This window comes from Flagellimonas sp. (assembly GCF_965222555.1).
Classification (GTDB): Bacteria; Bacteroidota; Bacteroidia; order Flavobacteriales; family Flavobacteriaceae; genus Flagellimonas.
Genome location: NZ_CBDCUG010000005.1, coordinates 1 through 57,671, shown reverse-complemented (window position 1 = coordinate 57,671; position 57,671 = coordinate 1). Strand labels below are relative to the sequence as shown.

Sequence of the window (57,671 nt, the reverse complement as noted above, 5' to 3'; positions counted from 1 at the left end):
GATGAGGTTACAGGTGCCGTAAAAAGAAGCACTAAATAATCCATGCTGGAGCAACTTCTAACATGGGACCGAAATACTTTTGTCTATCTCAATGGTCTTGGTTCTCCCGAATATGATCAATTTTGGAGCATAGCAACGGAAATTAGTACTTGGATTCCTTTGTTCTTGCTTTTTCTTCTACTTTTTGTGCTAAAATTTCCAAAACGGAAAGCGCTTTTCAATATCGTATCAGTTACATCCATTGCTTTGTTCATTACTTTTTTAACCCATTTGGTCAAGATTTGGGCAAAAAGACCACGTCCATGCAACGATGAGAGTATCAACTCGTTTATTCGGATACTAAAAACCCCGGTTGATTATAGCTTCTTTTCGGGGCATGCATCCAGTTCATTTGCCATAACCACATTGGTGGTATTGCTCATGCGGAATAATATTAAATGGGCTTGGATTTTCTTTATATGGCCATTACTGTTTTCCTACAGCAGGATTTATGTTGGGGTACATTTTCCATTGGATATTTTGGTGGGGGCATTGATCGGAACGACAACTGGAATTCTGTTTTATAAGGTTCAGGGGAAAATTATAGCACACGACACATAGTAAGACCATCTCTTACAGGAAGGATTACTGTCTCTACCCGAGGATCATTTTTCAATTTTTCGTTATACGCAACCAAGGTTGCGGTTGCTTTGTCCGATTGGACAACAGGTTCCACAACTTTTCCTGACCACAATACATTATCCGAAAGAATAATGCTCCCCGGCTTGGTCTTTTCAATAACCGCTTCAAAATAAAAATCATACTGTACTTTTTGGGCATCAATAAAGATTAGGTCAAAACAAATATCCAATGTAGGTATGATTTCCAAAGCGTTTCCAGTATGCTGTATAATTTGTGAACCATATCCACTCCTGTCGAAATAACTCCTTTGCAGATCACGCAGTTCCTCATTGATCTCTATGGTGTGTAACTCCCCGGTCTTTTGCAAACCTTCCGCCAGACATATAGCTGAATAACCAGTATACGTGCCAATCTCTAAAATATAGTTGGGAGTAATAATTTTTGAAAGCATGCTCAAAACCCTTCCTTGAAAATGCCCGGTGATCATTCTAGGCTGTACTACTTTTAGGTGGGTTTCCCTGGTGAGCTCGGTTAAAAGTTGAGGCTCTGCCTCAGAATTTTCAGTAATATAATTTTCCAGTAAAGGAGACAGGAAATGCATCTCTAAATTTTTCGTAAAAATATAGAAAAGAACTACATTGGATTTTAGTTTTTAAACGGTTTACAATTATGGCATCAAATGATATCATCCTTAGGAGAGCTACTTTAGAAGATTTACCCATCCTTTTGGATTTTGAGCAAGAACTTATCAAAGCGGAACGACCATTTGACGTGACCTTGGCAGAGGACCCCATAAGTTATTATGATATAGGTAAAATGATCAAAGACGACGAAGCTTGCGTAATGGTTGCCGAATCAGGGGGTCAACTTATAGCATCGGGTTATGCTATACCAAAAAAGGCAAGACATTATCTAGATCACGAGTATTATGCTTACCTAGGTTTTATGTATACACATCCAGATTTTAGAGGGATGGGAATCAATGCTAAAATAGTTGAGGAACTCAAAAAGTGGTCACATCAAAAAGGATATGCAGAAATTAGGCTAACAGTGTATTGTGATAACATTCCAGCGGTAAAAGCCTATGAAAAGGTAGGCTTTAAAAAACATTTTATAGAAATGCGCTTAGAGTAGTTCCCCCAATAGTTATACAAATCACAAGTTGTACTTTTGAAACAAACCTTGACAATGACTTTTCAGAACTCGCTCAAATTTGCGCAACAATTGGATGCTGAAGATAAACTCTCCAAATACAGACAAGAGTTTCATTATCCACAGGTGAATGGAAAAGATGTAATCTATTTTACTGGAAACTCTTTGGGGCTGCAACCCAAACGAACACAAAAGTTTGTAGATGAGGTAATGAAAGATTGGAAAGAATTGGCGGTTGAAGGTCATTTTTATGCTGAAAAACCTTGGTGGGATTACCATGAAAGATTGTCCAAAGGTTTGGGCAAGGTGGTTGGGGCCAAACCAGAGGAGGTTTCAGTAATGAACACATTAACGGTTAACCTTCATTTGCTCATGGTCTCCTTTTACAGGCCTACTACCAAAAGGTTCAAGATTCTATGCGAAGAAAAAGCCTTCCCATCCGATCAGTATATGTTGCAAAGTCAGGTCAAATTTCATGGTTTTGACCCTAAAGATGCTATTGTGGAAGTGAAAAAAAGAGAGGGAGAAAATGCATGGAGAACACAGGATATCATTAATAAAATCAAGGAGGTTGGAGATGAGTTGGCTTTGGTGCTCATTGGTGGTGTAAACTACTATAACGGTCAGGTATTTGATATGAAGTCGATTACCCAAGTTGGGAAATCCGTGGGTGCCTTTGTGGGTTGGGATTTGGCGCATGCAGCTGGGAATGTGAAATTGGAACTACATGATTGGGGTGTTGACTTTGCTTCTTGGTGCAGTTACAAATACATGAACAGTGGACCAGGTAATGCCTCGGGAATTTTTGTGAATGAAAAATATTTGTCTAAAAAAGACATTCCCCGTTTTGAGGGGTGGTGGGGAACCAAGAAAGAAACCCGCTTCCTTATGCAACCAGATTTTGACCCTATTGAGACGGCAGATGCTTGGCAACTGAGCAATCCACCAATATTGTCCATTGCTCCTTATTTGGCCTCACTGGAACTCTTTGATCAAGTTGGAATGGAGGCCCTTATTGAAAAACAGCAAAAAATTGTGGCTTATCTTGAGTTTATTTTGAATGAGATTGACAAAGAAGTCCACAACAGTTCTTTTGAAATTATAACCCCAAACGAAAGAGGTTGTCAACTTTCTGTTTTCCTACATGGGCAGGGGAGGACCTTGTTTGATTATTTAATGAAGAATGGAGTAATCACGGATTGGCGGGAACCCAATGTAATAAGACTCGCTCCAGCACCATTCTATTGTTCCTTTGCGGATATGTACAATTTTGGACAAATATTGAAGCAAGGAATCTTAAACTAATTGTCCATAGCACAACTTTAAGTAATGGGAGGGTGTTGTGCCCTGATATCTCTTAAATTGTCTTGTGAAATATGAGGCATCATTGAAACCGGATTTATACATTACGTCGGCCACCGTTGAATTACTTTCGTTAAAAAACTGAATGGCTTTCTCCACCCTAAATTCATTTACAAAGTCGATGAAGGTGCGGTTGGTCATTTTTTTAAAGAATCGGCAAAAAGAGTTGGTTGTAAAGCCCAATTGTGATGAAACCTTAGCCACGGAAATGTTTTTATGGAAATTGTTGTTTACATATTCAAAAGCTTCTTCCAATCTCCAAATCTCATTTTTTTTGAATCTACTTAAGTTAATCGTGTCAAATAGGGTTTCATAAGTGTCGTTTTTAGATAATCGGTCAAGAATTGAAAGGAAATTAATCAACTTTCCTTGATTGTCAAGATTTTTAAACTCCTCAAAATTATTCCATAATGCATCCTTTATAGGTTGCTCAAAGATTAGCACCTGTCTTGATTTTTCAATAAGCTTCTTTATGGCCCCCAATTCAGGAAATATCTTGAGTTTTTCTTCCAAAAACTCTTTTTTGAATTGGATTACAACCTCTAAGTTGTCTTCGTGGTCTTTATTTCCAAAATCTGCATGGGGAATGTTCCCTGCCAAAAAAATAAGAAGACCATTGGTGTACCGTTTTTTTGTAGAACCAATATGAACCACTCCCGAGCCATTTTTTACACATACCAGTTCATATTCTGGGTGAATGTGCCAACCGCTGGATTCACAGTAACTGGAATTACTGTAGGTTTCTATCTTTAACGATGAATTTACTGCTACATTAATAGCTTCTAACATGGGTTTCATGAGGTAAAATTACCTAAATGATTATAGTTGAGATATAAAAATGAATAAAATGTCTTATATCTGGAATAATTTCTATTAACCGATATGAACCAAGCCTTAGTTATTTTGTGTTGATATTTAATAGTATGAAATCCCTTAGGTTAATTCTTTCCACTCCCAGATATTTTGCACCTGCATTTGTTTTTACAAGTCTTAATATCTGGTTTGGCACCTGGGCAATTTATATCCCCACTATCAAAGAAAAATTGGGAATCAACAAAGCAGATTTGGGGATTGCTCTTTTTTGCCTGTCCATTGGAGTTTTCACCATATTCCCAATAGCTTCTAAGATTATCAATAAACTAGGGGTTGGTAAGGCTACATGGTATAGTGTTGTTTTGTGTAGTGTCACAGCTCTTTTTCCATTTTTGGCACCTAATTATTATCTGCTGATGGGAAGCCTCTTTTTGTTTGGGATGTCCCATGGATTATTGGATATTTCCATGAACACTTTGGTCACTGAAATTGAAAAAGAGGACAAGCAAAACTTTATGACCGCAGCCCATGGTTTTTTCAGTCTGGGAGGTATATTGGTCGGTTTAGGAAGTTTTTTGATTCCTGTAATTGGTAATCCTGTATTGCATATGGGGATTACGGCAGTGTTGATTTTTATACTTAATCTTTTCATCCGTAAAAATTATGTTGATGTTGTAGCCGCTCCTATGGACAAAGAACCCTTTAGTTTGAAACTGTTCAAGCCACTGTTTTTATTGGGATTAATAGGGTTTTTGGCCTTTGGCGGAGAGGGAGCTATTATAGATTGGAGCGGTCTTTATCTTAAAGAGGTTGCTCTTGCACCTGAGGTACTAATTGGTTCCGGTTTTTTGGCATTTTCGGCAGCAATGACCCTCGGTAGGTTTTTGGGAGATGGAATTAGCGCCAGAATTGGCTCGGTAAAAATTGTGATGTTGGGGGCAGTGATCGCAGCTATAGGTTTTCTGTTTGTATTATCTGAGGATACTGTTTTGGCTATTGTTGGTTTTGCTTTGAACGGACTTGGTTTTTCCGTGATTATCCCGGAATTGTTCCGCATTGGCGGAAACATCAAAGGAATAGATTCGGCCAAAGGGGTATCTTTTATTGCAGGGACCGGATACTCAGGTTTCTTACTTGGACCAGTGATTTTGGGCTTTTTAGCCGAAAGCGCTTCTTTAAAACATTGCTTTTATGCACTTTTGGGTTGTATTCTTTTGGTATTTGGTGCTACAGCTCTATTACGAAAGAACAAGGTTTAGAAAATCATTGTTTAATCGGTGGTCACGGCCAAATTGGTGAAATTTAAGCTAAAACCTTCTTCTGCTTTTTTGTGATCTTGAGCTAATTTAAGCCCTTTAATTTCTGCATAATCTTCCCACGTAGTGGTCATGGAAGGTTCAACTTGGTTTGCCTTTCTGAAAACCCATTCCCGGATTATAAAATCATCCTTAAAATAGAAATCGTAGGCATCCCCTGGGGTGTATCCCCCTTCATTACCATAAACAATGGTCAATTTCTGCATGGTGTCCCCACTAATAGGTGCTTTTTGATTTTCCGCAAGTTCATGGGTAAAGTTCCCAGAATCCCAAATAAGATTGAAGGGCGCCAAAATCCAATACCTGTCATTGATGAAACCCCCATTAGTTTTAAGTGCTATGCTGTCCATTGATTTTCGGTTGTAAGCAAGAGTGTCTCCACCCGTAATGGCTATAATATCATTGGTTTTGGGCTTCCACTTCCAAGTCCTCTCAAAATGTGAACTGTCTCGATCCACATTGAATGTAAAGGTGAATTCCTTTACCGATTTCCAATTGTCATAGCCATGGGCATGGGCTATTTTTTCAAGAATGGTTTTCTGTTGTATTTCTTTCTGTTCAACCTTTTTAGGTTCGATTTTACAGCTCCATAAAAATAAAACAGATAAAATAGCGAAAAGAGAAGTGGTTTTCATATACAAGTTTGTAACAAATATAAGGTCATTTTAGCTTATCTTTCCATACGCTTCTGCATAGAACCTTAATCGACCCAAAAACCTTTTCAAGTGACTTTTCTAAAAAGGCTGTTTCTAATTTTTATACATAATCATGATAAAAATTCATTGGAAACAGATAATCCATATGCCCATCTATCAGATGAGGAATTGGTAAAACGAATTGTTGCAACCAACAACCCGCTATTGTTTGGGAAATTGTACGATCGCTATGCAAAAATGGTCTATAACAAATGTTATGGGTTTGCAAGATCGGAAGATGAAGCAGAAGACCTGACCCAGGATGTTTTTTTACAGCTCTTCATTAAACTGAAGATGTTCAAGGGGAAATCCAAATTTTCCACTTGGTTGTATTCATTCACATATAACTTCTGTGTTAACTATGTGAATAGGAACAAACAACGGAAGATGAGTGATAAATCGGTTCCTGTGGAGGATTCCGAGTATAAGTTTACCGAAGAAGTACCAGACGAGAGCTTGTATGAAATGAAGGCAAGCAAACTAAAGGAAGCGTTGGAGATGATCTCCGCCGAAGACAAATCCATTTTGTTGCTAAAATATCAAGATGGAGCCACCATAAAAGACCTTGTTAACTTATTGGAACTTGGGGAAAGCGCCGTAAAGATGAGGTTAAAGAGAGCTAAAGAAAGACTATTGGAAATCTATAATACTTTATAATAGATGGCAAAGAAAAAAAGAAATCCGTTTAGAGAGTTGGAAGCTTCTTTGAGGGAAGTCCCTCCAGGAATGAAGAAAAAAGTAATGAACGATATCGCCGCGGCCAAGTTGATCATGGATATGGCATCCCTGTTCTCGTTTAATATTGGCTCCGCTTTGCGAAAACTTTTTAGAACCCTTGGAAACAATTAATGACAACACTATAAAACTATAAGATATGGAAACAATTACCGAATGGAAGAATTTAACATTTGACTCCCTTGCAGCCATGGGGCGCGATGTGGCCTTGGCACTGCCCAAAATTATTGGGGCCATTATTATCCTTATTATTGGATGGTTGATAACCAAAATCATCCTTTTTGTTTTGGGCAAAATTTTAAAATTGGCCAAAGTGGATACTCTTAGTGAAAAGATAAATGAAATGGACTTGTTTGGAAAAGCAGATTTTAAGATCAACATCATTAAAGTGATCTTGGGCTTTGTAAAATGGTTATTGCTTTTGGTATTTTTGATTGTTGCCGCGGATATCCTAAGCTGGGAAATCATATCTACTGAAATAGGAAACCTTTTGCGCTACTTGCCAAGATTGTTCAGTGCATTGGCATTGATGATGATTGGGCTTTACATTGGAAATTTTATCAAGACCACGGTAAAAAAACTGTTCGATTCCTTGGAGTTTGGTGGGTCAAATTTGGTCAGTAACCTGCTGTTTTATATTATCGTCATCTTTATTTCCATTACAGCTTTAAATCAAGCTGGAATAGATACTACAATTATCACCAATAACATAACCATGTTCTTGGGGGCCTTTTTATTGGCCTTTGCCATAGGCCTGGGACTGGGTTCCAGGGACGTGATTACTGATTTGTTACGTTCTTTTTATACTAGAAGAACTTATGCCGTTGGGGATAAAGTAGTGATAGGTGATTATGCGGGAACCATAGAGGCCATTGAAAACAATACCTTGACCTTGGTGACCGAAACAGGAAAATTTGTGATTCCCATTAAAGATGTTGTTTCCGAAAAGGTGGAGATTAAATCTTGATTGCAATTTTCTAAAAAAATAAAAGGCCGCTTAGAATTATTTTCTGAGCGGCCTTTTTTAAGTATCCCCTATACTTATTTTGATTTAGCCAGATAATTGTTTTTTAATTGAACCACCGGAAATTCTGTTCTTCTGTTCAGCTCCAGCTGATCTTGGTCACAGTCTTCCAGACCGCTACAATCATTGATCAGTTTTCTTTTCCCGTATCCTTTGTACGATATAATTCGATGTTGTGAGATACCATTGGCAATAAGATATTCGTAAGTTGATTTGGCCCTCCTCATGGATAGTTTGTCATTATAATTATGACTACCAACAGGGTCTGTATGGGATTCCAATCGGATAATCATCTCAGGATAGGTCTCGGTCATCAACCTGACCACTTTGTCCAATTCCCTGGCCGCATCTGGTCTAATATCACTTTTATTGAAATCGAAATAAATTTTATTGAGATCTGCCAAGACCTTAACGTCCAGTACAGGTTCTAATTCAATATTTTGCATTACCGTTCTTGTAACCCTTTTTACCGTTTGCGTATTAAAATATACATGCTTGTGTGGGTGGGTCTTTCTAACAGCTTCTATCATATAATTTTGTCCACGGTTTACTTCCATTTCGTAACGACCTTGTTCATCCGTTACCGTACGATTTACAATCTCTCCGGTCTTTTGGTCGAATAGGGAGATGGTTACATTGTCCAAAGGTTGTAGGTTAATGGCATCTGTTACCATACCTTCCAAGGTCAAGGAAGGTATGAATCTAAATTTATAGATATCGTCGCTACCTTTTCCTCCTTTTCGGTTGGAACTTACATATCCGTCAACTCCGTTATCCAATGCGTAGTAACCAAAATCATCCTTTTCACTGTTTAAGGGCTTTCCTAGGTTTACAACTTCTTTTATTTCCCCATTCTCATCAGCTACTGTGGCAAAAACGTCCAATTGTCCAAAGCCTACATGGCCATCCGAAGAAAAGAACAACTGTCCTTCATTATTAATGTAAGGGAACATTTCATTGCCTGGGGTATTTACAATTGGACCAGCATTGATTGGCATCCCAACACCTCCTCTTGGATGGATTTTACAATAGTAAATGTCGGTTCCACCATAACCTCCAGGTCTATCCGAAGCAAAATATAGCAATGTTCTGCTAGAGTTCACCGTAGGATGTCCAGTAGAATAGTGGTCGGCATTGGTCTTCAAGTTTCTGGTAACTTTCCACTCTCCATCTATTTTTTCAGCCTTAAAAATTTTAAGATTGTTGAGTTTTTCTATGTTTTTATCCTCTTTTTTAGTGTAAAAACTCTCCTTGTTTTTGAAGTAGCTATTACGGGTAAAGTAGATAATGGTATCATTTTTATAATCTGTGGAAAAAACCATGGAGCTTTCGTGGAACTTGGAGTTGATTTCACCTTTAAATTTACGGGGAACATCCATTGAACTACCTTCGGTAACATGGAAGATATCCAACCATGATTCATTGTTCCAACCATAAACATCTTCGGAGGCAACTTCCTTGCGGCTAGAGCTGAAATATAATTGTCCGTCATGGACGTAAGATCCAAATTCGCTATATCTTGTGTTGAAATGAACAGGTTCCACTTCATAGCGTTCCTTGCTGTTGAACACTACAGAGGCCAGGTTGCCATCTTTTAAAAACTGTTTGACCCTAGCATCATTTTTATGAATCTTTTTATAGCGTTTCAGCCATTTTAAAGCTTCTTTTTCCTGACCAGAACTTTTAAGGGCCATTGCATATTTAAAGTAGTAATTAGTTGGGGTTTCTGGTTCATTGATGAAACGTTTAAAATAGGGTAGTGCCTTTTCAAAATCCCGTAACATCAGGTAACATTCTGCCAAGCGTTGGTAGGCATGTACCGAGTTTCTGCCGGTAACCATTTTTTCATACTCTGGAATGGCCTTGGCATAGGCAAATTTATAGAACAATTGATCCGCTCTCTTCTGGACAGTGGATTGTGCAGTTAAGGATGTAACTCCAAAGAAAACTACAAACAGGAAGGTTGTGATTCTATAGTGCTTCATTGGAAATGTTTTTAAAAATATCTTGGTGATTTATAAAGATTGGTCTTTTTGGAAAGCCTAGGCTCAAAAACCAAAATAACTTCATGTGTTCCTCCGGTATAAGGTCTTATGGTAGAGGTAGGAAGGTCATAAGCATATCCAATTCTGATGTTATTGGAAACTTGATAATCCAAAAAAGCGCCAAAATTGGAAGCATCGTTAAATCTATAGGATCCTCCTAGCCAAACTTTTTCATAGAATAGAAAACTGGAGGTAATATCATAAGTGGAGGGTGCTCCGTTGGTGAACTTGGTAATAAATGCAGGTCGGAATTTAATATCCAAAGACAAATCTAGGACCAGTCCACCTATGGCATAATAACTGTTTCTTTCCAAGGCTTCAAATTCACCTTCGTTCAAATCAGTATTCAAGATTCTTGGAGTGGAAATACCAGCATACCATCTGTTTGTACTCAAATATACCCCAGCACCAAAATTAGGCTTCCAACTATTAAAGTTGGCATTGAAAAAAGGATCGTTAAGATCAGGGTTTTGTAGTTTGTAATTGGTGAACCCAGCCTTTAACCCAAATGAGAGTTTTGCTTCTGCAGTTACAGGAATGGTATATGAAAAATCACCATATACATAATTTGTATTTTCAAACCCTAATTGATCGGTAATATAGGAAATCCCTAAACCTACACGCTCATTGTTCAAAGGAGCATGAAACGAAAATGTGCTTGTGGTTGGATTTCCATCCAGACCGGCCCATTGGTTACGGTGCAAAGCGGTCATGTTGATACTTTCCCTGCTGCCTGCGTAAGCTGGATTTACAGAAATAGTATTGAACATGTACTGTGTAAACTGGGGTAACTGTTGGGCCATTGTAGTGGTGCCAACAAGAACCAAAAAGAGCAGAATGGATTTGTGTAGTGCTTTCATGCTATATAGGTTAAGTTTTGCCTGATTGCTCAAGCCGGAATTTGGGTTTTAATTCAATAACAAAGCAAGCGTAAATCTATGTTAAGGAGGAATATAGCCGTTAAATGAACCCTAAAAATCGGTCTGAAACCCGTTCGTCGATGAAGTGTTATTTTCTCTGGACAAGTGCGAGGTTTGCCAACGGTTTATAATGGGGCTTGGTCTAAGAAATTGGTCAATTATCGGCATAAAAAAAGGCCAACAAATATGTTGACCTTTTTTGCGTAGTTATGTTTGCTTAGTTTGCACCTGTTCCCAGATAGATATATCCGTTCAAAGGTTTAATATCGGTATTCTTTACATTGATAATGTAATAGTAAGTTCCAGAAGGTAACATTCCTGAATTTCCAAAAGAGTTGTTTGGTGCAAAACCACCCCAATCATTCTGATAATCCATGGATTCGTATACCTTATCGCCCCATCGGTTGAAAATCATGACTTCAAAAGAGTAGTTACAGTATTCAACACCAGTTATAGTGAACAAATCATTAATGTTATCTCCGTTTGCCGTTACCGCATTGGAAACAATAATTTCATCTCTTCCGCAAGGCACGCAGTCACTGTTAACAGTAATTGTGAAATCAACATAGTACTTACAGGTACCTTCAGTAGAACTATAACTGATCATATAGTCACCAACTTCCAGATTAGCTGGATTAAAGATACTTCCCTCCAAAACAACATTGCCGCTCACAACTTCAAACACACCATTGGTATCAAAAGAAGCTGGCAAATAACTGATTAGGTTGATGGCATCATCCTCCACACAGATAGTAATTTCAACTTCTTCAGGTTGTGGTTGCATCACAAAAATCACCTGTTCGAAAGAAGCCATATTTCCACAAGAATCGATAACATCCCAAGTTCTGGTGATCATAAAGTCTTCAGTATCTGATAAAGTTGTTGTTTCTTCAGAAAATTCAACTTGATAGTTTCCACATCCACCCATAAAGGTAAGTTGTGGTACTTCTGGAATTTCATCACCACAGATCAGATTTATTTCCTCCTCATAAGCACTTGCAGTTATTGGCCCAGTAGGAGCAATTGTTATAATTTGAGTATGTGAATTAGGGTTGCCGGCACAATCTATGGTAGACCATGTTCGTGTAACTGTATAACCGTCAGCACAGTTGGAATCGTTAGTGATTGTTTCATCAAATGTTACCGAAACGTCTGTACTACAGTTATCAATTGCTGTTAAGGTTACAGCATCCGGTACTTCATTACACATTACGGTCATGCTCTGTGGTAAGGTTTCTACAAACTGAGGAGCCTGGGTATCTTCTACCGTAATAATTTGTACATGGGTAGCAGGATTTCCAGCACAATCAACTGTGCTCCAAGTCCTTGTAATCGTGTAATCAGAACCACAACTGTCGGTATCCGTGATCTGTTCATCGAATATTACCGTGATGTTAGGGTCACAATTGTCCGTAGCGGTCAAAACAGCTGCCGCCGGAACATTGTCACAAGAAACGGTAATATCGGATGGAAGTGTCTCCACAAAAGTAGGAGCCGTAGTATCCTCAACAGCAATCACTTGCGTATGGCTCACTGGGTTTCCGGCACAATCAGCTGTACTCCAAGTCCTTGTAATCGTGTAATCGGAACTACAACTGTCGGTATCCGTGATCTGCTCATCGAATATTACCGTGATGTTAGGGTCACAATTGTCCGTAGCGGTCAAAACAGCTGCCACCGGAACATTGTCACAAGAAACAGTAATATCGGATGGAAGTGTCTCCACAAAAGTAGGAGCGGTAGTATCCTCAACAGTGATCACTTGCGTATGGCTCACTGGGTTTCCAGCACAATCGGCTGCGCTCCAAGTTCTTGTAATGGTGTAATCAGAACCACAACTATCGGTATCCGTGATCTGCTCATCAAATATGACCGTAATGTTGGGATCACAACTGTCTATTGCAGTTAGTACTTCAGCTGTAGGGACATTATCACATGAAACCGTAGTATCTATTGGTAAGGCCTCTACAAAAGTAGGAGCTTGTGTATCAACCACTGTGATTACCTGTACATGTTCCCTAACATTGTTGACACAATCTGTAAATGTCCAGGTTCTTGTAATGGTATAGTCCATGGCACATCCGTCATCTTGCCCTGTAATGGACTCGTTAAAATCAACAGTTGTTGCACAAGTGCTATTTACTGTAATCACCTCTGCTGTTGGTATAACATCACAGGCTTCAATAGTAATATCCGTAGGATAACCTTCATTACCATCATTGTCGATGATGTTTACAGTCGCCGTATCATTGCTCAAAATACTGACCAATGAAGTAGAGATGTTTGAAAGCAATACCTGGAAATCTTCAGTAGTTTCTATAATGATATCATCGATTATAGGGATAGTAATGGTCTGATTGTTACTGTTTGTTCCACCAAAAGTCAGTACTTGGGTGTTTTGTGGAACTCCAGTATAATCGAATGCATCTTGAGCAGAACCATTAGCGGTGTGAAATTCGACCGTAAATACTTCTTGTACATTTACGTTAAGACTTACTGGTAAAGAAACAGTTCCTGCATCTTCATCTATGTCGATGTTGGTTATGTCAAACTGAACTCCATTACCTGCACCCCCGTCATTGTCGTCTATGGTACCCGTTGCGGAACCGTCTATGATGCCGATAAGGCTTGTCGAAAGGTTGGACAGTGCAATGGAGAGTTCCTCGGTGTTCTCGATGATGGCATCGTCAATGATGGTCACGGTCACGTTGTGCGCCTCCCCGGCAGTACCTGTAAATGCGATGTTGCCTGTGCTGGAGGCCACGCTGTAGTCGTCCCCTGCGATTGCGGTCCCGTCGGCGATGGCGTAGTCGATGCTGAAGCCTCCCTGGACGTTTGCGTTGAGGGTAATGGTAAAGTCTGCGGTCCCCGCACCTTCGTTCACGTTGAACCCGGTCACGGACACCCCGTTGGCGGCACCCCCGTCATTGTCGTTGATGGTACCGGTCGCACCACTGTCTATGATGCCGATAAGGCTCGTGGACAGGTTGGACAGTGCAATGGAGAGTTCCTCGGTGTTCTCGATGATGGCATCGTCGATGATGGTCACGGTCACGTTGTGCGCCTCCCCGGCGGTACCTGTAAATGCGATGTTCCCTGTGCTGGAGGCCACGCTGTAGTCGTCCCCTGCGATTGCGGTCCCGTCGGCAATGGCGTAGTCGATGCTGAAGCCTCCCTGGACGTTTGCGTTGAGGGTAATGGTAAAGTCTGCGGTCCCCGCACCTTCGTTGACGTTGAACCCGGTCACGGACACCCCGTTGGCGGCACCCCCGTCATTGTCGTCTATGGTACCCGTTGCGGAACCGTCTATGATGCCGATAAGGCTTGTCGAAAGGTTGGACAGTGCGATGGAGAGTTCCTCGGTGTTCTCGATGAGTGCATCGTCGATGATGGTCACGGTCACGTTGTGCGCCTCCCCGGCGGTACCTGTAAATGCGATGTTCCCTGTGCTGGAGGCCACGCTGTAGTCGTCCCCTGCGATTGCGGTCCCGTCGGCAATGGCGTAGTCGATGCTGAAGCCTCCCTGGACGTTGGCGTTGAGGGTAATGGTAAAGTCTGCGGTCCCCGCACCTTCGTCCACGTTGAACCCGGTCACGGACACCCCGTTGGCGGCGCCCCCGTCGTTGTCGTTGATGGTACCGGTCGCACCACTGTCGATGATGCCGATAAGGTTCGTGGACAGGTTGGACAGTGCAATGGAGAGTTCCTCGGTGTTCTCGATGATGGCATCGTCGATGATGGTCACGGTCACGTTGTGCTGTTCCCCGGCAGTACCTGTAAATGCGATGTTGCCTGTGCTGGAGGCCACGCTGTAGTCGTCCCCTGCGATTGCGGTCCCGTCGGCGATGGCGTAGTCGATGTCAAAACCTCCCTGGACGTTTGCGTTGAGGGTAATGGTAAAGTCTGCGGTCCCCGTACCTTCGTTCACGTTGAACCCGGTCACGGACACCCCGTTGGCGGCGCCCCCGTCATTGTCGTCTATGGTACCCGTTGCGGAACCGTCTATGATGCCGATAAGGCTTGTCGAAAGGTTGGACAGTGCGATGGAGAGTTCCTCGGTGTTCTCGATGAGTGCATCGTCGATGATGGTCACGGTCACGTTGTGCGCCTCCCCGGCGGTACCTGTAAATGCGATGTTCCCTGTGCTGGAGGCCACGCTGTAGTCGTCCCCTGCGATTGCGGTCCCGTCGGCAATGGCGTAGTCGATGTCAAAACCTCCCTGGACGTTGGCGTTGAGGGTAATGGTAAAGTCGGCGGTCCCCGCACCTTCGTTCACGTTGAACCCGGTCACGGACACCCCGTTGGCGGCGCCCCCGTCATTGTCGTCTATGGTACCCGTTGCGGAACCGTCTATGATGCCGATAAGGCTCGTGGACAGGTTGGACAGTGCAATGGAGAGTTCCTCGGTGTTCTCGATGATGGCATCGTCGATGATGGTCACGGTCACGTTGTGCGCCTCCCCGGCAGTACCGGCAAATGCGATGTTGCCTGTGCTGGAGGCCACGCTGTAGTCGTCCCCTGCGATTGCGGTCCCGTCGGCGATGGCGTAGTCGATGTCAAAACCTCCCTGGACGTTGGCGTTGAGGGTAAGGGTAAAGTCTGCGGTCCCCGCACCTTCGTTCACGTTGAACCCGGTCACGGACACCCCGTTGGCGGCACCCCCGTCATTGTCGTTGATGGTACCGGTCGCACCACTGTCGATGATGCCGATAAGGTTCGTGGACAGGTTGGACAGTGCAATGGAGAGTTCCTCGGTGTTCTCGATGATGGAATCGTCCAATATGGTCACGGTCACGTTGTGCGCCTCCCCGGCAGTACCTGTAAATGCGATGTTGCCTGTGCTGGAGGCCACGCTGTAGTCGTCCCCTGCGATTGCGGTCCCGTCGGCAATGGCGTAGTCGATGCTGAAGCCTCCCTGGACGTTGGCGTTGAGGGTAATGGTAAAGTCTGCGGTCCCCGCACCTTCGTTCACGTTGAACCCGGTCACGGACACCCCGTTGGCGGCACCCCCGTCATTGTCGTCTATGGTACCCGTTGCGGAACCGTCTATGATGCCGATAAGGCTCGTGGACAGGTTGGACAGTGCAATGGAGAGTTCCTCGGTGTTCTCGATGATGGCATCGTCAATGATGGTCACGGTCACGTTGTGCGCCTCCCCGGCAGTACCTGTAAATGCGATGTTCCCTGTGCTGGAGGCCACGCTGTAGTCGTCCCCTGCGATTGCGGTCCCGTCGGCGATGGCGTAGTCGATGTCAAAACCTCCCTGGACGTTGGCGTTGAGGGTAATGGTAAAGTCTGCGGTCCCCGCACCTTCGTCCACGTTGAACCCGGTCACGGACACCCCGTTGGCGGCACCCCCGTCATTGTCGTCTATGGTACCGGTCGCACCACTGTCGATGATGCCGATAAGGTTCGTGGACAGGTTGGACAGTGCAATGGAGAGTTCCTCGGTGTTCTCGATGATGGCATCGTCGATGATGGTCACGGTCACGTTGTGCTGTTCCCCCGGCAGTACCTGTAAATGCGATGTTGCCTGTGCTGGAGGCCACGCTGTAGTCGTCCCCTGCGATTGCGGTCCCGTCGGCGATGGCGTAGTCGATGCTGAAGCCTCCCTGGACGTTTGCGTTGAGGGTAATGGTAAAGTCTGCGGTCCCCGCACCTTCGTTCACGTTGAACCCGGTCACGGACACCCCGTTGGCGGCGCCCCCGTCATTGTCGTCTATGGTACCCGTTGCGGAACCGTCTATGATGCCGATAAGGCTCGTGGACAGGTTGGACAGTGCAATGGAGAGTTCCTCGGTGTTCTCGATGAGTGCATCGTCGATGATGGTCACGGTCACGTTGTGCGCCTCCCCGGCGGTACCTGTAAATGCGATGTTCCCTGTGCTGGAGGCCACGCTGTAGTCGTCCCCTGCGATTGCGGTCCCGTCGGCAATGGCGTAGTCGATGTCAAAACCTCCCTGGACGTTGGCGTTGAGGGTAATGGTAAAGTCTGCGGTCCCCGCACCTTCGTTGACGTTGAACCCGGTCACGGACACCCCGTTGGCGGCACCCCCGTCATTGTCGTCTATGGTACCCGTTGCGGAACCGTCTATGATGCCGATAAGGCTCGTGGACAGGTTGGACAGTGCAATGGAGAGTTCCTCGGTGTTCTCGATGATGGCATCGTCAATGATGGTCACGGTCACGTTGTGCGCCTCCCCGGCAGTACCTGTAAATGCGATGTTGCCTGTGCTGGAGGCCACGCTGTAGTCGTCCCCTGCGATTGCGGTCCCGTCGGCGATGGCGTAGTCGATGTCAAAACCTCCCTGGACGTTGGCGTTGAGGGTAAGGGTAAAGTCTGCGGTCCCCGCACCTTCGTTCACGTTGAACCCGGTCACGGACACCCCGTTGGCGGCACCCCCGTCATTGTCGTCTATGGTACCCGTTGCGGAACCGTCTATGATGCCGATAAGGCTCGTGGACAGGTTGGACAGTGCAATGGAGAGTTCCTCGGTGTTCTCGATGAGTGCATCGTCGATGATGGTCACGGTCACGTTGTGCGCCTCCCCGGCGGTACCTGTAAATGCGATGTTCCCTGTGCTGGAGGCCACGCTGTAGTCGTCCCCTGCGATTGCGGTCCCGTCGGCAATGGCGTAGTCGATGTCAAAACCTCCCTGGACGTTGGCGTTGAGGGTAATGGTAAAGTCTGCGGTCCCCGCACCTTCGTTGACGTTGAACCCGGTCACGGACACCCCGTTGGCGGCACCCCCGTCATTGTCGTCTATGGTACCCGTTGCGGAACCGTCTATGATGCCGATAAGGCTCGTGGACAGGTTGGACAGTGCAATGGAGAGTTCCTCGGTGTTCTCGATGATGGCATCGTCAATGATGGTCACGGTCACGTTGTGCGCCTCCCCGGCAGTACCTGTAAATGCGATGTTGCCTGTGCTGGAGGCCACGCTGTAGTCGTCCCCTGCGATTGCGGTCCCGTTGGCAATGGCGTAGTCGATGTTGAAGCCTCCCTGGACGTTGGCGTTGAGGGTAAGGGTAAAGTCGGCGGTCCCCGCACCTTCGTTCACGTTGAATCCCGTCACGGACACCCCGTTGGTGGCACTCCCATCATTGTCGTTTATGGTAATTTCACCAGAATTGTCATTAATTGCGGGAGTATTGGTATTTGGAGTAAGGCTCACTGAAAGTGCTTCAGTTTGCTCTATTACATTGTCATCATTTATTGGAACAATAATAGTCATGGTTTCTCCATGTGTTCCATTAAAAGAGAGAACACCAGATGTTTGGGTATAATCTTCAGCTTGTACAGCTGTACCATCTATAGTAGTGTAATTGACAGTAAATCCACTTAATACTTGACCAATATGGAATACCTCCAATATGGCATTGCCTGCATCTTCATCTATGGTTATATTATTAATGGACAAACCTAATGGACCTCCATTTTCTGTTACGAATACCAGCTGTGTATGTGGAGTGGAATTTCCAGCACAATCGGAAGCAATCCAATTTCTAACAATAGTGTATGTAGTACTTGTATTATCGCCTATATAACTTTCTGTAAAATTAACATTAGGGTTGTTGTCACAATTATCATTGGCTGTCAATGTTTCAGGACTTGGAATATTGTCAAAAGCAGCCACGGTATCAACAGGTAATGTTTCATTGAAAGAAGGTGCCTCGGTGTCCTCTATGGTAATTACCTGAGTGAAAGTTTCACTTGTTCTGCCACAGGCATCGGTAAATGTAAATGTATTGGTATAGGTACCTTCCGAATCGCATCCTGGGTTGGCAACAAAACTTCCAGAGATTTTGTTTAAGGTAAAGTTACAGAACTCCGTTGCTGGCTCAAGATTTTGTGCAGCACTTAATCCAGCGGTGTCATCACAAGATAAGGTTCTGTTTAGTTCGTTAGCCGTAGTGGTCCAATTTACCTCATTTGGCTGATTGATATCTACAACTGTTGGGTCAAAATTCCCAATCCCACAATCATCTACCGTTCCAGAACTGGTAGCAACAACGGGATTTGTATTGGTAACTCCGCTAAATGTGGCGGTCGCCTGCATTGCAAAATTGGCTGAACATGCCGATTCAAGAAAGTAGCATTGATCTTTTATTTGAACATTGAAGTCCAATGTATATAATGGATCGCCGACATCTGTGTTTCCATTAGGAACAAAAAAACGAAGTTCTCTATTTGTTGGGTTGAAATTATAAGTGACCCCAGAAGGAAGTGTTTCGGTATCGATGAAATCAACTTCAGGTGGCAATGTTGTATAAATCTCTAGATTTTGAATATCGTCGTTACCCGTATTCTGAACACTTAAGGTCATTTGGACATTGTCTCCAGGATTAAATCCTCCACTAGCTGTGGATGATGTAAACCTCAATGCTCCAAGACTTGGTTCGTAAACCTCCACGCTTAATCCTAATAGATAAAGACCGTAACTTTCCCTATCCGATGTAATTTTAAAACGAGCAGATGTTTGGTTATTGTCTATAAATTTGTTTCCCGTATTCTGAAGGTCAAAAACCCCTGCATCAAAACCAAGTGTATTTGTACTAGCGGGATTTCTGTCGACATAATCAAGATTGTTCAACGTAATTCTACTGTTAAAGAAGTTGTTGGAATCTCTAAGAGTGGTTGAAATGTTTGACCAAGTACTATTGGTATCAAAAATTTGCAACTGATCGCCATCGATATCCCTATCTCCTTCCAACGAGCCTAATATAATATCTGCATTTACATTTCCTGTTGGTACGGTTTGAAATCCGTTAAAATCAAACTCTACTTCCCCTTGGGTTTGTGTAATATGAACGTAACCATCAAAAAGGGTTACATTTTTTCCTAATAGATCAGGACTTTCATATACAAAAACGATTTGCCATCCTCCAGAGGTCCCGGTATGGCCCCCAGAATGGGAATACAAATCACCTTCGGTTGCTTTTACATTAGCAACCTGGAACTTTCCATACGGATTGTTGAGTCCTACGACGTCGCTAGTTATATCTTTTACACATACATATGGGTCATTTACAAAATGCTCATCACGACCTCTAAAAATAACTTCATCAGCTGTGTACGTGGCATATGATGACTGTCCAGGTAACATTAATTTTACTTGATTGTAGTTCCAAACAGGTTCTGTACCACCGTTTCCTGTATTGTCGATAGAGGAATATTCTTTATCTGCCCCGGCCCAATAAAGCAGTACTTTTTTAAAGTTCAGACAACTGATTCCAGGTTCAGGGTTTGAGAAGTTTGCACTACTGGAGTTGAATGTGGATGTATCAAAATCAATATCTACAAAAACGTTATCTGAAAAATCATGGTTACCCTCCGTCCCAGTATATGAGTTAGTGGCATGACGCGATAAAACGTTGTTTGCAATAATCGTCACATCCCCATTAATGGTTTCGGAATATCTTGGTGAAAATGATTTTTTTACCTGACCGCTCAGTACAAAAGAGAATAGTAATAAGACAGATAAAATAAGTTTGTTGCTGGTGAAAGTAGTTTTACTTTTCATAGGTTTCAATTTGAAGTGGCTTGGGGCCTGATCATCTAAACTTTATGAAACGCTAAACCTATTGGATGTGTAAAGAAAATATGTTTAAGTAGTACAATCACAGTAGGTTAAGGTTTTGTAATAGAACTAGAATTATTTTTTGATTTGGGTTTATAATTCTGATTCAAAGAAATGGAAGATGTTCAATGTCTTAAAAGTTACACGATATATGTGCGGCATAAATCGGTATAATACCCATTTGTCGACAAAGGGATAAATTCATAGACAACTGTCAATCAACGACTTAAAATTCATGTTTTCTCGATTAGCTGCATGGAATATCCGATGAAAGATTGGTTTTTAAGTATACATCCATTTTACCAAGCTATTCTGAAGGAATATTTTGTAAAATTATTTGTCCAAATAAGTATGTATAATTTGATTAATTTTGAAACTTTCAATAAGGAAAATATGAGTTCAAAAAAAGGAAAGGTTCAAGAGTTGATCCAAGAAAAATTGTTAGAGGAACGTAAGGTGTTTTTATGGGGAATGGTAGATGATGATTCTGCAAAGCACGTTATTGATCGTTTACTGTATTTGGATCTACAAAACAATAAAGAAATTCAGCTTATCATTAATAGCCCTGGTGGGTACGTAACCTCTGGTTTTGCCATTTATGATACCATCAAGCAAATTAAGAGTCCGGTTTCTACGGTATGTTCAGGTTTGGCTGCTTCTATGGGCTCAATATTGCTATCGGTAGGAGAAAAAGGAAGGAGATTTATCCAACCACATGCCAGGGTTATGATTCATCAACCAAGTGGTGGAGCGCAAGGACAGGCTTCGAACATTGAAATTCAAGCTAAAGAAATCATCAAGACAAAAGAATTGGGTGCAAAGATTTTGGCGGATAACTGTGGACAGGATTATGACAAGGTTATGAAGGATTTTGATCGTGATTATTGGATGGGTGCTGAAGAATCTATTGAATACGGTATTGTAGATGGAATTTTGAAATAAGGTTCTTTTTTACAAACCTTTTAAAAGGGAAAAAGTCCTTTACAGATTCTGTAAAGGACTTTTTGCATATATATGGACGCCTAAGCGGAATATTTATAATATATACGTCAACTTTAATACCAAAAGCTTACGGTCATATGTTAAAAATTGCAAAAAGTTTAAGGTAAAGTACTTTATCTGAAGGCATATTAGTCGGTTGAACACCTATATCACTGTTTTTCAGAAGGAGCTACCACAACTAAATAAGCTTTGAATTCATTATTTTTATGGCTTAACACCAATTGGCCGAAGGGCGCATATGACACAGACTTCAAAAAATATAGCCATCATCGGTTCTGGATTGGTGGGTTCTCTCTTAAGTATTTATTTAAAGAAAAACGGACACTCCGTAACCGTTTTTGATAGAAGGCCGGATATTAGAACAATTGAATTCTCAGGAAGATCCATCAATTTGGCTATGAGTAACAGAGGATGGAGATCTTTAAGGGAAGTCGGTTTGGAGGAGCGAATTAAGAAAATAGCCATACCACTGGACAAACGTGCCATGCATGTAAACGACAAACCTGTTTATTTTCAGAAGTATGGAAAAGAAGGAGAGGCTATTTGGTCTATTTCCAGAGGGATTCTGAATAGAAAAATGATTGACTTGGCCGAAGAGGCAGGTGTTGTTTTTAGATTTAATGAGAAGGTATGGGATATAAATTTGCCTGAAGCTAAAATATTTACAGGCGAATCGGAAAAAAGTGAATGGAAGGAATATCACTATGATTTGATTTTTGGCTGTGATGGGGCCTTCTCCAGAGTACGACATAAAATGCAACGACGCAGTAGGTTTGACTATTCGCAAGATTTTATTGATGTTGGATATAAAGAACTTACCATTCCGCCAAATGAAGATGGTACCCACAAGTTGGATAAAAACTCTTTTCACATTTGGCCCAGGGGTAGATTCATGCTTATTGCCATGCCCAATATAGATGGAAGTTTTACATGTACGCTATTTCTACCATTTGAGGGAGAGGTATCTTTTGAAAGCATTACCACAGAAGAGGAGGCCAAAGGTTTTTTCAAGACTTATTTTCCCAATGTGAGGAAAGAGATAGAAAATTTGACCGAAGATTTTTTCAAGAATCCGACCAGTGCGATGGTTACCATGAAATGCTATCCTTGGACCTATTGGAACAAGGTGGCCTTGGTGGGTGACTCTGCACATGCTATTGTCCCATTTTATGGGCAGGGGATGAATGCAGGTTTTGAGGATATCTATGTGCTCAACGAATTGATTAAAAAACATGGAGATGATTGGGATGTTATTTTTGATAAATACCAGAAGCAACGAAAACCAAATGCGGATGCCATAGCTGAATTGAGCTATCGTAATTTTATTGAAATGAGCAGTAAAACAGCCGACCCATTGTTTTTACTGCAGAAAAAGATAGAAAAATGGTTTGCTGCCAAACATCCCAACAAGTGGATACCGGTGTACAGTCGGGTTACTTTTTCTGAACGACCATATGCGGAAGCACTAGCCATAGGGGATAGGCAAGAAAAAATAATGCAAATGGTTATGGGAATTCCGGATATTGAATCTAAATGGAATTCTGAAGAAGTAGAAAGCAGAATTTTAGAGTTGTTGTCGTCAAAACAGCCGTAACCACCATAAAAATTCCATAAAATAAAAAAGCCACCTTAAAAAGGTGGCTTATATTTTAAAAGCAAACGCGCTTATATCTTAGCGAACATTGCCTGCATTCTTTCCTGTTCCTCTTCAGCTAGCAAAGGATCAACCAAGATTCTGCCGCTATGCTCGTCTGTAATGATTTTTTTACGTGAAGCAATTTCGACCTGCACCTGTGGTGGAATGGTAAAGAAAGAACCACCAGAAGCACCTCTTTCTACAGGAACTACGGCCAAACCATTTTTTACATTATGGCGAATCCTTTTGTAAGCCTGTATTAAGCGATCTTCAATTTTTTCTTCAAATTCCTCCGATTTTTTCAGAAGTGCCTTTTCTTCTTTTTCAGTTTCGGCAAGAATGGCATCTAGTTCTCCTTTTTTATGTTTAAGGTGACTCTCTCTTTCCGATAGTTTCTCTTTGGTTTCAGAAATAACTTCTTTTTTCTGCTCTATTTGGGCTTTGAACTCCTTGATGTTCTTTTCCGCCAATTGAATTTCCAGTTCCTGGAATTCAACTTCTTTGCTCAAAGAATTAAATTCACGGCTATTTCTTACATTCTTCTGCTGCTCAGCATATTTTTTGATAAGCGCCTTGGACTCTTCTATTAAGTTTTTCTTAGCGGTAATCTCAAAATTTACGGTCTCAACATCCGTTTTTAATTTGTCCATTCGTGTTTTAAGACCAAGTACTTCATCTTCCAAGTCTTGCACTTCCAGTGGTAATTCGCCTCTAACATTGCGTATTTCATCCACCCTGGAATCAATTAACTGTAAATCATACAGTGCTCTTAATTTTTCTTCCACGGTGTTTTCCTTTTTTTTCGCCATAAATTATAAATACTTGATGGGATTTGTTATACTTTCCGATAACGAGATTGCAAAATTAGGAATTTTTTTGATAAGATAATCAACTAATAAATCTTTTGTAAACTGCTCAGTTTCAAAGTGCCCAATGTCCGCTATTACCAATTGTTGTTCTGCTTCGTAAAACTGATGGTATTTTAAGTCGGCCGTTATAAAAATATCAGCATTTGCCCTTTTAGCTGCGGTTATGGCAAAAGCGCCGCTACCGCCCAGAACTGCTACTCTTTTCACCTTTTTATTTAAAAGTTGTGAGTGCCGGATAACCGAAGCGTTCATTCGCTTTTTGATTTCATTCAAAAAAGTCAGTTCATCCATTTCATGCTCAAGGGTGCCCACCATGCCCATGCCAATATCCTGATTGGCATTGTTCAATGTGGTGATTTCATAAGCTACTTCTTCATAGGGATGGGCTTCAAAAAGAGCATTTAGAACAGCTTTTTCCCTTTCAAAGGAGAAGATCATATTGATCTGCGCTTCTTTTTCCAAATGGGTTTCTCCTATTTTTCCCAATGTTGGATTTGTTCCTTCTTCAGCTTTAAAGCTTCCCAGCCCTTCCAAGCTGAAGCTGCAGTTGCTATATTTTCCAATTGCCCCACCTCCTGCTGCAAAGAGTGCAGATTTTACGGTTTCAACATTTTCCAACGGCACATAAGTAGTCAATTTTTTGATTGTCCCCTTTTTTGGAATTAGGATTTTTGGGTTTTGTATGCCCAGAACCTCACAAATTTTGGCGTTGACACCCATGTTGCTGTTGTCCAATGCGGTGTGCATGCTATAAATGGCAATGTTGTTGGCAATTGCCTTAATAACAACACGTTCCACATAATTGCTTCCTGTAATTTTTTTGAGCCCTTTAAAAACAATAGGGTGGAAGCTTACGATCAGGTTGCATTTTTTGGCAATGGCTTCATCTACCACACTTTCAAGGGTGTCCAGCGTTACCAATATGCCGCTTACATCCATAGTATGATTGCCAACAAGCAGTCCAACATTGTCAAATTCTTCTGCATGAGCCAAAGGGGCAAGTTCTTCCAGTATTTTTGTAATATCCTTTACGGTCATTTGGTTTTTCTTAGAATGCTAAAGATAAAATATTATATTTTCGCTTCATGCTGCAACTGCTCCGCAAAATAGCATTTCCGTTTTCCTTGATTTATACCCTGGTCGTCTTTGTTCGAAACTTTTTGTACGATGTGGGCTTCTTTAAATCAGCATCCTATAAAACACCGACCATTTGTGTTGGCAACCTTAGTGTGGGCGGTACGGGCAAGACCCCAATGATAGAGTATTTGGTTAGATTGTTGAAAAACAGGAATATTGCAGTTTTAAGCAGGGGGTACAAAAGAAAATCTAAAGGATTTTTGTTGGCAGGTCCTGAAATTCTAGTTGAAGATTTGGGAGACGAGCCGTTTCAAATCCATAAAAAATTCCCGGAAATCATGGTTGCCGTTGATGCTGATAGAAGAAACGGTATTACAAAACTTGAAAGTTTGATAAAACCTGATATGATACTTCTAGACGACGCTTTTCAACATAGAAGGGTGAAACCTAAATTTTCCATCTTGTTGACTGCTCACAATAATCTATTTGTGGATGATTGGTATTTGCCTACCGGAGATTTAAGAGATAGTAAGTTAGAGGCTAAACGGGCTGATATTATTATTGTGACCAAATGCCCCGATCAATTGTCCCAAGAAGAAAAAAGTAAGATTTCGGAAAGGATAAGACCCAATCCGAATCAGCAGATACTTTTTTGTTCACTGAAGTATGATGACCTGGTCAAGAATGGTTCTGGCAAAAATTTGGAATTGAAGGAACTGAAAGGTAAAAAAGTTGCTTTAGTAACTGGTATTGCCAATCCGGAGCCACTTATTTCCCATCTAAAGTCCATAGAACTCGAATTTCACCATTTTAAATATGGGGACCACCACTATTTTTCGGAACAAGAGATGGCACAGTTCAAAAAATTTGAAATTGTATTGACCACGGAAAAAGATTATGTACGATTGGAGGGAAAAGTGGAAAACTTATATTATTTGGAAATAGCCCATAGTTTTGATGAAAGGGATGGCAAACTGTTGGAGCAAATGATTTTGGAACAGATTTAGACCAATCCTTCCATTTTTCTTTTGAAGATGTTTTCTCCTATTTTCTGATAAAAAACCTCTGGCTTAAAGGGTTTGGTTACCACGTCATTACAACCGGCTTCGTAAAAACTGTCCAAACTATCATCCAAGGAGATTGCGGTCAATGCTATAATTGGAATTTCCTCATCGAACTTTCTGATTTGGCGCGTAGCTTCTTCGCCACTTATTCCGGGCATATGGATATCCATCAAAATGGCATTGTATGTATTCGCTTTTGCCAAATCAATTGCTTCGTTGCCATTGTTGGCGATATCACAAGTGATTTCTTTTTTGGTAAGCATTTTTTTGGTGATGACCTGATTGATTTTATTGTCCTCTACCACTAACAAATGCAGTCCTTTAAAATCAAATTCCTCAGGATTTAACTCAAAAGAAACTTCCTCCAAATCATTTTGGTTGCATTTTACATCCATTTCAAAGAAGAAAGAACTACCATGGCCCAACTCACTCTCCAAATTGATTTTACTGTTAAAGAGACCAAGCAGACTTTTTACAATGGTGAGTCCTAAACCAGTGCCCCCATACTCCCTGTTGATTTGTACTGATCCTTGTTCAAAGCTGTCGAAAATGTTTTTCTGTTGATCTTCAGAGATTCCAATTCCATTATCTTTTACCTCAAAATACAGTTTTACCTGATCTTCATCCTTTTTCAAAAGCTTGGCTATTACTTCAACCTTACCGTCTTTGGTAAACTTTAAAGCGTTCCCTACCAGGTTCATAAAAATCTGAGATATTTTTATGGGATCTCCAAGAAGTTGATACGGGATGTTTGGATCATAGTCCAAAATTAGGCTGGTGTTCTTTTCTGCTGCATTTTGTTGTAATGAATCGACAACATCTGTCAAAACTTTTTGAAGCTTGAACTCAATGTTCAGCGGTTCCAGTTTGTCAGCATCAATTTTATTGATTTGTAGGATGTCATTGATAAAGTTCAGCAGGTAGTCCCCTGAAAACTTCAAAGATTTTAAGTGTTCCTTTTGGTGCTCCCCGGGATTTTCCTCCAATAACAAGTGGGTCAGTCCGGTTACCGCATATAAAGGGGTACGCAACTCGTGGGTTACTGTGGACAAAAAGTTGGTTTTTGCCTCCATTGCAGATACGGCTGAATCCCTTGCCAACTCTAGTTCCTTATTTTTTGTGTACAACAGATCGTTGGTTTTTAGCTTGATCTGGTTATTTCTAAAAAGGGAAACGGCCAGCAACGAGATAATGGTCAAGAATGCAGACGTAAGTATGGCGGTAATTTCAGAACGGTTCTTGGACTCGCTCAGTTCTTCATTTTTGGCAGTGAGCTTATTGATTTCAGTCATTTGATGCTCAAACCTGATCTTGTCTGCCGTATTGGCCTCCAATTTCACTTTTTCCACATTAAAAATGGAATCTTTTATCTGTTCCAGATTTTTTCTGTAATGTAGGGCATTATCAAAACCTCCTGTTTTTTCGTAGATAATGGAGAGCCTCTGGTTGGCAGCTTTAATTTCTTTAAAATATCCATGTTTGTTGGCCAATTCCAACGCTGCTTTTGAATGGATGATTCCTTCTTCCAAATCATTTAGGTCAAGACTTATTTTTGCCAGCTGTAAGTTTGCCTTGGTTGCCAAATAAGCTCTTTCCTTGTCATCTGAATTAACAATTAAAGCATGCAAATTTTTGATGGCATCATCATAATTTGTGATGTTTGCGAATATGTAAGCCTCCAAAAGGAGGATGTTATTGCTTAAGTTTCTGTTATTGCTCAGTTTTCTTGATTCTTCCAACAACTTGAGTGACTGGAAATTGTTTCCTTCATCAAAGCGAAGGGCAGCTTCCAGATAGTTATGAAAGGCTTGGCCGTAGGAGTAAGAAAGGTCCTTTAATAGAATACTTGCGCGATCCCAATAAAAAACGGTGGTCTCTCTATCTCCCTCTTCCAAGAATAATCGAGCATATTGGTGGTATGTATCAAGTAGTAATTTGGCATCTTCATTGTTTTCCGCAATTTCGGCAGCTTTATCCAAAGTCTCCAATGCCTTGTCAACTTTGTTTTGATGCCTGTAGACCATGTATTCGTCAAAAATTGCCTGGACTTTTGCTGTAGAACTGATATCCTTTTGACCAAAGGAAGCCTGAGTGCATAGTAAAATGCACAGCACAATGAATTTTGTTCCGCTTATATATTTATATATTGCGCTAGAGGTCAAACGTAGTTTTTCTTTATAAACAAAGCTATTAAATCAATAATTCTGGAACAATAACCAGTTTCATTATCATACCATCCAATAATCTTGACCATCTTTCCAATAACAGAGGTCATTAAAGAATCAAACGTACAAGAATAACAACTATTGTTTATATCGATAGAAACAATGGGGTCTTCGGTATAATGAAGTACGTTTTTTAATTGATTATTGGCGTAATGTTCAAAAGTATGATTTATTTCTTCAATGGAGGTTTCTCTTTTAACATTGAAGGTAATATCTGTTAACGAGCCATTTGGTACCGGAACGCGTATACCACATCCCCCTATAACATCGGATAAGTCAGGGAAAATTTTAGTCAAGGCCTTGGCGGCTCCCGTAGTAGTGGGAATAATGGATTGTCCAGCCGCTCTGGACCTTCTCAAATCGCGATGCGGCTGATCGTGCAAACTTTGATCAGAGGTATAAGAATGCACCGTAGTGATATAGGCCTGGTCTATACCACATAGCTCATTGATTACCTTGATCATGGGTGCTGCATTATTGGTGGTACAAGAAGCATTGGAAACAATATGGTCGTCAGGGCCAATTTGCCCTTCATTCACCCCAATGACCACCATTTTAATGTCATCTTCTTCCGGTGGAACGGATAATATGACCTTTTTTGCCCCATTTTTTAGATGGTGGTTTAAATCTTCTCTCTTTTTGAACTTTCCCGAAGCTTCCACTACAATGTCGACGTCAAACGCACTCCAATCAATTTGTTGAGGGTTTTTATGGTTCAGCACATTTACTTTTTTCCCATCAACAATGATTTCACTTTCTGTTGCGGTTGTTTCTGCATCAAATCCTCCATGAATACTGTCATACTTTAATAGATGGGCTAAGGTTTTGGCATTGGCCAAATCGTTAACAGCAACAACAGAAATGTTGGCATGGCCTTGAAGTAAACGGAACAATGTTCTACCAATGCGACCAAAACCGTTTATGCCAATTGTAACATGCTTCATTGAAATAAATAAGTGAGGTAATGTTAGTTAGTGTATGTGTTTGTGGGCTTTGTAAGAGGATCTAACCAATGCGCCACTTTCTACATGTCTAAAGCCCATTTTTAATCCAATTTCCTCATATTTTTTGAATTGCTCTGGAAGAATAAATTCCTTTACGGGCAAGTGTTTTTTGCTGGGCTGCAAATATTGGCCTATGGTAACTACGTCTACATTCACCTTTCTCAGGTCTTCCATAGTGCTGATTACTTCCTCTTCCAATTCACCAAGCCCGAGCATAATACCAGATTTGGTGCGATTGGCTCCATTTTTTTTCAAATAGTCCAAAACACCCAAACTTCTTTCATATTTGGCCTGAATACGAACTTCACGGGTAAGGCGCTTTACCGTTTCCATGTTGTGGGAGATAACTTCGGGAGCCACTTTGAGAATTCTATCCAAATGTGTTTCAATGCCCTGAAAATCTGGAATTAGTGTTTCAAGAGTGGTTTCTGGATTCATTCTTCTGATGGCCGTTACTGTCTCTGCCCAAATAATGGATCCCATGTCCTTCAGGTCATCCCTGTCCACTGATGTGACCACGGCATGTTTTATATCCATGATTTTTATGGATCGAGCGACTTTTTCAGGTTCTGCCCAGTCAACACTTTCGGGTCTTCCAGTTTTTACACCGCAGAACCCGCAGGAACGGGTACAAATGTTCCCCAAAATCATAAAGGTAGCTGTTCCTTCACCCCAACATTCCCCCATATTTGGGCAACTTCCGGAGGTACAGATAGTATGCAGGTCATACTTGTCCACCAGTCCTCTCAACTGGGTATATTTCTTGCCTGTTGGGAGTTTTACCCTCAACCATTTGGGTTTTCCTTTTGGCGGTTGAACATTGTCAACAACGGTTGTGCTCATATCAGAAATTTGATGTGCAAAGATACGAAACTGGGAAGGAAAGATACGGCGTGAAAATGAGTCACTTTTTCTTAATGATCTCCGCCAAAAGTTTTTTGGCCCGCAAAAGCTTTACCTTAATATTGTTTACAGGTTCATTGAGCTGCTTAGCTATTTCAGCATAACTCAACTCATTAAAATATCTAAGGTTGATGACCTTTTGGTAATGGGGTTTTAATTTTTTGATATCCTGCAATAGGTTGGCAAGATTTTGCTCTATGATCAATTGATCTTCTGCAGAGGGGGTTTCATCCAAAACTTTTCTTACGGCATCTCCATGGTTGTCCATTTCATCCAGAAGGCTTCTTTTTCTTTTTCTGATGAGGTCAACATGAAGGTTTTTGGAAATGGTGATGAGCCAAGTCTTGAACTCATAGGCATCATCATAGGAGTTTATTTTGTCGAAAGCTTTGGAAAATGTTCTGATGGTGATATCCTCCGCATCATTTTCATTTTTGGTGCGGGCAAGTTGAAACGCGTAGACCTCATTCCAAAAAGTGTCCAAAAGAATACTAAAGGCAATTTGGTTTCCATCTTTTGCCTTGGTAATATTTTCCTTAATGGACAGTTCAGTTTTATTCAAAAACCTGATTTTGTGGGGTAGATTTCACAATATTATTGTAATTCAGGAACCGAATCCTTTTTACAGTCTTGTTCACTTGGAAGTTTCCCGCAAAACCCACAGGCTTCACCTTCTTTATTCAAATAAGGGTTTTGACTTGCACAAGTACCAGCAAACTTACCATCTTTTTTAGACCATATTTTAATGGCGATTCCTGCAAATGCAAGTCCCAAAAGGCCTATGGTCAACAAAACTAGCTTCATATTCCCGTTTTGTGCAAAGGTACAAAATACCTTTAAGGAAGTGGAATAGGATATTGTTTTAATATTTGATGTTGGCAACAATATTTTTGACCGTCGGAGCGGTATTGCCTCCTTCAGGTTCAATGGTTATATAGCCCACGGCATTTTCAGCATAGGGCAGTGCCAAAAGCTTGTCCTTGTCATCAAATTGCTTGATCACACCTAAATTGACCAACTCTCCGTTTACTTCGGCCCACATCTGGAAACATTTGTTTTCTGGAAGGTTAGGTACATTGCTGACATTGATGTATGAGAGCTTTTTAACTGGATTTACATAAGCTATCGCCTTGAGTTCCCTGCCCTCTTTTTTTCCATTTACCGCATATTTTCTGGTAGCTGGATTGTTCAACACGATAAATTGGTTCCTTACGTCTTCCAATTGATTTTTCATGTTTTCCTCTAGGTTCTTGAACTGGCTGGCAACTCTGGTGTTTTCTTCCTGCAAGCTTTTATTTTGCTCCCATTGGAAATAAGAAAACCCTGCAAAAAGCATAATAGCTACGCTAGCTGCAACCGCATATTGGTAGAACTTTCTTTTCCGGCCTTTTCCTTTTTGGCACTGTGAAGAATAATCTCTTTAAGCCCCTCTGGGGTCTTTCTTGCATAAAGTTTGGCAAAGGCCTCTAAATTGTCTTGAAGCTCATTGTAGGCTTCCCTGACCTCAGGATACATGGTAATATATCTTTCGGCCTTAAGGGTTTCTTCTTTTGTAGAATCACCCAACAGGTATTTTTCCAGTATGTCGGAATCTAAGAATAATTGTACTTTTTCTTTCATGACAATAAAGTTATCAGTAAGAGCATGGTCATCGACGTCCCATAAATTTTCCCTAGTTCCCTTAAACCAATCTTTAATCTTGATTTAATGGTTCCTAGCGGAATATCCAATTCATCGCTGGCTTCTTGTTGTGTCATCCCCTGAAAAAACAGGGCCTCCAAGACAACTTGATATTTAGGCTCTATTTTTTCCAGGTTCTCCTGGATGTCCATAAATTCTGGCCTAATGCCATTTACTCCTAGGTTATATACGTCTGAAACGTCTATTTGGACTTCTTTATCGGATTTATTGCTGACACTTCTTAACTTATCATGGCCGTGTTTCTTGTAATTCGAAACAACCATGTAAAAAGTTTGGCTTTAGATGAATCATAGGAATCCGCCTTTTTCCAGATCTTAATAAAACTTTCTTGAAGAACATCTTGGGCCAGGTCTTCATCCCTCACAACCTTTAGTGCCACACCATAGAGCGTGTCTCCGTAGTTATCATATAACAAAGAGATTGCTTTGTCGTCTTTTTCGGCAAGCAATGAAACAATATGTTTCTCGATTAGTGTACTCATTTGGTTAGGGCAAAATTTTGGGGGCTAAAATCTAAAATAACGTTTATATCGTATATAATACAACGCTAAGTTAGAAAAAGGATTATTTGTTGGCGTTCAAATATAAGATAAAGACAAAATACTGATATAAGTATATACAATTTTGGTTAGTTTGGTTTGGTATAACCCCTGTTATTGTTTCAATGCAGGGGTTATTTTATGATATTGACTTCTGGATGTATGCGAATTTTGAACTTCCTATCCACTTCTTGATGGATGAGTTGTGCCAATTCAAGGATTTCAGAACCTGCTGCATTCCCATAATTTACAAGAACCAAAGCCTGTTTTTCATGTACTCCGGCGTCACCAAATCGTTTTCCTTTAAATCCGCATTGCTCAATTAACCAACCCGCCGGAATCTTAAATTGATTTTTATCAACTTCATAAGAAGGCACCTCTGGGTGGACTTTTTTAATCTTTTCAAAGGTTTTTTTGGAAACTACCGGGTTTTTAAAGAAACTCCCGCTATTTCCTAGTTCCTTTGGATCGGGCAACTTACTCTGTCTAATAGCTATTACTGCATTGGATACATCTTGGATGGTAGGATACACTATTCCGTTCTTTTTAAGCTCATCTTCAATGGCACCATAGCCGGTATTTATTTGATGGTCACGTTTGGTGAGTTTTAAATTTACCGAAGTAATAATGTATTTGTCCTTTGCGTCATTTTTGAAAATAGAATCCCTATATCCAAACTCGCAGGCCTCTGTATCAAACTCCACAAGTTCTCCGGTAGCTATTTCCATAGCTGTGCAACTTTCAAAAACATCCTTTAGTTCTACACCATATGCACCAATGTTCTGAATTGGGGCCGTACCGGTGTTCCCTGGAATCAATGAAAGGTTTTCTATACCGCCATATCCTTGATCAAGGGACCAAAGCACTAGTTCATGCCAATTTTCCCCGGCCATGACCTTGATCACAACCTCATCTTCATTTTCATCTACAATGGTGATGCCCCTTAGATTTATATGTATGACCAGAGCATCAACATCCTTGGTGAGCAACATATTACTACCGCCACTGACAACAAACTTTTGGGGATATGCCTTAAGTTCCAATACTTTTTGGAGCTGCGCCAAACCATTGATTTCTATAAAAAACTTGGCTTTGACATCAATACCAAAGGTATTGTACGCTTTAAGTGATATGTTTTCTTGAATGTTCATTAACGATTATAAGCCTTTAAAGCTTTTCCGAGTATTTGGACCGCTTTCACCAGCTGTTCTTTTTCAAGGACATAGGCAATTCTAATTTGATTTTCTCCCAATCCCTTGGTGGCATAGAATCCAGCTGCGGGAGCAACCATTACGGTATTCCCGTCCATTTCAAATTTTTCCAAGAGCCATTGCGCAAAATCATCAGCATTGGAAACAGGCAATTCAACAACACAATAAAAAGCTCCTTGCGGAACAGCTACTTTAACACCATCCAGTTTTTGCAACTCGGAAATCAGGATATTTCTTCGCTCTACATATTCGTTGATGACATTGTCAAAGTACTCTTGAGGTGTCTCCAGAGCAGCCTCGCTCGCAATTTGGGCAAAAGTGGGAGGGGACAAACGAGCTTGTGCAAATTTTAGAGCGGTTTTCACAACATCTTTGTTCCTAGATACCAAACAGCCAATACGTGCTCCACACATACTATATCTTTTAGATACAGAATCCACAACAATGGCATGCTCTTCCAAGCCAGCTTCCTGTAATATGGAGTAGTGTTCCCGACCTTCATAGGTAAATTCACGGTACACTTCATCCGCTACCAAAAAGAGGTTATGTTTTTTGACCAACGCTGCCAATTGTTGTATTTCCGATTTGCTGTATAGATAACCGGTTGGGTTTCCCGGGTTGCAAATAAGTATGGCCTTTGTTTTTGGTGATATCAATTTTTCAAAATCTGCAATGGGAGGCAGTGCAAAGTTGTTTTCAATGTTGGAGACAATGGGAACAACCTTTACCCCGGAAGCTGTGGCAAAACCATTATAATTTGCATAAAACGGCTCTGGGATTATGATTTCATCATCTGCATCCATAATGGTGCCCATAGCAAAAGAAAGTGCCTCTGATCCGCCAGTGGTTACAATAATATCATCAGAGGATACTTTTATATCATTTTTAGCATAGTAGGCAGCTATTTTTTGTCGATAGGTCTCTGAACCTTCGGTCATGCTATAGGCAAGAACCTCAATGTCATGGTTTCTGACGGCATCCAGAGCCACTTTGGGAGTTTTAATATCAGGTTGTCCAATATTAAGGTGAATTACATGGGTACCTCTTTTTTTGGCCGCTTCTGCATAAGGAACCAATTTGCGAATAGGTGACGCGGGCATCCGGTGCCCTTTTTCAGATATTGAAGGCATGCATTAAATTTTAGGCAAAAATGGTAAAACCAAGACTTGCAAACAACACATTTGGGTATTATTTGAAGGGTTAGGGTAATGTTAAATAAAAGATAACGTCAGGGATAATTTTGTATATTTAAGAGGTATAACCCTTTAGGAGCAAGCAAATTGAAAAAAAACCTACACCTTCTTACGCTTCTTTTTGTGTCACTTCCTTTTTTGATTTCGGCACAAAATTTTAGGTTGCCCAATCATCAGAAATTCCAAAAAATCAACTTTGAGTTGATTAATAATTTGATGATTATCCCTATCGAGGTCAATGGAGCTGACTTGAAATTTGTACTGGATTCTGGGGTAAGTAAACCTATTCTGTTCAACCTTTCAGATACGGATTCGTTACAAATAAACAATGTTTCGGAAGTTACCATTAGGGGACTTGGCGATGGTGAACCCATGAAAGCATTGAGTTCCATGCAAAACGTGTTTAAGCTAGGTAAGGCCAGAAACTATAATCAAGACCTTTATGTGGTTTTGGATAAGGAAATCAATTTCTCCACATCCTTGGGTATACCAGTGCACGGAATATTGGGGTATGACTTGTTTAGGGATTTTATTGTGGAAGTAAATTACCAATCACGTCACATCAAGCTCCATAACCCTGATCTATATAGCCAGAAAGAGAAAAAACGATCACAAACATTGCCAATTTCCATAGAAAATAGAAAAGCCTATGTTGAGGGAACCGTTTTAATGAAGGATAAGGAGGATGTTCCTGTTAAACTGCTTGTGGATACTGGTAGCAGCGATGCACTCTGGCTTTTCCATGAACCGGAAAAAGGACTGGAAATACCTCAGAAAAACTATGAGGATTATCTGGGCAGAGGATTGAGTGGTGATATTTTTGGAAAACGAACCAAGGTAAGTGGAGTAAAAATAGGGGATTTTGAGCTCAAAGATGCAAAAGCAGCTTTTCCATATAGAGAATCCTTTGGATTTATTAAAAATTTAGGAGATAGAAATGGTAGTGTTGGAGGTGAAATTTTAAAGCGATTCAATATTATTTTTGATTACGGCAAAAATCAGGTGACGTTTAAAAAGAATGGAAATTTTAGAGCTCCGTTTCAATATAATTTGGCAGGGATAGCGTTGCAACATAATGGACTTAGGTATATTGCGGAGAGTATTGCCGATTTTAATGGGGTTGTACGAAGTGATGATGATACCTTTGGCAATGTCCAAATTTTATTGGAAAACAAAACTCGATTAAGCCTGGTTCCTGAAATTATCGTTTCTGGTATTAGAGCGGGAAGCCCTGCGGCTGAGGCTGGTTTGCAAGAGGGAGATGTAATACTGGCGGTCAATGGAAAGAAAATCCATAAATACAAACTTCAAGAGGTCTTGAAAATGCTCAACGAAAAAGAGGGAAAGCGTGTTCGCGTACTTATTGAGCGCTACAACAGGGATTTGTTGTTCTCTTTTGTGTTGAAAAACGTATTTGACTAAATAAAAAGCCTCCTAAAATTTCTTTTAGAAGGCACTTTTTTTGATTTTTAAAACCTTATTTGCTAGGGTTTGCGCCCTTAACCAGTCCTTTTATTTTAAGAACCTTTGTTGGGGTATCTGCATTGGAGGTGACTGTAATTGCCTTTCTGATAGGACCTACCCTTTTAGTGTCGTATTTAACCTCAATTTGACCTTTTTTTCCAGGTAAAATAGGCTCTTCAGGCTTTTTTGGAATGGTGCAGCCACAGCTGGATTTTACATTGCTGATCACCAGTGGAGCTGTACCAGTATTGGTAAATTCGAATACTCGAACACCATTACTGCCTTTTTCAATTTCACCATAATCAATGGTCTCGCTCTTAAATTCAATTTTTGCTGTTGCTTCTTGGGCGTAGGTACCTAAAGAAAGAAGCCCAACAAATAACATGAGTACAGATTTTTTCATCATTTCTAGTTTTGGGTGAACTTCAAATGTAAATGTTTTCACACCTGCATCCAAAATTCTTTTGTTATGTAATAACGTTACTTATTTTTGTTTCGTATTTCGAGATTGGCTCTCGGCCGAAGAATAGCGTTAATTTAACATTGCGATTTTCCTTCCAAACACCAATCCGGGTCAAAAAAGACAAAAACTATACCGAAAAATGGAGATTCCATCAAAATATGAGCCCAATAGGGTAGAAGAGCACTGGTACCAATATTGGACAGAGCATGATTTTTTTAGTTCAAAACCAGATGAAAGAGAACCCTATACCATTGTAATTCCGCCACCAAATGTTACCGGAGTACTGCATATGGGCCATATGCTCAACAATACCTTACAAGATGTACTGATTAGAAGGGCAAGGCTTTTAGGGAAAAATGCCTGTTGGGTACCTGGTATGGACCACGCTTCTATTGCCACGGAGGCCAAAGTAGTAGCGAAATTGAAGGATGAAGGTATTGCAAAGACCGATTTATCCCGCGAAGAATTCCTAAAACATGCTTGGGACTGGACCAACGAATATGGGGGGGTAATCCTGCAACAGCTTAAAAAACTGGGCTGTTCCTGCGATTGGGACCGTACTAAGTTCACCATGGATGACGATATGTCAGCTTCTGTAATCAAGGTTTTTGTGGATTTGTATGAAAAAGGACTCATTTACAGAGGTTTTCGTATGGTAAACTGGGATCCAGAGGCAAAAACCACCCTTTCAGATGAAGAGGTGATTTATGAGGAGAAACAAGGCACTTTGTACTATTTGGCCTACCAAATTGAAGGTTCAGATGAAAAAGTGACCATTGCCACCACGCGTCCAGAGACTATTTTGGGCGATACTGCGGTCTGCATCAACCCAAATGATGAAAGATATCACCATTTAAGGGGGAAAAAGGTAATTGTGCCTATTTGCAATCGAGTTATCCCAATTATTGAAGATGAATATGTGGACATTGAATTTGGTACAGGTTGTCTAAAAGTAACCCCAGCCCATGATGAAAACGATAAAAACCTTGGAGATAAGCACAATTTAGAGGTCATTGACATCTTTAATGAAGATGCGACATTGAATTCCTATGGATTGCATTATCAGGGCAAAGACCGTTTTGTAGTTCGAAAAGAAATCTCCAAAGAGTTGGAAGAGAAGGGATTTTTGGTCAAAACCGAGCAGCATACCAACAAAGTTGGTACTTCGGAGCGAACCAAAGCGGTGATAGAACCCCGTTTGTCTGACCAATGGTTCCTGAAGATGGAAAATTTGGCAAAACCTGCCCTCGATGGGGTTTTAAAGACAAATGATGTCAAATTGTACCCCAAAAAGTTTGAAAATACCTATCGCCATTGGATGGAGAACATCCGCGATTGGAACATTTCCCGTCAATTATGGTGGGGACAGCAGATTCCCGCCTATTATTTCGGGGATGGAAAGGATGACTTTGTGGTTGCAGAGACCAAAGAAGAAGCTTTGGAAAAGGCCAAATCCAAAAACCCAGAAATTCAAGCCTCGGACTTACGTCAAGATGCTGATGTGTTGGATACCTGGTTTTCATCTTGGTTATGGCCAATTAGTGTTTTCGGGGGCATTTTGGAACCCGAGAATGATGAGGTCAATTATTATTATCCTACCAGTGATTTGGTCACAGGACCTGATATTTTGTTTTTCTGGGTGGCACGGATGATCATTGCTGGGTATGAATACCGTGGAAAACGACCTTTTGAGAATGTGTATTTGACCGGATTGGTTCGTGATAAGCAGCGTAGAAAGATGTCCAAGCAATTGGGAAATTCTCCGGATGCACTCAAATTGATTGAGGATTTTGGTGCCGATGGGGTTCGTGTTGGACTTTTATTGAGTTCAGCGGCAGGAAATGATCTAATGTTTGATGAAGCTCTGTGTCAACAAGGAAAAAACTTCGCCAATAAGATTTGGAATGCCTTCCGTTTGGTGAAAGGATGGGAAGTAGATGATTTACCACAACCTGAAGCTGCTAAAATTGGAATTGAATGGTATACTGCTAAGTTTAACCAAACTCTGGCTGAAATTGAGGACCATTTTTCCAAATATCGAATTTCTGATGCATTAATGGCCATCTATAAACTGGTTTGGGACGATTTCTGCTCTTGGTTACTGGAAATTGTAAAACCAGCTTATCAACAACCTATAGACAAGACCACTTTGGATGCTGTTATCCATTTGTTTGAACAAAATCTAAAGATTTTGCATCCGTTTATGCCATTTTTATCCGAAGAAGTTTGGCAGCATATTGCTGAACGAACCCCGGAACAAGCATTGATTGTATCCCAATGGCCTAAACAAGGAGAGGTGAACGCTGCGATCATAGCAGATTTTGATTTTGCCGCAGAGGTAATTTCAGGAATTCGTACAATCCGAAAAGAAAAGAACATTCCACAAAAGGAAGCTTTGGAGCTTTCCATCTTAAACAGTGAAAAGGTTGGCGATAAAATGGATGCCATTATTACCAAGTTGGGAAATCTATCCACAATTACACCTGTTGATTCTGGGTTGGATGGAGCTTTGAGCTTTAGGGTAAAGAGTAACGAATACTTTATCCCAATTAGTGGTGCCATCGACATAGAGGCAGAGATCAAAAAAATTACAGAGGAACTAAATTATACCCGTGGCTTTTTGCAATCTGTGCAAAAGAAATTGAGCAACGAGCGTTTTGTAAACAATGCACCTGAAAAAGTGGTGGCTGTAGAGAAAAAGAAAGCTGCTGATGCCGAAGCCAAAATAGAAACTTTGGAGAAGAGTTTGGCGAGTTTGGGGTGATTGACAACGCCTTTCTAGTTTAATTTTGGTGTTTGGTGTTTGGTGTTTGAGATTTTATTTCACCTTCTCCGTCCACCTGAATACTGCATGGCTTCCCCTTTTCCAAAACCATAACTAAAGCCAAAGGCTACGAAACGACCACGTAAGCGGCGGTTGTACACCTCAAAATCTGCTTGTGCAATCTGACTTTCACTGATTCTTGACGCAAAGAGGTCCCGGACACTCAGGTTTAGGATGGCTTTTCCCTTCAAAAGCTTTTTGCGAAGGCCCAAATCCATAAAGGCGTAGTCATTAACCTCACCTTGCACTGTTTGGTAGCTAGATCTATAATTTCCAGTAGCTTCAAGGTCAATATCAGCCGGAAATTTCACCTTGCCCATAAGTTTGGAGGACCATCTATCTGCATCAAAATCAAAGACAACGGCCTCAAAAATACCTTCTCTGCTAAATTTGTTATAATTGAAATCCGCATTAAAGGTGAGCCACTTCACTGGACTATACTTCGTATTGAATTCGATTCCTGTGGTTTTATTGGTACCAATGTTTTCCGGTCTTGTGGTGTTCACATTGTTTTCAAACGTGGAGACACGTTCAATAACATCTGTGGTATAGCGGTGATAAACACCAAGATTGAGCGCCGTTTTCCCAATGAAGAAGATACTTGTAACTTCATACGAATCTGTAAATTCAGGCATAAGCTCTGGATTGCCTTGTCGGATGCTAAAATTGTTTCTGATATTGAAAAAAGGATTCAAATCCCACATTCTGGGCCTGTAGATTCGTTTGGAGTATCCAGCCTGCAGCGAAACTTTTTCCGAAAACTTGTAAGATGTATGTAAACTGGGAAATAGATTGTTGTAATCCTGCGAATTATCCTCGCCTGTGTTGGTCAAAAAAGTATTCAAATTGGTCTGTTCCAGGCGAAGTCCGCCCTTTATGCCCCATTTTTTACCTTCATAAGCTCCTGTGGTGTATAGGCCCAATACTTTTTGGTCGTACTCAAAAATGTTAGTCAGGCCTGGGTCTACTTCAAAGTCGCCATTGACTAAATTTTGAACCTCATAATCGTTGCTAACATCATTCAGTACGTATTGAGCGCCGGCTTCCCAGGTCAATTCTTCCGAAAAAGGTTTGGTATAATCCAGTTTAAAGGTGAATACCGCTTCTTTAAAATCCGTTCGCGTAAGTTGGCTGTCATCGTTGTTTGTGCCTGAAATAGTGATGTCCGTAAACTCTGAGGACTGGTCCTTGCCAAAAAAGTTCCCCAAAGCACTGAACAAAAGGGTGTGGTCTTCATTTCCCTTGAAATCCTTTTTGTATTGCAATTCATACTGAAATTTCGGGTTTGTGGCTTCGGTAATCTCCGTTCTTTCCCATTCCGAAGTAACAACATCAACTCCCGATAAAGAGGAAAAATTGGTAGTTGAAGGTTGATCCTCAATTTCGAGTGCAAAATTTCCCGAGAGGGTCAACACACTCGTTGGATTAAAATAGTAATCCGTTCCCAGTACAAAATTGTAATAGGCTTCATTACGAAATTCTTCTCCAACAGATAAAATGGTGGTGTTGGTCGTCAAGTCGGTATTTCGGCTTTCCCTGTCGTTGGGCAGCTCACGATAACCAGCACCCAATTGGGTAAACAGGTTGAATTTCTCAGTTCTTCGATTTAAACTGATGCCTACACTGTGACTATCGGGAGCGCCGGTGTTTACCGAAACTGAACCGTTTAAACCGCGCCGTTCTTCTTTTTTAATTACAATGTTGATAATGCCTGATGTGCCTTCGGCATCATATTTAGCAGATGGATTGGTAATGACCTCTACGCGATCGATCATATCGGCGGTAATGGTTCCCAGTGCATTGCTTTCATCACTGGCGATTATGGATGGTTTTCCGTTGATAAGCACCTGAACACCTTGACTTCCCCTTAAACTGATTTGACCTTCAATGTTGACATTTACCGAAGGGACATTATTAAGTACTTCCAAAGCACTGGCTCCTGCACTGCTCAAATCCTTTCCAACGTTGAAGACCCGTTTATCCAGCTTAAAAACGGTTTTTGAAACTTCTCCTTCTACCACAACCTCTTCCAATTTTTGGGCATCTTCGGAAATTTCAATAATGCCCAAATCTATTTTAAGGTCATTTGAGTCCGGTTTTTGAAGTATTTTCTTTTCAAAACCAATAAAACTTATTTCTATATAGTAATCCGCTGCATCCGTTTTTAGCGTAAAAGAACCGTCCTCCAGAGTGGTTGTGCCAACAATAGCTTTTTTAGTATTGCTGTCCGCAACCATTACCGTGGCATATGCAACTGCCTGTCCCGTAGATGTGTCAACCACTTTTCCAGAAAACTCAACAGTTTTATCCTGAGCTTCAATAGTCTGGAATGAAAGAAAAATGGTTAAAACCAATAAGAAACAGTGTTTTGGTTCTCTCTTAAATGTCATGCGTATTCAATTTCTTTTCCAAAGATGGCATGGAACAAGAAAAAAATCTAGGGAAATTCTGTGAACAACGTTCATTTTGCTCCAATCGACACAGATTAAGAAAATTTAACATTTCCAATGTTGTTCAAGGCCATAAAAATGTTGTTGACAGTATTACTTTTCTTTTGTTACCTTTTGACAAATAGTTTTGTACGCTGTTAAAATTGAACACGTGATTACTCGAAAGGAGCTTACTTTTCAGATCATACTGCATCTTCTGGTCTTTCTATTCTATTCTTTTGACCGGAGGGATCCTCGTATTGATATTCCTGAAGTTGCATTCTTTCTAAGTTATGCTGTGGCTTCAGGAATCATAGCTTACTATTTAATGCCTAATTTTTTATATAAAAAGAAGCCCTTAAAATTTTTTGGTAGTGTTTTGGCAATCATAGTTGCACTGATCCTGTTAGAGGAACTTGTGATTGAACAGATTTTTTACTCTGGCACAAGACGAGCCAATGTTTTCCCTGGAGCCTATTATGCTTTGTTTGACATTGTTCCTATACTTGCCATATTATCTGGGTTCAAATTTGGATGGGATGCACTCCAAAAACAAAAGCAGATAGATGAACTGAAAAGCACAGTGCAAGAAAGTGAACTTCAATTCTTGAGGTCGCAGATCAATCCACACTTTTTGTTCAACAATTTGAACAATTTATACTCGTATGCTTTGGAAAACTCTTCCAAAACCCCTGAAATTATTTTGGAAATGAGCGGGGTACTTCGTTATATGCTTTATGAATGCAAGGAAAAATTTGTTCCTTTAAAAAAGGAAATAGAACAATTGGGCAACTTTATTAAGTTGTACAAATTACAGATTGAAGAAAGAGGAGATGTTCAATTTAAAGTACAGCAAATTAAATCAGGCTATAAGATTGCGCCACTTATTTTAATTGTGTTTATTGAAAATGCCTTTAAACATAGCCAATCAGGTCAATCTTCTAATATTGAAATTGATATCGAAGTGATTCAGAGGGATAATCAACTACAGTTTAGGTGCGCCAATAACTTTGAGCCTGTGGCCGGTTTGGATTCCGTTGCCAAAGGTATTGGATTGGAGAATGTAAAAAAGCGATTGGAATTGTTGTACCCTAATAGGCATCAGCTTTTGATCAAGGAAAAAAACAACCTGTTTAGCGTATCCTTGTCCATGGAACTGGAAAAATCGTAATGTAATGAGATGTATCATCATTGAAGATCAGCCACCTGCACAACGTATCTTGAAAAAGTTTATCGAAGACGTGAATACACTAGAACTTAAAGGGGTGTTTTCAGATGCTTTGCTTGCCATGAAATTCCTCAAGACTGAAGAAGTAGAGCTATTGTTTTTGGATATCCATTTACCGAAAATCTCAGGAATTGATTTTTTAAAAACGCTACCAAAGCCCCCCCATGTGATTTTGACAACAGCTTTTTCCGAGTATGCCTTGGAAAGCTACGAACTCAACGTGGTGGACTATTTATTGAAACCCTTTTCGTTTCAAAGATTTTTAAAGGCAATCGCTAAGGTGCCCTTAAATCAAAACGCAGAGGTAGTCATAGATACTGGCCAATTGCAAGAAGAACAAAGAGGATACGTTTACATAAAATCGGGCCATGAACTTATTAAGGTCGACCTGGATGCGATAGAGCATATTGATTCTGATTCCGATTACACGGAGGTTGTTACTGCTAAGAAAAAATATCTTTCCAATGAACCGTTGCGGTATTGGTTGGAATCACTGCCCAACCAAAAGTTCAAAAGGGTTCATAAATCGCATATTATTAATGCGGATAAAATTGAAAAACTGATTGGCAACCAGGTGAACCTTTCAGGAGGAGGTAAAATCCCGATAGGGAGAGCTTATAAGGAGGCTTTTTTAAAAGAAATCCTTAAATAAGGATGGGTGGGATTAAAGACAATTGTATTTTAGTAATATGTCGAATTCCACAAAACGAAATATCTCAGTTACTGGAAATATTGAATTTTCAGATTTAAAGGTTACAGACCCCAAAAATTATGCTGCCGGTATTCCTGGAGTGAAAGCTGCATTGGAACATGTGAGCAAAGAGTCGGGTTTGTTTCGTTCGTTGAAAACCCTTTCCCGAATGAATCAAAAAGAAGGCTTTGATTGCCCGGGCTGTGCTTGGCCTGACCCCGATACACCTTCAAAATTAGGCGAGTACTGCGAAAATGGAGCAAAAGCTATTGCTGAAGAAGCCACTTTTGAACGTGTGGACAAGGCTTTTTTTAAAAAATACTCGGTTGAGGAAATTTCTACATGGACGGATTACCAAATTGGAAAAAGCGGTAGAATTACGGAACCTTTTATTTTAAAACCGGATTCGATTCACTATGAACCCATTTCATGGCCAGAGGCTTTCCAACTAATCGCTGAGCAACTTCATACTTTGGATTCGCCGGACGAAGCCATTTTTTATACCTCTGGACGTTCTAGCAACGAAGCTGCCTTTTTATACGGGCTATTTGTTCGTGCTTTTGGAACCAACAATATGCCAGATTGTTCCAATATGTGCCATGAATCCAGTGGAGTGGCCCTTTCTGAAACTTTGGGTATCGGAAAAGGCTCGGTGGTGCTGGAAGATTTGCACGAGGCTGAGGTGGTTATGGTCATTGGTCAAAATCCGGGAACCAACCATCCTCGAATGCTAACGGCACTTCAAAAGTGCAAGGAAAGAGGTGGAAAGATCATAACCGTGAATCCACTTTCCGAAAGTGGACTCAATCGATTCAAAAATCCGCAACAGCTAAGTGGGATTTTAGGCAAGGGCACCCAGCTGACCGATATTTTTCTTCAGGTAAAGATTAACCAGGATGTATCGCTGCTCAAGCTGCTCATGAAGCGATTGGCAAAGAGGGAAAAAGATGAGGAATCTGTTTTCGACCATGATTTTATCAAAGAAAAAACCAATGGCTTTCAAGAGCTTTTGAAGGATTTGGAAAAGTACGATGAAGACCAACTACTGGAACTATGTGGAGTTGATTCAACTCAAATAGATGAAGCGGTTGATTTATTGGCAAAAAAATCAAAAATCATCATATGTTGGGCGATGGGCCTCACGCAGCACAAAAATGGGGTGGAAAACATTAAGGAATGCATGAATCTCTTGCTGGCCAAAGGGAGTATTGGCAAAAAAGGCGCAGGTACTTGTCCTGTTCGTGGTCATAGCAATGTGCAGGGAGATAGGAGCGTAGGAATTATGCACCACGTTTCGGAACCCTTGAACAAAGCTATAAAAGAAACTTTTGGTTTTAACCCGCCAAATAAAGAGGGGTTGGATACGGTCAATGCAATTCAGGCCATGCATCAAGGCAGGGCCAAGGTGTTCATTGCGCTTGGGGGAAACTTTGTTTCCGCAGCCTCAGATACGGCCTATACTGCTGAGGCACTGGAAAACTGTGATTTAACCGTTTCGGTGAGCACTAAATTGAACCGGACCCACTTGACCGTTGGTAAAACAGCACTGATATTGCCCACTTTGGGAAGGACAGAGCAAGATAAAGACCGCTTTGTAACCGTAGAAAACAGCATGGGCAAAGTGCATCAGAGCAAGGGGCGAATGAAACCCGCTAGTGATAAGCTCAAAAGCGAACCTGAAATTGTTGCCGAAATGGCAAATGCATATTTTGGCGAATCCTCGAACATTGATTGGATGACTTTGGGAAGTGATTATGACTTGGTTCGAGAAAAGATTTCTGAGGTTTTAAGAGGTTATGAAGACTATTCCGGTCGTTCCAAAGGGTCGGGATTTTATTTGCCCAACAATGCCAGGGATGCGGATTTTTCAAAATTACCTGGAGGGAGGGCCCAATTCTCTATTTGCGGACTTCCAGAACACAATCTTGCGGAAGATGAGTTTGTTTTGATGACTGTTCGTAGCCATGATCAGTTCAACACCACTATTTATGGAATGAATGATAGGTATAGGGGTATTTATGGGGAACGAAGGGTAATTTTCATGAATCCAGATGATATCAAAGAAAAAGGGCTGAAACCACTACAAATAGTTGATTTGATTAGTAATTATTCGGGGAAACAACGCAAAGCGGAAAACTTTAAAATAATCCCATATAACATTCCGTCCAAAAACCTTTGTGCCTATTTCCCAGAAACCAATATGTTGGTTCCCATCGACCTCTACGCTGATAAGAGCAATACTCCTGTTAGCAAATCCGTAATTGTTAAAATCGAGGTCAGGTAATATAGTTTTGTGCCTGTGAATTAACAGAATCCGTTGTTTGGATGATAGTGTTAAGAATTGTATGTTAATCCTGTTCAACAAAATGGGATGATATTATTTTTTTTGTATTTTCGGAGAATGTAATGTTAACGTTAACACAACTATAAAAACCACCATGAAAAATATCGACAGACGTAATTTTATCAAAAAAACCTCGCTCTCTGCGGCAGCTGTTTCCATAATGCCTAATTATCTAAAAGCAGGAGCTGACAGACCTTTAAAATCACAATATATGGGTGACTTTGCAGCACCAAAGTTGGAAAAGGTACGGGCTGCATTTATTGGTGTAGGTGCAAGAGGTGGTGGACATGTTAGGTTTTTTGCTGATCTGCCCAATACAGAGGTGGTCGCTATTTGTGACCTCTATGAGGATTTGGTCAAACAAAAGACAGGTTGGGTAAAAGAAGTTTCAAAACCAGGCAGACATAAAAACATCAAGCAATACTGGGGAGATGAGAACAAATGGAAGGTGATGCTGGATGAAGTTAAGCCAGATGTGGTTTTTATAGCAACTAACTGGAAAAATCATGCGCCCATGGCCATTGAGTCCATGAACAAAGGTGCCCATGCCTTTGTTGAGGTTCCCATTGCTGTAACATTGGAGGAAATGTGGGATATTGTTGATGCTAGTGAGCGTACCCAAAAGCATTGTATGATGCTTGAGAATGTAAACTATAGCAGAGATGAACTGATGTTTTTGAACATGTGCAGACAGGGAGTTATAGGAGAGGTTTTGCATGGAGAGGCAGCTTATATTCACGAGTTGCGCTTTCAGATGGAAGAACAGAAAAGAGGGACAGGTTCTTGGCGAACACCCCATTATGCCCATCGCAACGGAAATTTATACCCCACACACGGTCTGGGACCGGTTGCGCAATATATGAACTTGGGTAGGGGAGAAGATAATTTTGGTAGTTTGGTATCATTTTCAACACCATCAAGAGGTAGGGCCGCATATGCCAAAAAGAACTATCCAGCTGATCATAAATGGAACCAACTGGATTATAAAGGAGGAGATTTGAATACCTCAATAATTAAGACAGCATTGGGCAAAACCATAATGGTACAATGGGATGAAACAAGTCCCAGGCCGTATACCCGTTTAAACCTAATTCAAGGTACAAAAGGAACTTTGGCTGGTTTCCCAACTAGAGTGGCCTTGGAAGGTGGAGTGGAAGGATTGACCAAGGATCACCATTCCTGGGTGAAAGGCGAACAATTACAAGCGCTTTATGAAAAATACGATCACCCATTATACAAACGATTGAACCAAGCTGCCAAAGGCAGTGGTCATGGAGGTATGGATGGAATTATGATATACCGTGTCGTTGAGTGCTTGCAAAAAGGACTTCCTCTTGATCAAAATGTGTACGAGGGTTGTTTCTGGAGTGCCGTGGCACCACTTAGTGAACGTTCTGTAGCTAGTGGCGGGGCACCACAGCCATTCCCAGATTTCACTAGAGGAAACTGGAAGGATACAGCTCCTTTGGACATTGTTAGCTAAACTTTACATGACATAAGGGCAGTAATTGGTATTGGATTCCATGCAAGATCATTAAAGATGATTTTGTACATTTAGAATATGGAAACCTACGCTACCGCATTATTATATGCTATCCCATTTTTTATCGGATTGGTGCTTTTTGAGATTCTGTATGGGCATTTTGTAAAAAAGCAGATGCACAATGTAATGGATACCGTTAGCAGCCTCAGTTCTGGACTTACAAATATTGTAAAGGATTCATTGGGATTAGCCGTTGTTTTGGTCACATATCCCTATTTGGTGGAACATCTGGCCTTGATTCAGATAGAAGCCACATGGGCAGTATGGCTAATTGCGTTTATCGCCATTGATTTTGCAGGTTATTGGAATCATAGATTGAGCCATCACATCAATATTTTTTGGAACCAGCATGTAATTCATCATAGCAGTGAAGAATTTAATTTGGCTTGTGCATTACGACAATCCATCTCAAATGTGGTGGGCTATTTTCCGCTATTGTTGCTTCCTGCTGCCTTCCTTGGAGTGCCTGGCGAGATAATAGCAATTTTGGCACCTATCCATTTGTTTGCACAGTTTTGGTATCATACGCAGCATATTGGTAAGATGGGATGGTTGGAATATATTATTGTTACTCCTTCACAACATAGGGTTCACCATGCAATAAATCCGGAGTATATTGATAAAAACCTAGGACAGATACTTTGTATTTGGGACCGTTGGTTTGGGACCTTTCAAGAAGAGTTGGATGATGTTCCTCCCCAATACGGGGTTTTAAAACCAGCGGCAACTTGGAACCCCATTTTAATCAACTTCCAGCATTTTTGGAGGTTATGTGTAGATGCATGGCGGACTGAAAACATATGGGATAAATTTCGCATTTGGTTTATGCCCACTGGATGGCGTCCGGCAGATGTGGCACAGAAGTATCCCATATCTAAAATTGAAGATGTCTATAACTTTTCAAAATATCAACCAGAAACTTCTTTAAGCCTAAAAGGATACGCAATTTTTCAACTATTGTTCAATACCGCAATGTTGTTGTTCATGTTCTATAACTATGCTGAAATTGGGTTTAACAACTTGATTCTTTTTGGAGCTTTCGTTTTTCTTGGGATTTATGGCTATACCAGTTTAATGGATAGAAAAATTTATGCTGTATGGATAGAGGTTTTTAGAAGTGTTGCCGGTATACTATTGATTTTTACGACGGGGGATTGGTTTGGTTTGAATGCATATTTGCCATTTGGCAGCTATTTGATTGGGCTTTACTTCGTAATATCCATGTTTGGAGGTATTTATTTCACTTTTTTTGATCAGAATAAAAGAAAGGTTGGTATAGTTTCGCAGACTTAAGGATTACATTCAGAATCCTTAACATTAAGAATGCCAATACTATGGTGGTCGATACTAACCAATCATACATCAAACAGTGCTTTCCTATACTTGAAGAAAGACTTTACCAAGAAATTATATCATCTTGTAGTTATCATGAATTTCCGAGTAGCTCCTATGTGGTAAAACAAGGTGCATATCTGAACTTTTTGCCTGTAGTATTAAAAGGTCGGATTAAAATGTATGCGGAAGAAGAAGATGTGCAGTTTTTGTTGTACTATATCAACTCAGGAGAATCTTGCATTTTAAGCTTTAACCATCTTTTTGACCCAAAACCCGTACAATTTTCGGCTATAACGGAAGAAGATACCGTTGTTATGACCCTTCCAGTTAATAAGGTGAAGGAATGGTTTGTAAAATATCCAACCTTTGCCAGAATCATCATAAACGATTTCCAGCGGAACTTTGAAGATTTGCTACAGACTACAAAAGAGATTGTTTGTTTTGGAATTGAGGACCGCTTGGTCAAATATTTGGAAAACAAAGCGAAAAGGGATAATAGTCAATTAATACACCTATCCCATAAAAAGATAGCCTTGGATTTGGGCACCTCACGTGAAGTTATTTCAAGAATCACTAAAAAGCTTGAAAAGACTGGAATTTTGGTACAGCATAAAAGATATATCGAACTAGTGAACTGCTAGAATATCACAAAAGTATAACGGCTTTTAATACGGATTTAACAGAAAACGGTGATTTTGATCACCGTTTTTCGGTTGTGGGTGGAAGTAGTTTTGGATCATAATTAATCTAAAAAAAGAATTATGAAAAGAAATTTATTCAAAGTACTGCTGTTTGCAGTTGTTTTTGCATCATGTAGCGATGATGACAATGACATAGTTGGTGAAGTACCAACTGAGCCAGAACCGACCGCAGAGGTTAATGTAAGACTCAACGAAGTTCAATACCTTGGTAATTGGGTAGAAATTGTAAACAATGGAGATAATACCGTTGATTTAACTGATTATTTTCTTTGTCTTGGCCCTGGGACCTATAGAAAAATAGGGGATTTAACTGTCGATGGGAATTTACAGCTAACGGCTGGAAGCTTTTTATCCGTTTCGTACGAAATGCCCAATGCAGAAGGGGGAATAGGATTATATAGTAATAACTCTGATTTTACCGATGCATCTACCTTGGTTGATTTTGTACAATGGGGTGCTGGATCAACAGCAAGAGAGAATGTGGCGGTTGAAGCGGGCGTTTGGACCGCCGGAGAGTTTGTACCAGTTATGGGCAATGCGGATTACACCATAATATTTGATGGGGAAGGCACAGGAGCTTCCAATTGGGCGGAAACTACAACCGTTACTATTGGTGCGGATAATCAACTGACCGTTCCTGAAGAAGTTAGGTCCATTGTGATTAATGAGGTACAATATGGAAGCAAGGATTTGGTGGAACTTTACAATAATGGCAATGTTACCGTGGATTTAAGTCAATATTGGTTATGCTTAGGACCTGGAAGATATAGTCAGATAAATGAAATTACCCCGGAAAGTGGCAATATTATGTTGGAACCAGGGGCATTTTTGGTGTTGCCATTTACAATGGGAAATAGCGAGGGATTGGGCCTTTACTCCAATAACTCGTTTACAAGTGCTGATGCCATTGTTGATTTTGTACAGTGGGGTGCAGCTGGAAGCGCACGTGAGAATGTAGCCGTTGAAGCAGGCATCTGGACAGCAGGCGAATATGTTTCCGCAGTAAGATTGGATAGCTACAGTATTGAATATGATGGAGAGGGCAATTCTGCTTCTGATTGGTCGGAGGAGATAAACCCATCTTTAGGATTGGCCAATGACACCGAAGTGGCTAAAACCACTTTTAACATTACCATCAGCAATGTGATAAATTACCTGAATGTCCATACGTTTACAACTCCTGTAGGAGCTTCAGACCCGGGACCATTGGCAACCAATGGAGCCAAATATCAGATATCATTTAAAGCAGTGCCTGGAACTAAGTTCACTCCTGTAACAATGATGGCAAATAGCAATGATTGGTTTTTGGCCCCAACGGATTTAAACGGTATCGACCTATTCCCTAATGGACAGGCCCTGAACGGAGTGGATATAGCTGATCAGCTTTCGTTGTACGATTTGGGTACGGAAGCGGACAATGACCCGGCTACTTTTCCACCAGCAGGTGCGGATGTAGGGCCTGCTGATTCCAATACACAGGTTAGATTGGTAGAAGGGAGAGATACAGGGGATATTTATTTAACTGCCGTATTGGATTACGCAAACGGAGATGGAAACTCTGCCGGTACCTTTACATTGACCATTACAGCCATAAATACACCTGACCCAGGTCAGCCAGCAAGTTCAACCAATGGATTTGTGGTTACACCGGGTATAGTTGTACTTCATGCCCAACCTGAACCTTTGTTCACTTTAGGAGAAGAAGATAGAGGAGTAGGTTTGGAAAGAATTGCTGAAGATGGTATGCCTGGAGAACTTTATGGATGGTTCACAGAAACTGGAAGTAATGGTTCACCTCTACGATTGGCTTCATCCTTGAGTGTTTTTTCTCCTGGAATTGTTTATGCCTTTAATACAGAAAGTGATCCTTTCTTTACGCAAGGAGCAGAAGTTATATCAGGAAGTGGATTGGAAGAACTGTCTGAAGATGGTAACAATGCAATAGCGGTGTCTTATTTTGATAACCTTGGACTTCCGGTTGCGGCAAGCAATGAAACTGCGCCAATTGGTCCAGGAGGATATTTATCGTTCAGTATTGATGTGCCACAAGGTCAAGATTACAAACTAGGAATTAGTACAATGCTGGTACAGACCAATGATTGGTTCATTAGTTATAACAACAATGGAGTGGCATTATTTGATGAGAATGGAACTCCCTTCTCTGGCACTTCTGAAAGTGATGAGTCCTATTTGTTTGACGCGGGTACTGAGACAGACCAGCCCGTTGGCTTTGGAAGCTACCAAGCACCAAGGCAGTCAGGCCCTAATGAAGGCCCGGCAGATACAAACACTACCATTAGGAGAGTCAGTAGGTCACTGTTAATGCCTTTAGCAGGTGAAGCTGTGACATCAACGTAGTGCAAAGTACAGTGTAAGATCTGAATTACAGCCAGCTGAGTGGATGGGGGCCCTTTTTCCAACACCTGTCAAATGAAATGTCAGTGTTTAAATTTAAAGGTGGAACAAACTGCTCTGAATCTTACAATTATTGAATAAGTAGAAACTCCTCTTCATTCAGACAAATTTTAGTTGTCCAAAGTACCAAACTTACTGCAATCTGTTTGTATGACCACTCTTTACTTTAAAGTTAAGAAAGTAAAATGCCACAAAACAGATATTTTGAAATAAAACATTAGTAGTCTTAAATTTTTGCCCTTCCCAAAATACTGTTAAAAGTTCAATTTCATACAACTACTTAATTATTAAAATTTATCTTAAGGCCAAAAAAATTAGTAGTATGTTTCTCAGGCACTTTTTTTAGAAATGATGCAGAAAGGCAGCTTTTAATTTTTATTTTTTTAATAAAATGTTATAAAAATGTTATGTATCTGAGTACTTTCCAGAAATTTTAGACTTTTAGTATGTGCTGCAACCAGCTGGTTATCAAACAACCAACAAAAAAAGATGCAGGCATATGATGGCCAACTTAAACTGACAATTCACGAAGGGTATATACGCATTTATAGGTGATCTATTTAGAGAGGATCCATTCCTCTTAATACAAAAATGCTCAAAGTGGCTTAAAATTTAAAGTTTTCTTTTACCTCAACAAGAAATGCTACCATGGGAGTACTAAGATTCGAGTACACATCATACAGATATTTGATGACACATTTGGTCCATTGGAAATTATCTTTGGCAAATGTTCCTCGGCTATAGAAAGTCATTACTGTAGCCAGATTGTCAAGTTTATCAGAGTGCTCCATACATTTCTGAAATTTAAATAATAAATGTAAAATACTTCAGTTTTTAAAATTTTTAAGTTAAATGTTAGTTCTTCACCCTTGTAAGTACCTGTGAAATATACTCAGCAGCCTCAGTGCAAGTCTTGTTCGGAGATTCATAATGTTCCACCATGTATGGTAACAGGGCTATCACATTCATAGGAAATGCTGATGGAATGAAAAATAACACTTTTAATACCAAATTTAAGTTAAAGACAGAAACAGAAAATATGACATAATGTAACAAGATTTGATAAAGAAATCCTTTTGACTGGAAACATTTGGATATCACATGATTAATAGTTAAAAATTTTTAAAATAATTACCAATGCTCCCTGATGGATCAATAACTGGGGCCTGAATAGACTGTGTTAACTTAGACAGCAAGGTCCATGTAGCTTCAGCCGTCACAGGTGAAGTACAGCCCTTCAAATAACACAAATTTACATTTCACCTTGTCGTTTGATACTCAGGGGTATTTACACAAAGATATCACTGTACAATGTAATTTTATGATAATTTTTTATAAACTGTCATGACTTGTCACCTTTAGCAAAAGAGCTTGAACTCCAGGAAAATCTGACCAGTTCAGCTGTTGCTGAATTTTTTCCAACTTTTCCCTGCATTCCGGTCTGTCAGGCTGTAATTGCTTTAATATCTAAAAATACAATAAAAAGTGTACACAGTTTCCTTATTCTGTTTATTTGCACTTCCCACAAAGTAATTTTTAGTCCTTCTCAAGAAAAAAAACTACTAGGTAATCAAGTTATTTCAAATGCTTTAAAAATGTAACCCATTTCATCCGGAGAAATACGTGTAATTTTATATTCAAAGAGGCTAATAAAGTTCTAGGTTGATTCTGGTACTTTATCCTGTAAAAATGGTAGTGTACTAACTATGTTATCAATTTCAGTGAGACAGGTATAAAATTTCTTATCAAAATTATTGTGAATCGCAGGATTCCAAAATTACAACTCAGAACCTCCCTACTGAGCATCAAGTTCAACCATTTTAGCCAGAAAAGCATGCATTACTAGCTAAAGGTTAATTAATACAATGCACAATCAAGCAATATTCGCACTACTTAGGCCACGAAAACTTAATTATATGTTTCTCAGGCACTTTTTTTCGGAAAAAGATGCGGGAGGGCGACTTTTTATTTTTATTTTTTTTTACCTTTTGTGAATAAAAATGATGTTCCGACGATGTTCCGTAAAAATTCCGACTTTTAATAAGTGGTGCCGAATCGCGAGAGCGGGTGCACCAGAATTCAACCAACCAACCAACCATAAACAAGGCAAATGGCGGCCAGATTGAACTGTTAATTCACTATGTGTCGACGATTTTTCACATTTATCAGTTCGAATGCAATAAAATTTTTGATGCGGGGGGGGGTTGAAAGTGACGCGGGCGGTGCCTGAGAAACATATAATTAACTTTTTGTGGCCTTATTACTAAAAAACCTTATCTAGCAGCCGAACAGATAGAAGAAACTCATGTTCGTAATCAGACTCCAGCACACAGACAGCCAACCAGAACATCTGTGACAGTATTGTCAGTTTGTCATCAGTGTTAGCAGGGTCTGACAGCTGTTTGAGTGACTGAGCACTTCGTGATCGAGAGAGGTTTGTGTTCACTGTACGACGAGATTCGTTCTCATACATCGACATCCGGTGCTGGCGTTGTTCAGCTGAAATAATCATACAATATATCAGGAGTGTATCTGATTATTTAAAATTCAACATATGCTTCATAATTTGGTATTTTTTCTTTTTCTCACTCATAAAATTCATTGTTTACATTGTCTGAGAACATTCACAGTCCCCAGAATAAGAAGCGCAGACCTGTTAATTCACTTTTAAATGATCTACTGCAATTCTAAAGATTCAATCTGGTTTCCTTTTTCTTTCTGTACTGGAGAAAGTTCCTCTTAAGTTGTGAAATTTTTTTATGAATTTATGAATAACTTTAAACTTACATCTATCAAGAGGAGCTGAAGTAACAAGCCTCCTAGTTAACATAGAAGGTGTGTAACTAGTACTTCGGAAATGGTGTACCGGAACATTCTGTCTCATGACTACCGTCGCCACCTTACGACTGTCTTTCATCTCTTTAGATAGGTTTGGAGTGGACATAAATAACTCTTTCATATAGTCTATTGGTCTGATATCCATGTCTATGTTGTCTACCGATGCCTCTAATGTTAACATTATTTCAGTCACATAACCCTAAAAAATAAAAAGTAACCCTGAAATTAAATTAGCAAATTCTAGATAAATAAATCAATTTAAATTTTTATGGGTAAAACACAACTTAAGTCTGGCCTAGGTGGGAATCAGGCTTTCAACCATACCTGCATGTCTTCCCAATGTTCAGCAACTGTCTCCACAAGCCGAGACAAAATATCTGACAACATTTGTGAACTCAGTGGCACTTTTAATGCTCGAAATACCTAGAATCAAACAAATCATATTAAAATAAAGATGTATTAACCAAAAGGTATATACCCCAGTGGGTCATTTTTTAATACATAATTAAACCTCAGAATTCTTTTATGCATTAGTAATTAATCCTTTTAATCATCTTCAATTACCTTATGTATACTTTATTAATTAAAAAAGTCAAAATTTTTTATCACAAATATTGAACAAGTGACAACACAATAATGAGAGACACTCAATTAATGTTGCTAAAAATGGAAAAATTAGCCATCAAAAATAATTTATTTGTATCATCCTACCTGGAGAGACCTTCCAGCATAATGACGTGAAGAACATGACAGGGCCAGTTGGAGAGCCACATGAGCCCACCGTTGTTCTATATGAGCCAGTGGTACCGACTCCTTGAACACTCGTAACACATGTTTGAGGAAATGTTCTAATTGGTCAGCACTCTTTATATTCCATACTTTAGCTGTAATGTCTTCATAGCTCCACAGAGGTCGCCGTCTCCTGTTAATGATAAAAGCAAAAATGTTAGCAGGGAATTTCAAGAAATGTCTAAGTAAGTACTGGATTATTTGTAAATTATTTGTTACATAATGGAAGAAAGTTCAAAAGGATAGCAGATTTGCATGCCTACACCTTAATGGAAAATCTGTTTTTTTGGATGTACGCTTTTGGCATGAACCAAATTATACTGAAAATTTTGATTCCAAAAGCAAATAAAAAACAGGTTCTTTTGAGAGATTATTTACCAAAAATTCAGAATATTCAATGTCACCTTGTGGCCAGGAATTCAATGAGAGCCTTGGCATCTTGTTCTGTAGTCTCCAATGATTCTACATCGACCAGACTGGACACACTGTCTGATGTAACCACAGCTGAACTGTTAATACTGAACATAGACTGTGTCACCCCAACAGATTCCATACCATCTACAAAGTATTGTAATGATACAGTTTCAGCTATTCCATAACATGGAAATAGGACATTATAATTAAACTACATTCTTTACTTCATTCTCAGGGGTGCATCTGCAGGATAAAAGCTGAGAAGGCCACAGAGGAGGAGAATGAATCTTGGTCCACTAAGCCCCTCAAATGTTTTATCTGGATGTGAAAATTTCCTAAGAAATTGTCCAAAGAAGAAAATAAAGAGCTGTCGAGAATTAGAAGAACTCTACCTGTACAAAGGAGATGTGGAGGTTCTTTAAAGGTAAAAAAATAAAATTAGTAAGACTTTAACTGCAACATTATAACATTTAATCATTCACCTGAGGGTGCATGACCTTTGCTGTTGCAGTTTGGTATTGTTAGTGCAAAGTCATCGTTGATGGTCTTATTGCTGAGAAGAATCCGAGCTACCTCAAAATGGTCGTTGTGTGCAGAAAGTGTAAGAAGTAGATTCAATAGTAGCTTCTTACAGTGCTCATGTATCAGAGACCGACTGTGGTCCAAACCTAAAAGACAATCAAATATTTCAAGCTGATGACAGTATTACAATATCTAATGAATATCTTTACGAAATATAATGATGTTTCAGTAGTCGTGAAAATTGCTTTTTTTTTTCAAGAAAGTCTGAAACATCTCCCTTACGCTTCGGTTCAAGGTGAGATTGAACTTTTTCAGATGAAATCCACAGCATTTTTTATCTGCAAATTTGTGTCAAAAGGCCTGAAATCAACCAAAAGCCTGAAGATTCTCATGCCAGTGATACTTATATAAGGAATAGTTACCTAAGAATATGATGTGAAGCATGAGAGGTAAATGAACAGTCCAGTCTATACCTATACCATCTACAACCAAGTCTGAGAGAAGCATCACTGCTAAATTACATCTAATTTAAAGAAAATATACATATTTATAACATATAACAATATGTATTGTGAAATTTTTGTGACTTTCTTAATAAAAATTATATAGTGTTTTAGTAATGGCTAACAACCAAGTTCCCCAGGCCGGTAATATGATTTGTAAAATTTTCTTTTTTTACACAATTCTTTTTTGGATATAAAAATATGTTCAATAGATAATTAAGACTGACTGGTGTTTCTTTCAGTGCAGAAATCCTTTAAAGTAATTGATATTTCATATTTACTTAAAATGCATCATTATGTGGGTCTTAAATTAATGTGATTGATAAATTTGACTTTTTAACTGTTAAATTTATATCTGATTTATATCTATACCTCTGTAAAGGTGGATGTGGGAAGTTCTCTGGTAGAAAATCAGACAAAGGGGCAAAGAATCCTCCATAAGCTGGCATTGGTAGAGGGAAGGGTACTGGAGAATCATGAG

At 40.2% G+C, this 57,671-nt stretch carries 41 protein-coding genes and 1 pseudogene (1 of these 42 running past the window's edge); 20 read left to right on the top strand and 22 right to left on the bottom strand.

The window, feature by feature from the left end; translation table 11 throughout:
* Together ACOQO1_RS08830 and ACOQO1_RS08825 are read left to right on the top strand one after the other, a co-directional pair.
* Nucleotides 1-39, top strand: the 3' portion of a protein-coding gene (locus ACOQO1_RS08830; RefSeq protein ID WP_420602509.1) for a Sec-independent protein translocase subunit TatA/TatB. 240 nt of this gene lie to the left of the window's left edge; 39 of the gene's 279 nt are visible here — the last part of the coding sequence; its start codon lies beyond the left edge, outside the window; its stop codon occupies nucleotides 37-39.
* A gap of 3 nt (nucleotides 40-42) precedes the next feature.
* Nucleotides 43-600, top strand: coding sequence for a phosphatase PAP2 family protein (locus ACOQO1_RS08825; RefSeq protein WP_420602508.1), 558 nt, complete (start codon nucleotides 43-45; stop codon nucleotides 598-600).
* Here ACOQO1_RS08825 and ACOQO1_RS08820 read toward each other — a convergent pair.
* Complete coding sequence (locus tag ACOQO1_RS08820; RefSeq protein ID WP_420602507.1) at nucleotides 581-1,222, bottom strand: O-methyltransferase; 642 nt, start codon at nucleotides 1,220-1,222, stop codon at nucleotides 581-583. The genes ACOQO1_RS08825 and ACOQO1_RS08820 overlap by 20 nt on opposite strands.
* Nucleotides 1,223-1,290: 68 nt before the next feature.
* On the opposite strand from ACOQO1_RS08820, the gene ACOQO1_RS08815 reads away from it, so the two are divergent.
* Both ACOQO1_RS08815 and kynU read left to right on the top strand, forming a co-directional pair.
* Nucleotides 1,291-1,755, top strand: coding sequence for a GNAT family N-acetyltransferase (locus ACOQO1_RS08815; protein ID WP_420602506.1), 465 nt, complete (start codon nucleotides 1,291-1,293; stop codon nucleotides 1,753-1,755).
* 54 nt (nucleotides 1,756-1,809) lie between these two features.
* The gene (gene kynU / locus ACOQO1_RS08810) at nucleotides 1,810-3,078 is read left to right on the top strand and encodes a kynureninase (RefSeq protein ID WP_420602505.1); all 1,269 of its coding nucleotides are present in this window, start codon (nucleotides 1,810-1,812) and stop codon (nucleotides 3,076-3,078) included.
* Here kynU and ACOQO1_RS08805 read toward each other — a convergent pair.
* Nucleotides 3,070-3,933: an AraC family transcriptional regulator gene (locus ACOQO1_RS08805; RefSeq protein WP_420602504.1), complete on the bottom strand. Its 864-nt coding sequence runs from the start codon at nucleotides 3,931-3,933 to the stop codon at nucleotides 3,070-3,072. The genes kynU and ACOQO1_RS08805 overlap by 9 nt on opposite strands.
* A gap of 125 nt (nucleotides 3,934-4,058) precedes the next feature.
* Between ACOQO1_RS08805 and ACOQO1_RS08800 the strand changes: the two genes are divergently transcribed.
* Nucleotides 4,059-5,207 carry an MFS transporter gene (locus tag ACOQO1_RS08800; protein WP_420602503.1) on the top strand — a complete coding sequence of 383 codons (1,149 nt, stop codon included), beginning with the start codon at nucleotides 4,059-4,061 and terminating at the stop codon, nucleotides 5,205-5,207.
* An 11-nt stretch (nucleotides 5,208-5,218) separates the two neighbouring features.
* Here ACOQO1_RS08800 and ACOQO1_RS08795 read toward each other — a convergent pair whose 3' ends face one another.
* Nucleotides 5,219-5,899 carry a hypothetical protein gene (locus ACOQO1_RS08795; RefSeq protein ID WP_420602502.1) on the bottom strand — a complete coding sequence of 227 codons (681 nt, stop codon included), beginning with the start codon at nucleotides 5,897-5,899 and terminating at the stop codon, nucleotides 5,219-5,221.
* A 147-nt stretch (nucleotides 5,900-6,046) separates the two neighbouring features.
* Here ACOQO1_RS08795 and ACOQO1_RS08790 point away from each other — a divergent pair, with 147 nt between their 5' ends.
* From ACOQO1_RS08790 to ACOQO1_RS08780, 3 genes are read left to right on the top strand one after another with little or no spacing between them, the layout of a single operon-like run.
* Complete coding sequence (locus ACOQO1_RS08790) at nucleotides 6,047-6,616, top strand: RNA polymerase sigma factor (RefSeq protein WP_420602501.1); 570 nt, start codon at nucleotides 6,047-6,049, stop codon at nucleotides 6,614-6,616.
* A gap of 3 nt (nucleotides 6,617-6,619) precedes the next feature.
* Nucleotides 6,620-6,808: a hypothetical protein gene (locus tag ACOQO1_RS08785; protein ID WP_097047351.1), complete on the top strand. Its 189-nt coding sequence runs from the start codon at nucleotides 6,620-6,622 to the stop codon at nucleotides 6,806-6,808.
* Between the two features lie 25 nt (nucleotides 6,809-6,833).
* Nucleotides 6,834-7,661, top strand: a complete 828-nt coding sequence (locus ACOQO1_RS08780; protein ID WP_420602500.1) for a mechanosensitive ion channel family protein — start codon at nucleotides 6,834-6,836, stop codon at nucleotides 7,659-7,661.
* 74 nt (nucleotides 7,662-7,735) lie between these two features.
* Here ACOQO1_RS08780 and ACOQO1_RS08775 read toward each other — a convergent pair whose 3' ends face one another.
* The 4 genes from ACOQO1_RS08775 to ACOQO1_RS08760 form a co-directional block, all read right to left on the bottom strand.
* Nucleotides 7,736-9,703 (bottom strand): OmpA family protein, encoded by a 1,968-nt coding sequence (locus tag ACOQO1_RS08775; protein ID WP_420602499.1) that lies wholly within the window; start codon nucleotides 9,701-9,703, stop codon nucleotides 7,736-7,738.
* Nucleotides 9,704-9,714: 11 nt separating this feature from the next.
* Nucleotides 9,715-10,623 carry a type IX secretion system membrane protein PorP/SprF gene (locus ACOQO1_RS08770; RefSeq protein ID WP_420602498.1) on the bottom strand — a complete coding sequence of 303 codons (909 nt, stop codon included), beginning with the start codon at nucleotides 10,621-10,623 and terminating at the stop codon, nucleotides 9,715-9,717.
* Nucleotides 10,624-10,900: 277 nt separating this feature from the next.
* Complete coding sequence (locus ACOQO1_RS08765) at nucleotides 10,901-16,162, bottom strand: Calx-beta domain-containing protein (protein WP_420604321.1); 5,262 nt, start codon at nucleotides 16,160-16,162, stop codon at nucleotides 10,901-10,903.
* A complete protein-coding gene (locus ACOQO1_RS08760) occupies nucleotides 16,044-20,207 on the bottom strand; it encodes a beta strand repeat-containing protein (protein ID WP_420602497.1) in 4,164 nt (1,387 codons plus the stop codon). The genes ACOQO1_RS08765 and ACOQO1_RS08760 overlap by 119 nt, the downstream gene beginning before the upstream one ends.
* 450 nt (nucleotides 20,208-20,657) lie before the next feature.
* Between ACOQO1_RS08760 and ACOQO1_RS08755 the strand changes: the two genes are divergently transcribed.
* The gene (locus ACOQO1_RS08755; RefSeq protein ID WP_420602496.1) at nucleotides 20,658-21,206 is read left to right on the top strand and encodes a ClpP family protease; all 549 of its coding nucleotides are present in this window, start codon (nucleotides 20,658-20,660) and stop codon (nucleotides 21,204-21,206) included.
* Between the two features lie 298 nt (nucleotides 21,207-21,504).
* Entirely contained in the window at nucleotides 21,505-22,860 is a 1,356-nt protein-coding gene (locus tag ACOQO1_RS08750; RefSeq protein ID WP_420602495.1) for an FAD-dependent oxidoreductase, read from the top strand.
* A 71-nt stretch (nucleotides 22,861-22,931) separates the two neighbouring features.
* Here ACOQO1_RS08750 and ACOQO1_RS08745 read toward each other — a convergent pair whose 3' ends face one another.
* Complete coding sequence (locus ACOQO1_RS08745) at nucleotides 22,932-23,711, bottom strand: zinc ribbon domain-containing protein (protein ID WP_420602494.1); 780 nt, start codon at nucleotides 23,709-23,711, stop codon at nucleotides 22,932-22,934.
* 3 nt (nucleotides 23,712-23,714) lie between these two features.
* Nucleotides 23,715-24,809, bottom strand: coding sequence for a Nif3-like dinuclear metal center hexameric protein (locus ACOQO1_RS08740; RefSeq protein WP_420602493.1), 1,095 nt, complete (start codon nucleotides 24,807-24,809; stop codon nucleotides 23,715-23,717).
* A 47-nt stretch (nucleotides 24,810-24,856) separates the two neighbouring features.
* On the opposite strand from ACOQO1_RS08740, the gene lpxK reads away from it, so the two are divergent.
* Entirely contained in the window at nucleotides 24,857-25,855 is a 999-nt protein-coding gene (gene lpxK / locus ACOQO1_RS08735) for a tetraacyldisaccharide 4'-kinase (RefSeq protein WP_420602492.1), read from the top strand.
* Here the strand turns inward: lpxK and ACOQO1_RS08730 are convergent.
* The 10 genes and pseudogenes from ACOQO1_RS08730 to ACOQO1_RS08685 all read right to left on the bottom strand — a co-directional run bounded on the left by ACOQO1_RS08730 (nucleotide 25,852) and on the right by ACOQO1_RS08685 (nucleotide 34,624).
* Complete coding sequence (locus ACOQO1_RS08730) at nucleotides 25,852-28,026, bottom strand: ATP-binding protein (RefSeq protein ID WP_420602491.1); 2,175 nt, start codon at nucleotides 28,024-28,026, stop codon at nucleotides 25,852-25,854. The two genes, lpxK and ACOQO1_RS08730, sit on opposite strands and share 4 nt — an antisense overlap.
* A 44-nt stretch (nucleotides 28,027-28,070) precedes the next feature.
* A complete protein-coding gene (gap, locus tag ACOQO1_RS08725; protein WP_420602490.1) occupies nucleotides 28,071-29,081 on the bottom strand; it encodes a type I glyceraldehyde-3-phosphate dehydrogenase in 1,011 nt (336 codons plus the stop codon).
* A gap of 27 nt (nucleotides 29,082-29,108) precedes the next feature.
* Nucleotides 29,109-29,984 (bottom strand): lipoyl synthase, encoded by an 876-nt coding sequence (gene lipA / locus ACOQO1_RS08720; protein ID WP_420602489.1) that lies wholly within the window; start codon nucleotides 29,982-29,984, stop codon nucleotides 29,109-29,111.
* A 61-nt stretch (nucleotides 29,985-30,045) separates the two neighbouring features.
* Nucleotides 30,046-30,606 carry an RNA polymerase sigma factor gene (locus tag ACOQO1_RS08715; RefSeq protein ID WP_420602488.1) on the bottom strand — a complete coding sequence of 187 codons (561 nt, stop codon included), beginning with the start codon at nucleotides 30,604-30,606 and terminating at the stop codon, nucleotides 30,046-30,048.
* Nucleotides 30,607-30,638: 32 nt separating this feature from the next.
* Nucleotides 30,639-30,848: a membrane or secreted protein gene (locus ACOQO1_RS08710; protein WP_420602487.1), complete on the bottom strand. Its 210-nt coding sequence runs from the start codon at nucleotides 30,846-30,848 to the stop codon at nucleotides 30,639-30,641.
* A gap of 58 nt (nucleotides 30,849-30,906) precedes the next feature.
* Complete coding sequence (locus ACOQO1_RS08705; RefSeq protein ID WP_420602486.1) at nucleotides 30,907-31,380, bottom strand: anti-sigma factor; 474 nt, start codon at nucleotides 31,378-31,380, stop codon at nucleotides 30,907-30,909.
* Between the two features lie 5 nt (nucleotides 31,381-31,385).
* On the bottom strand, nucleotides 31,386-31,664 hold the full coding sequence (locus ACOQO1_RS08700; protein ID WP_420602485.1) for a hypothetical protein: 279 nt from the start codon (nucleotides 31,662-31,664) through the stop codon (nucleotides 31,386-31,388).
* Nucleotides 31,661-32,226 (bottom strand): annotated as a pseudogene (locus tag ACOQO1_RS08695) (RNA polymerase sigma factor). Before ACOQO1_RS08695 ends, ACOQO1_RS08700 begins: the two are co-directional and overlap by 4 nt.
* A gap of 191 nt (nucleotides 32,227-32,417) precedes the next feature.
* On the bottom strand, nucleotides 32,418-33,434 hold the full coding sequence (gene murB / locus ACOQO1_RS08690) for a UDP-N-acetylmuramate dehydrogenase (protein ID WP_420602484.1): 1,017 nt from the start codon (nucleotides 33,432-33,434) through the stop codon (nucleotides 32,418-32,420).
* Nucleotides 33,434-34,624, bottom strand: a complete 1,191-nt coding sequence (locus tag ACOQO1_RS08685; RefSeq protein WP_420602483.1) for a pyridoxal phosphate-dependent aminotransferase — start codon at nucleotides 34,622-34,624, stop codon at nucleotides 33,434-33,436. The genes murB and ACOQO1_RS08685 overlap by 1 nt, the downstream gene beginning before the upstream one ends.
* A gap of 279 nt (nucleotides 34,625-34,903) precedes the next feature.
* Between ACOQO1_RS08685 and ACOQO1_RS08680 the strand changes: the two genes are divergently transcribed.
* Entirely contained in the window at nucleotides 34,904-36,109 is a 1,206-nt protein-coding gene (locus ACOQO1_RS08680) for an aspartyl protease family protein (RefSeq protein ID WP_420602482.1), read from the top strand.
* A gap of 55 nt (nucleotides 36,110-36,164) precedes the next feature.
* On the opposite strand, the gene ACOQO1_RS08675 is transcribed toward ACOQO1_RS08680, so the two are convergent.
* Entirely contained in the window at nucleotides 36,165-36,557 is a 393-nt protein-coding gene (locus tag ACOQO1_RS08675) for a DUF1573 domain-containing protein (RefSeq protein ID WP_420602481.1), read from the bottom strand.
* Between the two features lie 196 nt (nucleotides 36,558-36,753).
* Here ACOQO1_RS08675 and ACOQO1_RS08670 point away from each other — a divergent pair, with 196 nt between their 5' ends.
* Nucleotides 36,754-39,378, top strand: coding sequence for a valine--tRNA ligase (locus ACOQO1_RS08670; protein WP_420602480.1), 2,625 nt, complete (start codon nucleotides 36,754-36,756; stop codon nucleotides 39,376-39,378).
* 59 nt (nucleotides 39,379-39,437) lie between these two features.
* Here the strand turns inward: ACOQO1_RS08670 and ACOQO1_RS08665 are convergent, their stop codons facing one another.
* Entirely contained in the window at nucleotides 39,438-41,828 is a 2,391-nt protein-coding gene (locus ACOQO1_RS08665; protein ID WP_420602479.1) for a TonB-dependent receptor domain-containing protein, read from the bottom strand.
* A gap of 211 nt (nucleotides 41,829-42,039) precedes the next feature.
* Here ACOQO1_RS08665 and ACOQO1_RS08660 point away from each other — a divergent pair, with 211 nt between their 5' ends.
* The 7 genes from ACOQO1_RS08660 to ACOQO1_RS08630 all read left to right on the top strand — a co-directional run bounded on the left by ACOQO1_RS08660 (nucleotide 42,040) and on the right by ACOQO1_RS08630 (nucleotide 52,067).
* A complete protein-coding gene (locus ACOQO1_RS08660) occupies nucleotides 42,040-43,038 on the top strand; it encodes a sensor histidine kinase (protein WP_420602478.1) in 999 nt (332 codons plus the stop codon).
* Nucleotides 43,039-43,042: 4 nt separating this feature from the next.
* Nucleotides 43,043-43,747, top strand: a complete 705-nt coding sequence (locus ACOQO1_RS08655) for a LytR/AlgR family response regulator transcription factor (RefSeq protein WP_420602477.1) — start codon at nucleotides 43,043-43,045, stop codon at nucleotides 43,745-43,747.
* Nucleotides 43,748-43,784: 37 nt separating this feature from the next.
* Entirely contained in the window at nucleotides 43,785-46,070 is a 2,286-nt protein-coding gene (locus ACOQO1_RS08650) for an FdhF/YdeP family oxidoreductase (protein WP_420602476.1), read from the top strand.
* Nucleotides 46,071-46,224: 154 nt separating this feature from the next.
* Entirely contained in the window at nucleotides 46,225-47,613 is a 1,389-nt protein-coding gene (locus tag ACOQO1_RS08645; RefSeq protein ID WP_420602475.1) for a Gfo/Idh/MocA family protein, read from the top strand.
* Nucleotides 47,614-47,691: 78 nt separating this feature from the next.
* Nucleotides 47,692-48,966, top strand: coding sequence for a sterol desaturase family protein (locus tag ACOQO1_RS08640; protein ID WP_420602474.1), 1,275 nt, complete (start codon nucleotides 47,692-47,694; stop codon nucleotides 48,964-48,966).
* A 41-nt stretch (nucleotides 48,967-49,007) separates the two neighbouring features.
* Nucleotides 49,008-49,649: a Crp/Fnr family transcriptional regulator gene (locus ACOQO1_RS08635; protein ID WP_420602473.1), complete on the top strand. Its 642-nt coding sequence runs from the start codon at nucleotides 49,008-49,010 to the stop codon at nucleotides 49,647-49,649.
* A gap of 120 nt (nucleotides 49,650-49,769) precedes the next feature.
* Nucleotides 49,770-52,067 (top strand): spondin domain-containing protein, encoded by a 2,298-nt coding sequence (locus ACOQO1_RS08630; RefSeq protein ID WP_420602472.1) that lies wholly within the window; start codon nucleotides 49,770-49,772, stop codon nucleotides 52,065-52,067.
* A gap of 4,084 nt (nucleotides 52,068-56,151) precedes the next feature.
* Here ACOQO1_RS08630 and ACOQO1_RS08625 read toward each other — a convergent pair.
* Nucleotides 56,152-56,304, bottom strand: coding sequence for a hypothetical protein (locus tag ACOQO1_RS08625; protein ID WP_420602471.1), 153 nt, complete (start codon nucleotides 56,302-56,304; stop codon nucleotides 56,152-56,154).
* Between the last annotated feature and the right edge of the window lie 1,367 nt (nucleotides 56,305-57,671).

What these genes read in the sequence shown, in the direction of transcription:
- ACOQO1_RS08825 (WP_420602508.1), top strand. Translation starts at nt 43, where the DNA reads ATGCTGGAGCAACTTCTAACATGGGACCGAAATACTTTTGTCTATCTC.
- ACOQO1_RS08820 (WP_420602507.1), bottom strand. Translation starts at nt 1,222, where the DNA reads ATGCATTTCCTGTCTCCTTTACTGGAAAATTATATTACTGAAAATTCT.
- ACOQO1_RS08815 (WP_420602506.1), top strand. Translation starts at nt 1,291, where the DNA reads ATGGCATCAAATGATATCATCCTTAGGAGAGCTACTTTAGAAGATTTA.
- kynU (WP_420602505.1), top strand. Translation starts at nt 1,810, where the DNA reads ATGACTTTTCAGAACTCGCTCAAATTTGCGCAACAATTGGATGCTGAA.
- ACOQO1_RS08805 (WP_420602504.1), bottom strand. Translation starts at nt 3,933, where the DNA reads ATGAAACCCATGTTAGAAGCTATTAATGTAGCAGTAAATTCATCGTTA.
- ACOQO1_RS08800 (WP_420602503.1), top strand. Translation starts at nt 4,059, where the DNA reads ATGAAATCCCTTAGGTTAATTCTTTCCACTCCCAGATATTTTGCACCT.
- ACOQO1_RS08795 (WP_420602502.1), bottom strand. Translation starts at nt 5,899, where the DNA reads ATGAAAACCACTTCTCTTTTCGCTATTTTATCTGTTTTATTTTTATGG.
- ACOQO1_RS08785 (WP_097047351.1), top strand. Translation starts at nt 6,620, where the DNA reads ATGGCAAAGAAAAAAAGAAATCCGTTTAGAGAGTTGGAAGCTTCTTTG.
- ACOQO1_RS08780 (WP_420602500.1), top strand. Translation starts at nt 6,834, where the DNA reads ATGGAAACAATTACCGAATGGAAGAATTTAACATTTGACTCCCTTGCA.
- ACOQO1_RS08775 (WP_420602499.1), bottom strand. Translation starts at nt 9,703, where the DNA reads ATGAAGCACTATAGAATCACAACCTTCCTGTTTGTAGTTTTCTTTGGA.
- ACOQO1_RS08770 (WP_420602498.1), bottom strand. Translation starts at nt 10,623, where the DNA reads ATGAAAGCACTACACAAATCCATTCTGCTCTTTTTGGTTCTTGTTGGC.
- ACOQO1_RS08760 (WP_420602497.1), bottom strand. Translation starts at nt 20,207, where the DNA reads ATGAAAAGTAAAACTACTTTCACCAGCAACAAACTTATTTTATCTGTC.
- ACOQO1_RS08755 (WP_420602496.1), top strand. Translation starts at nt 20,658, where the DNA reads ATGAGTTCAAAAAAAGGAAAGGTTCAAGAGTTGATCCAAGAAAAATTG.
- ACOQO1_RS08750 (WP_420602495.1), top strand. Translation starts at nt 21,505, where the DNA reads ATGACACAGACTTCAAAAAATATAGCCATCATCGGTTCTGGATTGGTG.
- ACOQO1_RS08745 (WP_420602494.1), bottom strand. Translation starts at nt 23,711, where the DNA reads ATGGCGAAAAAAAAGGAAAACACCGTGGAAGAAAAATTAAGAGCACTG.
- ACOQO1_RS08740 (WP_420602493.1), bottom strand. Translation starts at nt 24,809, where the DNA reads ATGACCGTAAAGGATATTACAAAAATACTGGAAGAACTTGCCCCTTTG.
- lpxK (WP_420602492.1), top strand. Translation starts at nt 24,857, where the DNA reads ATGCTGCAACTGCTCCGCAAAATAGCATTTCCGTTTTCCTTGATTTAT.
- gap (WP_420602490.1), bottom strand. Translation starts at nt 29,081, where the DNA reads ATGAAGCATGTTACAATTGGCATAAACGGTTTTGGTCGCATTGGTAGA.
- lipA (WP_420602489.1), bottom strand. Translation starts at nt 29,984, where the DNA reads ATGAGCACAACCGTTGTTGACAATGTTCAACCGCCAAAAGGAAAACCC.
- ACOQO1_RS08710 (WP_420602487.1), bottom strand. Translation starts at nt 30,848, where the DNA reads ATGAAGCTAGTTTTGTTGACCATAGGCCTTTTGGGACTTGCATTTGCA.
- ACOQO1_RS08705 (WP_420602486.1), bottom strand. Translation starts at nt 31,380, where the DNA reads ATGCTTTTTGCAGGGTTTTCTTATTTCCAATGGGAGCAAAATAAAAGC.
- ACOQO1_RS08700 (WP_420602485.1), bottom strand. Translation starts at nt 31,664, where the DNA reads ATGAAAGAAAAAGTACAATTATTCTTAGATTCCGACATACTGGAAAAA.
- murB (WP_420602484.1), bottom strand. Translation starts at nt 33,434, where the DNA reads ATGAACATTCAAGAAAACATATCACTTAAAGCGTACAATACCTTTGGT.
- ACOQO1_RS08685 (WP_420602483.1), bottom strand. Translation starts at nt 34,624, where the DNA reads ATGCCTTCAATATCTGAAAAAGGGCACCGGATGCCCGCGTCACCTATT.
- ACOQO1_RS08680 (WP_420602482.1), top strand. Translation starts at nt 34,904, where the DNA reads ATGATTATCCCTATCGAGGTCAATGGAGCTGACTTGAAATTTGTACTG.
- ACOQO1_RS08675 (WP_420602481.1), bottom strand. Translation starts at nt 36,557, where the DNA reads ATGATGAAAAAATCTGTACTCATGTTATTTGTTGGGCTTCTTTCTTTA.
- ACOQO1_RS08670 (WP_420602480.1), top strand. Translation starts at nt 36,754, where the DNA reads ATGGAGATTCCATCAAAATATGAGCCCAATAGGGTAGAAGAGCACTGG.
- ACOQO1_RS08665 (WP_420602479.1), bottom strand. Translation starts at nt 41,828, where the DNA reads ATGACATTTAAGAGAGAACCAAAACACTGTTTCTTATTGGTTTTAACC.
- ACOQO1_RS08655 (WP_420602477.1), top strand. Translation starts at nt 43,043, where the DNA reads ATGAGATGTATCATCATTGAAGATCAGCCACCTGCACAACGTATCTTG.
- ACOQO1_RS08650 (WP_420602476.1), top strand. Translation starts at nt 43,785, where the DNA reads ATGTCGAATTCCACAAAACGAAATATCTCAGTTACTGGAAATATTGAA.
- ACOQO1_RS08645 (WP_420602475.1), top strand. Translation starts at nt 46,225, where the DNA reads ATGAAAAATATCGACAGACGTAATTTTATCAAAAAAACCTCGCTCTCT.
- ACOQO1_RS08640 (WP_420602474.1), top strand. Translation starts at nt 47,692, where the DNA reads ATGGAAACCTACGCTACCGCATTATTATATGCTATCCCATTTTTTATC.
- ACOQO1_RS08635 (WP_420602473.1), top strand. Translation starts at nt 49,008, where the DNA reads ATGGTGGTCGATACTAACCAATCATACATCAAACAGTGCTTTCCTATA.
- ACOQO1_RS08630 (WP_420602472.1), top strand. Translation starts at nt 49,770, where the DNA reads ATGAAAAGAAATTTATTCAAAGTACTGCTGTTTGCAGTTGTTTTTGCA.
- ACOQO1_RS08625 (WP_420602471.1), bottom strand. Translation starts at nt 56,304, where the DNA reads ATGGAATCTGTTGGGGTGACACAGTCTATGTTCAGTATTAACAGTTCA.